Origin of the sequence: Rhodococcus shunpengi (assembly GCF_048381395.1) — a bacterium.
In the GTDB taxonomy this organism is placed as follows: Bacteria; Actinomycetota; Actinomycetes; order Mycobacteriales; family Mycobacteriaceae; genus Rhodococcus.
In genome coordinates this window covers 1-56,143 of the sequence record NZ_JBLWIU010000029.1, presented here as the reverse complement: position 1 = coordinate 56,143, position 56,143 = coordinate 1, and the positions used below count along the sequence as shown (strand labels likewise).

Annotated in this window: 55 protein-coding genes and 1 tRNA gene (1 of these 56 cut by a window edge); 15 read left to right on the top strand and 41 right to left on the bottom strand. The window is 68.5% G+C overall.

Going from position 1 to position 56,143, the window contains the following annotated elements:
• The 13 genes from ACNJ7K_RS17150 to prmC form a co-directional block, all read right to left on the bottom strand.
• On the bottom strand, positions 1–173 hold the beginning of the coding sequence (locus tag ACNJ7K_RS17150) for a DUF2550 domain-containing protein (protein ID WP_372474094.1). Its footprint begins 226 nt before the window's first position; only the first 173 of its 399 coding nucleotides appear in the window; the start codon lies at positions 171–173; its stop codon lies beyond the left edge, outside the window.
• Between the two features lie 76 nt (positions 174–249).
• The gene (locus ACNJ7K_RS17145; RefSeq protein ID WP_006552597.1) at positions 250–618 is read right to left on the bottom strand and encodes a F0F1 ATP synthase subunit epsilon; all 369 of its coding nucleotides are present in this window, start codon (positions 616–618) and stop codon (positions 250–252) included.
• A 6-nt stretch (positions 619–624) separates the two neighbouring features.
• Complete coding sequence (gene atpD / locus ACNJ7K_RS17140) at positions 625–2,073, bottom strand: F0F1 ATP synthase subunit beta (protein ID WP_016692470.1); 1,449 nt, start codon at positions 2,071–2,073, stop codon at positions 625–627.
• A 6-nt stretch (positions 2,074–2,079) separates the two neighbouring features.
• Positions 2,080–3,063 (bottom strand): F0F1 ATP synthase subunit gamma, encoded by a 984-nt coding sequence (locus tag ACNJ7K_RS17135; protein ID WP_059383709.1) that lies wholly within the window; start codon positions 3,061–3,063, stop codon positions 2,080–2,082.
• Positions 3,064–3,111: 48 nt separating this feature from the next.
• A complete protein-coding gene (atpA, locus tag ACNJ7K_RS17130; RefSeq protein ID WP_487041976.1) occupies positions 3,112–4,755 on the bottom strand; it encodes a F0F1 ATP synthase subunit alpha in 1,644 nt (547 codons plus the stop codon).
• 60 nt (positions 4,756–4,815) lie between these two features.
• Positions 4,816–5,631, bottom strand: a complete 816-nt coding sequence (locus tag ACNJ7K_RS17125) for a F0F1 ATP synthase subunit delta (protein WP_059383730.1) — start codon at positions 5,629–5,631, stop codon at positions 4,816–4,818.
• A gap of 5 nt (positions 5,632–5,636) precedes the next feature.
• Positions 5,637–6,200 (bottom strand): F0F1 ATP synthase subunit B, encoded by a 564-nt coding sequence (locus ACNJ7K_RS17120; protein ID WP_006552592.1) that lies wholly within the window; start codon positions 6,198–6,200, stop codon positions 5,637–5,639.
• A gap of 13 nt (positions 6,201–6,213) precedes the next feature.
• Positions 6,214–6,462: an ATP synthase F0 subunit C gene (locus ACNJ7K_RS17115; RefSeq protein ID WP_006552591.1), complete on the bottom strand. Its 249-nt coding sequence runs from the start codon at positions 6,460–6,462 to the stop codon at positions 6,214–6,216.
• 90 nt (positions 6,463–6,552) lie between these two features.
• Positions 6,553–7,332, bottom strand: coding sequence for a F0F1 ATP synthase subunit A (gene atpB, locus ACNJ7K_RS17110; protein ID WP_170318521.1), 780 nt, complete (start codon positions 7,330–7,332; stop codon positions 6,553–6,555).
• 328 nt (positions 7,333–7,660) lie between these two features.
• Positions 7,661–8,140 (bottom strand): Cg1360 family ATP-synthase-associated protein, encoded by a 480-nt coding sequence (locus ACNJ7K_RS17105; RefSeq protein ID WP_159418701.1) that lies wholly within the window; start codon positions 8,138–8,140, stop codon positions 7,661–7,663.
• Positions 8,141–8,151: 11 nt separating this feature from the next.
• A complete protein-coding gene (locus tag ACNJ7K_RS17100; protein WP_120282112.1) occupies positions 8,152–9,357 on the bottom strand; it encodes an MraY family glycosyltransferase in 1,206 nt (401 codons plus the stop codon).
• 19 nt (positions 9,358–9,376) lie between these two features.
• Positions 9,377–10,039, bottom strand: coding sequence for an L-threonylcarbamoyladenylate synthase (locus ACNJ7K_RS17095; RefSeq protein ID WP_024103704.1), 663 nt, complete (start codon positions 10,037–10,039; stop codon positions 9,377–9,379).
• 51 nt (positions 10,040–10,090) lie between these two features.
• Positions 10,091–11,014 carry a peptide chain release factor N(5)-glutamine methyltransferase gene (gene prmC / locus ACNJ7K_RS17090; protein WP_487041975.1) on the bottom strand — a complete coding sequence of 308 codons (924 nt, stop codon included), beginning with the start codon at positions 11,012–11,014 and terminating at the stop codon, positions 10,091–10,093.
• Positions 11,015–11,198: 184 nt separating this feature from the next.
• Here prmC and ACNJ7K_RS17085 point away from each other — a divergent pair, with 184 nt between their 5' ends.
• Positions 11,199–11,681 (top strand): hypothetical protein, encoded by a 483-nt coding sequence (locus ACNJ7K_RS17085; protein WP_230792049.1) that lies wholly within the window; start codon positions 11,199–11,201, stop codon positions 11,679–11,681.
• Between the two features lie 27 nt (positions 11,682–11,708).
• Here ACNJ7K_RS17085 and prfA read toward each other — a convergent pair whose 3' ends face one another.
• The 8 genes from prfA to argS form a co-directional block, all read right to left on the bottom strand.
• Entirely contained in the window at positions 11,709–12,788 is a 1,080-nt protein-coding gene (gene prfA / locus ACNJ7K_RS17080) for a peptide chain release factor 1 (protein ID WP_120282109.1), read from the bottom strand.
• 88 nt (positions 12,789–12,876) lie between these two features.
• Positions 12,877–13,110 carry a 50S ribosomal protein L31 gene (gene rpmE / locus ACNJ7K_RS17075; RefSeq protein ID WP_006552583.1) on the bottom strand — a complete coding sequence of 78 codons (234 nt, stop codon included), beginning with the start codon at positions 13,108–13,110 and terminating at the stop codon, positions 12,877–12,879.
• A gap of 122 nt (positions 13,111–13,232) precedes the next feature.
• Positions 13,233–15,278 carry a transcription termination factor Rho gene (gene rho / locus ACNJ7K_RS17070; RefSeq protein ID WP_159418703.1) on the bottom strand — a complete coding sequence of 682 codons (2,046 nt, stop codon included), beginning with the start codon at positions 15,276–15,278 and terminating at the stop codon, positions 13,233–13,235.
• Between the two features lie 373 nt (positions 15,279–15,651).
• A complete protein-coding gene (gene thrB / locus ACNJ7K_RS17065; protein ID WP_064851647.1) occupies positions 15,652–16,581 on the bottom strand; it encodes a homoserine kinase in 930 nt (309 codons plus the stop codon).
• Between the two features lie 37 nt (positions 16,582–16,618).
• Complete coding sequence (thrC, locus tag ACNJ7K_RS17060; RefSeq protein WP_016693795.1) at positions 16,619–17,710, bottom strand: threonine synthase; 1,092 nt, start codon at positions 17,708–17,710, stop codon at positions 16,619–16,621.
• Complete coding sequence (locus tag ACNJ7K_RS17055) at positions 17,707–18,993, bottom strand: homoserine dehydrogenase (protein WP_059383699.1); 1,287 nt, start codon at positions 18,991–18,993, stop codon at positions 17,707–17,709. Before ACNJ7K_RS17055 ends, thrC begins: the two co-directional genes overlap by 4 nt.
• 38 nt (positions 18,994–19,031) lie before the next feature.
• The gene (gene lysA, locus ACNJ7K_RS17050; protein WP_059383698.1) at positions 19,032–20,453 is read right to left on the bottom strand and encodes a diaminopimelate decarboxylase; all 1,422 of its coding nucleotides are present in this window, start codon (positions 20,451–20,453) and stop codon (positions 19,032–19,034) included.
• Positions 20,450–22,102: an arginine--tRNA ligase gene (argS, locus tag ACNJ7K_RS17045; RefSeq protein WP_487041974.1), complete on the bottom strand. Its 1,653-nt coding sequence runs from the start codon at positions 22,100–22,102 to the stop codon at positions 20,450–20,452. The genes lysA and argS overlap by 4 nt, the downstream gene beginning before the upstream one ends.
• A 155-nt stretch (positions 22,103–22,257) precedes the next feature.
• On the opposite strand from argS, the gene ACNJ7K_RS17040 reads away from it, so the two are divergent.
• The 3 genes from ACNJ7K_RS17040 to ACNJ7K_RS17030 all read left to right on the top strand — a co-directional run bounded on the left by ACNJ7K_RS17040 (position 22,258) and on the right by ACNJ7K_RS17030 (position 23,992).
• Complete coding sequence (locus ACNJ7K_RS17040) at positions 22,258–23,079, top strand: thioredoxin-like domain-containing protein (RefSeq protein WP_268655496.1); 822 nt, start codon at positions 22,258–22,260, stop codon at positions 23,077–23,079.
• A 2-nt stretch (positions 23,080–23,081) separates the two neighbouring features.
• On the top strand, positions 23,082–23,795 hold the full coding sequence (locus ACNJ7K_RS17035) for a DUF305 domain-containing protein (protein ID WP_268655495.1): 714 nt from the start codon (positions 23,082–23,084) through the stop codon (positions 23,793–23,795).
• Positions 23,796–23,916: 121 nt separating this feature from the next.
• A tRNA-Arg gene (locus ACNJ7K_RS17030) sits at positions 23,917–23,992 on the top strand.
• Between the two features lie 87 nt (positions 23,993–24,079).
• Here the strand turns inward: ACNJ7K_RS17030 and ACNJ7K_RS17025 are convergent.
• From ACNJ7K_RS17025 to ACNJ7K_RS17000, 6 genes are all read right to left on the bottom strand, one after another.
• The gene (locus ACNJ7K_RS17025) at positions 24,080–24,442 is read right to left on the bottom strand and encodes a nuclear transport factor 2 family protein (RefSeq protein WP_159418708.1); all 363 of its coding nucleotides are present in this window, start codon (positions 24,440–24,442) and stop codon (positions 24,080–24,082) included.
• Entirely contained in the window at positions 24,439–25,437 is a 999-nt protein-coding gene (locus ACNJ7K_RS17020) for an MBL fold metallo-hydrolase (protein ID WP_059383693.1), read from the bottom strand. Before ACNJ7K_RS17020 ends, ACNJ7K_RS17025 begins: the two co-directional genes overlap by 4 nt.
• Before the next feature lie 52 nt (positions 25,438–25,489).
• The gene (locus ACNJ7K_RS17015; RefSeq protein WP_085469592.1) at positions 25,490–26,671 is read right to left on the bottom strand and encodes a 3'(2'),5'-bisphosphate nucleotidase CysQ; all 1,182 of its coding nucleotides are present in this window, start codon (positions 26,669–26,671) and stop codon (positions 25,490–25,492) included.
• Positions 26,668–28,503 (bottom strand): adenylyl-sulfate kinase, encoded by a 1,836-nt coding sequence (cysC, locus tag ACNJ7K_RS17010; RefSeq protein WP_487041973.1) that lies wholly within the window; start codon positions 28,501–28,503, stop codon positions 26,668–26,670. The genes ACNJ7K_RS17015 and cysC overlap by 4 nt, the downstream gene beginning before the upstream one ends.
• Positions 28,503–29,435, bottom strand: coding sequence for a sulfate adenylyltransferase subunit CysD (gene cysD / locus ACNJ7K_RS17005; protein ID WP_487041972.1), 933 nt, complete (start codon positions 29,433–29,435; stop codon positions 28,503–28,505). The genes cysC and cysD overlap by 1 nt, the downstream gene beginning before the upstream one ends.
• A gap of 115 nt (positions 29,436–29,550) precedes the next feature.
• A complete protein-coding gene (locus ACNJ7K_RS17000) occupies positions 29,551–30,492 on the bottom strand; it encodes a helix-turn-helix domain-containing protein (RefSeq protein WP_159418713.1) in 942 nt (313 codons plus the stop codon).
• Positions 30,493–30,574: 82 nt separating this feature from the next.
• Here ACNJ7K_RS17000 and ACNJ7K_RS16995 point away from each other — a divergent pair, with 82 nt between their 5' ends.
• From ACNJ7K_RS16995 to ACNJ7K_RS16980, 4 genes are all read left to right on the top strand, one after another.
• The gene (locus ACNJ7K_RS16995) at positions 30,575–31,741 is read left to right on the top strand and encodes a hypothetical protein (RefSeq protein ID WP_159418714.1); all 1,167 of its coding nucleotides are present in this window, start codon (positions 30,575–30,577) and stop codon (positions 31,739–31,741) included.
• The gene (locus ACNJ7K_RS16990; RefSeq protein WP_159418715.1) at positions 31,738–32,529 is read left to right on the top strand and encodes an SDR family oxidoreductase; all 792 of its coding nucleotides are present in this window, start codon (positions 31,738–31,740) and stop codon (positions 32,527–32,529) included. The genes ACNJ7K_RS16995 and ACNJ7K_RS16990 overlap by 4 nt, the downstream gene beginning before the upstream one ends.
• A 12-nt stretch (positions 32,530–32,541) precedes the next feature.
• Positions 32,542–33,690, top strand: a complete 1,149-nt coding sequence (locus ACNJ7K_RS16985) for a sulfotransferase family protein (protein ID WP_159418716.1) — start codon at positions 32,542–32,544, stop codon at positions 33,688–33,690.
• Between the two features lie 72 nt (positions 33,691–33,762).
• Entirely contained in the window at positions 33,763–34,290 is a 528-nt protein-coding gene (locus ACNJ7K_RS16980; protein ID WP_159418717.1) for a MarR family winged helix-turn-helix transcriptional regulator, read from the top strand.
• A gap of 76 nt (positions 34,291–34,366) precedes the next feature.
• Here ACNJ7K_RS16980 and ACNJ7K_RS16975 read toward each other — a convergent pair whose 3' ends face one another.
• From ACNJ7K_RS16975 to ACNJ7K_RS16940, 8 genes are all read right to left on the bottom strand, one after another.
• Positions 34,367–35,143 carry an enoyl-CoA hydratase gene (locus ACNJ7K_RS16975; protein ID WP_060654796.1) on the bottom strand — a complete coding sequence of 259 codons (777 nt, stop codon included), beginning with the start codon at positions 35,141–35,143 and terminating at the stop codon, positions 34,367–34,369.
• Positions 35,140–36,048 (bottom strand): 3-hydroxyisobutyrate dehydrogenase, encoded by a 909-nt coding sequence (mmsB, locus tag ACNJ7K_RS16970; RefSeq protein ID WP_159418718.1) that lies wholly within the window; start codon positions 36,046–36,048, stop codon positions 35,140–35,142. Before mmsB ends, ACNJ7K_RS16975 begins: the two co-directional genes overlap by 4 nt.
• Positions 36,045–37,109, bottom strand: coding sequence for an enoyl-CoA hydratase/isomerase family protein (locus ACNJ7K_RS16965; RefSeq protein WP_230792041.1), 1,065 nt, complete (start codon positions 37,107–37,109; stop codon positions 36,045–36,047). The genes mmsB and ACNJ7K_RS16965 overlap by 4 nt, the downstream gene beginning before the upstream one ends.
• Positions 37,106–38,260: an isobutyryl-CoA dehydrogenase gene (locus ACNJ7K_RS16960; protein ID WP_159418720.1), complete on the bottom strand. Its 1,155-nt coding sequence runs from the start codon at positions 38,258–38,260 to the stop codon at positions 37,106–37,108. The genes ACNJ7K_RS16965 and ACNJ7K_RS16960 overlap by 4 nt, the downstream gene beginning before the upstream one ends.
• An 11-nt stretch (positions 38,261–38,271) precedes the next feature.
• A complete protein-coding gene (locus tag ACNJ7K_RS16955) occupies positions 38,272–39,804 on the bottom strand; it encodes a CoA-acylating methylmalonate-semialdehyde dehydrogenase (protein WP_120282091.1) in 1,533 nt (510 codons plus the stop codon).
• A gap of 161 nt (positions 39,805–39,965) precedes the next feature.
• Positions 39,966–40,517, bottom strand: a complete 552-nt coding sequence (locus ACNJ7K_RS16950) for a DUF1360 domain-containing protein (RefSeq protein ID WP_120282090.1) — start codon at positions 40,515–40,517, stop codon at positions 39,966–39,968.
• 108 nt (positions 40,518–40,625) lie between these two features.
• A complete protein-coding gene (locus tag ACNJ7K_RS16945; protein ID WP_487041971.1) occupies positions 40,626–41,396 on the bottom strand; it encodes an SWIM zinc finger family protein in 771 nt (256 codons plus the stop codon).
• Positions 41,397–44,204: a DEAD/DEAH box helicase gene (locus tag ACNJ7K_RS16940; protein WP_487041970.1), complete on the bottom strand. Its 2,808-nt coding sequence runs from the start codon at positions 44,202–44,204 to the stop codon at positions 41,397–41,399.
• Between ACNJ7K_RS16940 and ACNJ7K_RS16935 the strand changes: the two genes are divergently transcribed.
• Complete coding sequence (locus ACNJ7K_RS16935; RefSeq protein WP_487041969.1) at positions 44,203–45,177, top strand: NADP-dependent oxidoreductase; 975 nt, start codon at positions 44,203–44,205, stop codon at positions 45,175–45,177. The two genes, ACNJ7K_RS16940 and ACNJ7K_RS16935, sit on opposite strands and share 2 nt — an antisense overlap.
• Before the next feature lie 100 nt (positions 45,178–45,277).
• Entirely contained in the window at positions 45,278–45,949 is a 672-nt protein-coding gene (locus ACNJ7K_RS16930) for an HNH endonuclease family protein (RefSeq protein ID WP_120284131.1), read from the top strand.
• Positions 45,950–46,011: 62 nt separating this feature from the next.
• On the opposite strand, the gene ACNJ7K_RS16925 is transcribed toward ACNJ7K_RS16930, so the two are convergent.
• A complete protein-coding gene (locus ACNJ7K_RS16925; protein WP_120282087.1) occupies positions 46,012–46,794 on the bottom strand; it encodes an enoyl-CoA hydratase/isomerase family protein in 783 nt (260 codons plus the stop codon).
• 92 nt (positions 46,795–46,886) lie between these two features.
• Here ACNJ7K_RS16925 and ACNJ7K_RS16920 point away from each other — a divergent pair, with 92 nt between their 5' ends.
• Positions 46,887–47,705 (top strand): shikimate 5-dehydrogenase, encoded by an 819-nt coding sequence (locus tag ACNJ7K_RS16920; protein ID WP_487041968.1) that lies wholly within the window; start codon positions 46,887–46,889, stop codon positions 47,703–47,705.
• Positions 47,706–47,733: 28 nt separating this feature from the next.
• Here the strand turns inward: ACNJ7K_RS16920 and ACNJ7K_RS16915 are convergent, their stop codons facing one another.
• Positions 47,734–48,585 carry a DUF5995 family protein gene (locus ACNJ7K_RS16915; protein WP_230792038.1) on the bottom strand — a complete coding sequence of 284 codons (852 nt, stop codon included), beginning with the start codon at positions 48,583–48,585 and terminating at the stop codon, positions 47,734–47,736.
• Between the two features lie 130 nt (positions 48,586–48,715).
• Entirely contained in the window at positions 48,716–49,555 is an 840-nt protein-coding gene (locus ACNJ7K_RS16910) for a sulfurtransferase (protein WP_059383677.1), read from the bottom strand.
• A 182-nt stretch (positions 49,556–49,737) separates the two neighbouring features.
• Here ACNJ7K_RS16910 and ACNJ7K_RS16905 point away from each other — a divergent pair, with 182 nt between their 5' ends.
• On the top strand, positions 49,738–50,211 hold the full coding sequence (locus tag ACNJ7K_RS16905; protein WP_024103679.1) for an acyl-CoA thioesterase: 474 nt from the start codon (positions 49,738–49,740) through the stop codon (positions 50,209–50,211).
• A gap of 4 nt (positions 50,212–50,215) precedes the next feature.
• Here ACNJ7K_RS16905 and ACNJ7K_RS16900 read toward each other — a convergent pair whose 3' ends face one another.
• Positions 50,216–50,704, bottom strand: coding sequence for an Lrp/AsnC family transcriptional regulator (locus ACNJ7K_RS16900; protein WP_059383676.1), 489 nt, complete (start codon positions 50,702–50,704; stop codon positions 50,216–50,218).
• Between the two features lie 166 nt (positions 50,705–50,870).
• Here ACNJ7K_RS16900 and pdhA point away from each other — a divergent pair, with 166 nt between their 5' ends.
• From pdhA to ACNJ7K_RS16885, 3 genes are read left to right on the top strand one after another with little or no spacing between them, the layout of a single operon-like run.
• The gene (gene pdhA / locus ACNJ7K_RS16895) at positions 50,871–51,971 is read left to right on the top strand and encodes a pyruvate dehydrogenase (acetyl-transferring) E1 component subunit alpha (RefSeq protein WP_059383726.1); all 1,101 of its coding nucleotides are present in this window, start codon (positions 50,871–50,873) and stop codon (positions 51,969–51,971) included.
• Positions 51,968–52,951 (top strand): alpha-ketoacid dehydrogenase subunit beta, encoded by a 984-nt coding sequence (locus ACNJ7K_RS16890; RefSeq protein WP_085469581.1) that lies wholly within the window; start codon positions 51,968–51,970, stop codon positions 52,949–52,951. Before pdhA ends, ACNJ7K_RS16890 begins: the two co-directional genes overlap by 4 nt.
• A 9-nt stretch (positions 52,952–52,960) precedes the next feature.
• A complete protein-coding gene (locus ACNJ7K_RS16885; RefSeq protein ID WP_159418726.1) occupies positions 52,961–54,304 on the top strand; it encodes a dihydrolipoamide acetyltransferase family protein in 1,344 nt (447 codons plus the stop codon).
• Between the two features lie 85 nt (positions 54,305–54,389).
• On the opposite strand, the gene ACNJ7K_RS16880 is transcribed toward ACNJ7K_RS16885, so the two are convergent.
• Together ACNJ7K_RS16880 and ACNJ7K_RS16875 are read right to left on the bottom strand one after the other, a co-directional pair.
• Positions 54,390–55,814, bottom strand: a complete 1,425-nt coding sequence (locus ACNJ7K_RS16880; RefSeq protein ID WP_268655484.1) for an NAD(P)(+) transhydrogenase (Re/Si-specific) subunit beta — start codon at positions 55,812–55,814, stop codon at positions 54,390–54,392.
• The gene (locus tag ACNJ7K_RS16875) at positions 55,814–56,143 is read right to left on the bottom strand and encodes an NAD(P) transhydrogenase subunit alpha part 2 (RefSeq protein WP_006552916.1); all 330 of its coding nucleotides are present in this window, start codon (positions 56,141–56,143) and stop codon (positions 55,814–55,816) included. Before ACNJ7K_RS16875 ends, ACNJ7K_RS16880 begins: the two co-directional genes overlap by 1 nt.

Genomic DNA, 56,143 nt, shown 5'->3' with positions numbered 1-56,143 from the left:
CGAAGGCTCGAAAGCTTGAAGAAAGCGAGTGTGTCGTCGCCGTACCGAACGATTCCGTGCCTCCAGCCGGAACCCTCGTTCTGAGGCATCACTCGCAGGATGGCGGCGGTACCCCCGCCGCGCAAGGTGAAGAGACGGTACAACAAAGCCGCGACGGAGACCGCGAGCAGCACCACAAGGATATTGAGAATCAGAAATCCAAGTGACACTGCTCGTCGGCTCCGTCGCGGCTTCTCGTTGTTTCGACGATCAGGCTCGTTCGACAGCCCGCAGGCGGCCGCGGGCCGCTGCGATCTCCGACTCGTCACGATCTGCATCGTTCAGAGTCGACTTGGCTGCCTCGACGTCGATGTCCTCCACGCGGTCGGCGGCTTCGGCGAGCACCGTCACCGTCGTCGCGGTCACCGAGAGGAATCCGCCATGGACGGCCATGACGATCCGCTCACCGTCCGCGGTCCTGACGGACACGACGCCACCCTCGACGAGCTGGCCGAGCACGGGCTCGTGACCGGGCATGATGCCGATCTCGCCCTCGGTGGTCTGGGCGGTGACGAGAGTCGCCGATCCGGACCACACACGCTCCTCGACGGCAACGATGTCCACGCTCATCTCAGCCACGGTGGCCTACTTTCCGGCGATCTTCTTGGCTGCAGCCTCGACGTCGTCGAGTCCACCGCAGCTGTTGAACGCCTGCTCGGGCAGGTGGTCGAACTCGCCCTTGCACACGCGGTCGAAGGCCTCGATGGTGTCGGCGAGCGGCACGACCGAACCCGGCTGACCCGTGAACTTCTCGGCGACGATGAAGTTCTGGCCGAGGAACTTCTGGAGACGACGGGCACGGGCGACCGTGACCTTGTCCTCTTCGGAGAGCTCGTCCATACCGAGGATGGCGATGATGTCCTGCAGTTCCTTGTACTTCTGCAGGATGCGCTTGACCTCGTTGGCCACCCGGAAGTGGTCGGCACCGACGATGCCCGGCTCGAGGATTCGCGAGGTCGACGTCAGCGGGTCCACAGCGGGGTAGATACCCATCTGCGAGATCGGACGCGAGAGCTCGGTGGTCGCATCGAGGTGAGCGAACGTCGTGGCCGGCGCGGGGTCGGTGTAGTCGTCGGCGGGCACGTAGATCGCCTGCAGCGAGGTGATCGAACGGCCACGCGTCGAGGTGATGCGCTCCTGGAGCTCACCCATCTCGTCTGCCAGCGTGGGCTGGTAACCCACGGCCGACGGCATACGGCCGAGGAGGGTCGAAACCTCCGAGCCGGCCTGCGTGAAGCGGAAGATGTTGTCGATGAACAGGAGCACGTCCTGTCCCTGGACGTCGCGGAAGTACTCCGCCATCGTCAGGGCCGACAGAGCGACGCGCATACGCGTGCCCGGCGGCTCGTCCATCTGGCCGAAGACGAGGGCGGTGTCCTGGAGGACGCCCATCTCTTCCATCTCGAGGTGGAGGTCGGTGCCCTCACGGGTGCGCTCACCGACGCCGGCGAACACCGACGTACCGGAGAACTCACGCGCGATACGGGTGATCATCTCCTGGATCAGAACGGTCTTGCCGACACCGGCACCACCGAACAGACCGATCTTGCCGCCCTTCACGTACGGGGTCAGCAGGTCGATGACCTTGATGCCGGTCTCGAGGATCTCGGTCTTGCCCTCGAGCTGGTCGAAGGCCGGGGGCTTGCGGTGGATGCCCCACTGCTCGCCGTCGCGGCCGGTGCCCGGCGCGTCGAGGCAGTCGCCCAGCGCGTTGAACACGTGGCCCTTGACGACGTCGCCGACGGGAACCGAGATCGGCTTGCCGGTGTCGCTGACGGGGGCGCCACGCACCAGGCCGTCGGTGGGCTGCATCGAGATCGTGCGGACCAGGTTGTCACCCAGGTGCTGCGCGACCTCGAGGGTCAGGGTCTTCGCCACGGACGGCAGAGTGACCTCTGCGTGCAGGGCGTTGAACAGCTCGGGCACGGCGCCACGCGGGAATTCCACGTCGACGACGGCGCCGATGACGCGGACGACGCGCCCGGCAAGGGCCGACGCCGCACCGGCGTTGTTGTCGGTTACTGCTGCGGTCATTGTGGTTCAGTCACTTCCTGCACTCGAGGCGAGCGCACCGGCACCGCCGACGATCTCGCTGATTTCCTGGGTGATCTGGGCCTGGCGGGCCTGGTTCGCCTGACGGCTGAGGGTGTTCACCAGTTCCGTCGCGTTGTCCGTCGCGGCCTTCATGGCGGTACGACGGGCTGCCGACTCGGAGGCCGCCGCGTCCAGCAGCGACGCGTAGATGCGCGTGCTGATGTACTTCGGCAGGAGAGCCTCGAGCAGAACTCCGGCCTCCGGCTCGAAGTTGTACACGGCCTGCGGTCCCTCGGTGTCCGTAGCGCGGCGTCCGTCGGTGAGCATGTCCTCGCCGAGGTCGATCTCGTCCTCGGTGATGCTCACCTCGAGCGGAGCCATCCTGCGAACCTGGGGGGTCTGGGTCAGCATCGACACGAAGCGGGTGTAGACGATGTGCAGTTCGTCGACGCCCTCGATGGTGCCCTCGCCGTTCGGGGCGGGCACCTCGGTGCCCGAGCCCGCCATGAACAGCTCGACCAGGTGACGGCTCGCCTTCGCGGCGTCCGTGTAACGGGGGTCCTGCGAGAAGCCCGTCCAGGCAGCGGCCACTTCACGCTCGCGGAACGTGTAGTAGCCGAGGCCCTTGCCGCCCATCACGTACAGCACAGGCTCCTTGCCCTCGCTGAGGAGCAGCTGACGCAGCTCCTCGGCTTCCTTGAGGACGTTGGAGTTGTAACCGCCGGCCATACCGCGGTCGCTGGTCACGACCAGCACTGCGGCACGCTTGGGGTTCTCGCGCTCGTTGAGCAGGGGGTGATCCAACGAGGCCGACGCACTCGCCAGCTCGGAGAGCACCTTGGTGATCTCCTCGGCGTACGGCTTCGACGCTGCCACTCGGGCCTGGGCCTTCGTGATACGCGACGTCGCGATCAGTTCCTGCGCCTTGGTGATCTTCTTGGTCGAGTTGACCGACTTGATCCGCGAGCGCAGTTCGCGCAAGTTCGCCATTCGTCGATCACACTCCCTTCACTGGACGCTGGGTCATGGACTCCCCGCTCACTTGCGAACGGTGGTGCGCTTGACGGAGACCTGCTCCTGCTGGACCTCGTCGGCACCGAGGGCCTCGGCCTCTGCCTCGTTCACGACACGGCTGCCGTCGGAGGCGATGAAGCCCTCCTTGAACTTGGCGGTCGCGGCGGCGAGAGCCTCGATCGACTCGTCGGACAGGGCCTTGCCACCGGCGATCTGCTCGTAGACGCCTGCGGCGTTGCGGTGCAGATCCTCGAGGAGCTCGGCCTCGAAGCGACGCACGTCCTCGACCGGAACCGAGTCGAAGACACCTTCGCCGGCGAGGTAGATCGACACGATCTGGTCCTCGACCGCGATGGGCGCGTACTGGTCCTGCTTGAGGAGCTCGACGAGACGCTGACCGCGCTCGAGCTGAGCCTTCGATGCGGCGTCGAGGTCGGAGGCGAAGGCGGCGAAGCCTTCGAGCTCACGGAACTGCGCAAGCTCGAGACGCAGCGAACCGGAGACCTTCTTCATGCCCTTGGTCTGGGCGGCGCCACCGACTCGGGAAACCGAGATACCGACGTTGATGGCGGGGCGGACACCCTTGTTGAACAGGTCGGACTCGAGGAAGACCTGGCCGTCGGTGATGGAGATGACGTTGGTCGGGATGTAGGCCGACACGTCGTTCGCCTTGGTCTCGATGATCGGCAGGGCCGTCAGCGAGCCGCCACCGAGCTCGTCGGAGAGCTTGGCGGAGCGCTCCAGCAGACGCGAGTGCAGGTAGAAGACGTCGCCGGGGTATGCCTCGCGGCCCGGCGGACGACGCAGCAGCAGCGAGATGGCGCGGTAGGCCTCGGCCTGCTTGGTCAGGTCGTCGAACACGATCAGGACGTGCTTGCCCTGGTACATCCAGTGCTGGCCGAGGGCCGAACCGGTGTAGGGGGCGAGCCACTTGAAGCCGGCGGAGTCGGAGGCCGGAGCCGCGACGATGGTGGTGTACTCCATCGCGCCGTTCTCCTCGAGTGCCTGCTTGACACCCGCGATGGTCGAGCCCTTCTGGCCGATCGCGACGTAGATGCAGCGGACCTGCTGCTTCGGGTCGCCGGTCTCCCAATTCGCCTTCTGGTTCAGGATCGCGTCGATGCAGACCGCGGTCTTACCCGTCTTGCGGTCGCCGATCACGAGCTGACGCTGGCCGCGGCCGATCGGGGTCATCGCGTCGATGGCCTTGATGCCCGTCTGCAGCGGCTCCTCGACCGGCTGGCGCTCCAGCACGGTCGCGGCCTGCAACTCGAGGGCGCGGGTCTCATCGGCTTCGATGTCGCCGAGGCCGTCGATCGGCTGACCGAGCGGGTTCACGACGCGGCCGAGGAAGTTGTCGCTCACCGGCACCGACAGAACGTCGCCGGTCCGCTTGACTTCCTGGCCTTCCTCGATGGTCTGGAAGTCGCCCAGGATAACGGCACCGATCTCGGTGGCCTCGAGGTTGAGGGCCACACCGAGGACGCCACCGGGGAACTCCAGCAGCTCGTTCGCCATCGCCGACGGCAGACCGCTGATGTGCGCGATGCCGTCACTGGTGTCGACGACCACGCCGACCTCCTCGCGGGAGGCCTCCGGGGAGTAGCTCGCGGTGTAATTGTCAATCGCGCTACGGATCTCGTCGGAGGAGATCGTCAGCTCCGCCATGTTCTTCCTGCTCTCGGTATCTGGTCTTCGAAAAGATCTATGTGTGTGTTCGGTAGTGGACTACGTGAGGCTCTTGCGCACTGCAGCGAGTCGACCCGCGGCACTACCGTCGATGACCTCGTCGCCCACCCGGACGACCAATCCACTGAGAAGCTCGGGATCGACCTCGACGTGCACCGTCACAGGCTTCCCGTAGATGCGGGTCAGGGTCGCGGTGAGCCGCTCCTCCTGCTTCGCATCGAGCGGTGCCGCGCTGCGGACGTGCGCGACGGCACGGTCCCGCTGGGCCGCGGCGAGCGCCGACAACTCGTCGAACGTCTCGGCCGGCGACGTGCTCAGCCGACCGACCGCGTGGACCGCCAGCGCCTCGGTGACCGCGGTGACCTTGCCGTACAGCAGGCGCGTCAGCAGATCACGCTTGGCCGAAGCCGGGGTGCTGCGATCCGAGAGCGTCTGCTCGAGTTCGGGGTCGCCGGCCACGATGCGACCGAGGCGGAACAGTTCGTCCTCGACAGTGTCGAGCTGGTCCTGGTCCGCCGCCGCCTTCAGCAGTGCCTCACGGCCGAGCTGGACGAGCGAGCCGGTCAGGTCGGACTGTGCCGACCAGTCCTGCCCCGCTGCGGCCTTGACGGTCGCGAGGGTCTGGGCCGAAACCTTGCCGCCGAAGACCTGCTCGGCCAGCCGCTCGCGAACGGCAGCCGGGGCCGAGGCGTCGGCCAGCGCGGTCCGGAGGGCCCGCTGGCTGTCGAGCGCCTCGACCACCGAGAAGAGTTCGGAACCGGCCTGAGCCGCAGCGGCAGTCGCGGCACCCGAGCCCAGGGCGGACTGCAACGCGGAACGCGTATGAGCGAGTGCCTCACGGCTTGCTGCGTACATGGTGCTCACTTTCCGGATGCAGAGTCAGCGCTGAGGGAGTCGAGTTCGTCGAGGAACCGATCGATCGAGCCGGCACGCTTCACGTCGTCCGCGAGCGCTTCGCCGAGGATCTTCTCGGCGAGATCCACGGAGCTGCGTCCGAGATCGCTACGCAGCTCGGCCACGATCTGCTGGCGCTGGGCCTGCAGCTGGTTGTGACCGGCGGCGACGATACGGTCGCTCTCCTCCTGGGCCTGCGCCTTCATGTCGGCGATGATCTGCTGGCCCTGTGCACGGGCCTCTTCACGGATCTGCGCCGCCTCGGTGCGGGCCTCGGCGAGCTGGCTACGGTACTGCTCGAGCGCGGCCGCAGCCTCCGCCTGAGCTTCCTCTGCCTTCTTGATGCCGCCTTCGATCAGCTCCGAACGCTCGTCGAGCACCTTCTGGAACATCGGAAGCACGAACTTCCAGAAGACGAATCCGACGAGGATCAGGGCGACCAGCGACCAGACGATGTCGTATGTCGCGGGGAGAAGAGGATTGGGAGTCTCCCCTTCCTCTGCCGCGAGGATCAGGATGCTGTCAGCCATTGTGATCGTCGGATCAGAAGATGAAGCCGGCGACGATGCCGATCAGCGCGAGGGCCTCGGTGAATGCGATACCGAGGAACATCGTGGTGCGCAGCTGGCCGGCCATCTCGGGCTGACGAGCCATGCCCTCGATCGCCTTGCCGACGACGATGCCGATGCCGATGCCGGGGCCGATGGCGGCGAGGCCGTAGCCGATGGCGCCTGCACCCGAGATCGTGGTCTCCTGGGCGAGGACGTCTGCTGCCTGAAGCGCAACGCTCATTGGTGTTCCATTCCCTTTCTTGTGGCTCGGCCCCGGGAGTCGGCAACCGAGTCAGTCTTTGTGTAGATGTGGGTCGTGCCGTTCGTCGAGCTAGTGCTCTTCGGCGTGCAGGGCCAGGTCGATGTACACCGCGGTGAGCAGCGCGAAGATGTAGGCCTGCAGGACGATCACCAGGAGCTCGAAGAAGGTGAACGCGATTCCGCCGATGAGAGAACCGATGCCGAACACCTTCATGAAGCCGTCGGAATCGAAGAAGAAGAACTGCGTGGCACTGAAGAACAGCACGAGCATGATGTGACCGGCCAGCATGTTGGCCATGAGACGAATGGTCAGCGTGAACGGCCGCAGAATGAACGTCGAGACGAACTCGATCGGGATCACCAGCACGTGGAGAGCGGGCGGCAGGTTCGGGATGACGATGCTGCTCTTGACGTAGCGGAAGAATCCGTACTTCTTGATGCCCACATAGTTGAAGACGATGTAGGCGAGTGCCGCGAGCACGATCGGCATACCGATTCGTGCGTTGGACGAGATGTTGAGGAACGGGATGACCGATGTCAGGTTCAGACCGACCACCAGGAAGAAGATGGTGACGATCACCGGGAGGAACCGGCGTCCCTGTTCCTTACCGAGGATGTCCTCGGCGATATGGATCCGGACGAAGTCGAGCATGATCTCGGCGACGTTCTGCACGCCCCGCGGCACGATCTTCGGACTCCGCAGCGCGAAGAAGAAGAACAGCGCGACGATCAGGGCGACGGCGACGCGGATGAGCATCAGCCGGTCCATCTCGAAGGGGGTGCCTTCGAACAGGACTGCCGGTGGGAAAAAATCAGCTAGTGACGGCGCGTGGAATTCTCCGGCTGCCAAGGTGGTGACGCTCAGCGCTCTCTCCCGTAGTCGGCCGCAGGCATGCCGTCTGCGGTTCGATCGGACATTGACGATCCAGAAGTCGACCAGGTCGGCTCGCGTATTCGCCAGTGGTCCGAACCGCGTGAACGGTCCCGCTTCCTGCCGGTGTCGGCGACTCTCGTCGACTCGGCGGCCATTTGAACACGACCGCCTACGAAGTCACAACTGCGCACCCTCTTCGAACCCGATGCGGGCAGCGTCACTTTCGTAGAACTCACCCTACCAACTGCTCTACGACAGTGCGTAGGTGGGTTCCTACGTGGGGGGTTATGGACAAGCGGTACTACTACCGATCGTCGTTGTCGGATCCGGAGGACGTCTGGGGATCGACGTACAGGGCGCGCTGCGAGAGCACCCCGTAGGTCTCGGCTCCCAGAACGATGACCAGGGCGAACACGATGGTGAGGACGAGCGCGTTGCGGTTGTAGAAGTCGAGCGAGTCGAGCGAACCCATCACGACGATGGCGAGGATCAGCTTCAGCAGCCAGGTGCCGAGAAGTACGGCTCCGGCGGTCATCGCCGGCATCTTCGACGTCAGGAGAACGCCGAGTGCAGTGAAGAGGATGAACCCTCCGCCGACGGCCGCTCCGATGAGTGCACCCCACAGGCCGGGCATCCCGGCGACGAGCACCGAGATCACCGAGGCCACGACGGCGAGCGCGAGAAGACCGAGGGCGCCGTACCGCACGGCCGCACGCATCGGCGCGATCGGGTCGGGCAGCGAGGGCAGACCGTGGTCGGGTTCGAGATGATCCGGGTTCGTCACGATATCCGAGCCTAACCGACCTCTCGGGAGTGCTCCGGCGGCGTCTCCCCCGACTCGTCGTGCCGCCGCAGCGACGGCACGGCGGTCACCACGAGGGCGAACACGAGACCACCCGCGAGGATCAATACCACCGCCCGCCGGTCGAGCAGCGAGGAACCGACGGCTCCGAAGGCCAGGATGCCGACCCACAGGTAGAGCAGCAGCACCACGCGACGGTGCGAGTGCCCGATCTGCAGCAGGCGGTGGTGGAGGTGCATCTTGTCGGGGCTGAACGGGCTGACGCCGGCCCGGGTGCGCCGCACGATCGCGAGGAGCAGGTCGAGGATCGGGATGAACATCACGGCACCGACCAGGATCAGCGGTGAGAGCAGACCGAGCAGGTCGCGCGAACCGTAGGCGCTGAGCGGGATGAGGCCCGAGGCGCTCGTGGAGATCGCGGCGAGCATGAGACCGATGAGCATCGACCCGGAGTCGCCCATGAAGATCCTGGCGGGCTGGAAGTTGTGCGGCAGGAAGCCGAGGCAGGCGCCGGCGAGGGCCGCGGCCATGAGGGCCGGGGGGTAGGCGGAGACGTCGCCGCCCTGATCGAGCAGCAGACCCACGGAGAACGCGCAGATCGCGAGTGCGGCGATGAGCCCCAGTCCGGCCGCCAGTCCGTCGAGCCCGTCGACGAAGTTCATCGCGTTGATCGTCACCGCGGCGACGGCGACGGTGATGAGGCCGCCCTGGAGCTGGTCGAGCACGAGTGTCGAGGCACTGAACGGGTCGTAGATGACGATCCAGCTCACGCCCATGACCACGAGCACGCCGGCCGCGGTGACCTGGCCGACGAACTTGGTGAGCGCATCGAGTCCCCACCGGTCGTCGACGATGCCGACGACGACGATGATCGAGGCCGCGACGAGCGCCGCCCCCATATCCGGGGTGTATTCGAAACCCCTTGTCAGAGCAGGCAATTGCTGAGCGAAGACAATTCCCGCGACGAGGCCGATGTACATGCCGACCCCACCCATCCGGGGGGTCGGGGTCACGTGCACGTCGCGGTCGCGAGGAACGGCGACCGCTCCGAACTTCAGCGCGAGGATCCGCACCACACCGGTCGCGAGGAAGGTCACCACCGCGGCGGTGAGCAGGACGAGGAGAAGCTCCCGGATGGGAACGCCGGCGCCGCGCCCGGCCTGGGCGAGCAGTACGGCGGTGGTGTCGGCTGCAGTCACGTGCTCCGTTCCTCCGCCGCTACTCCCCGCCGGACCGAAGGCGCTCGGGATCGTCGCCGAGCACCTCCGCGAGTGCTTCGGCCGTCACCGCGCCTTCGCGCAGGATGCGCGGGCGGTCGCCCGTGAGGTCGACGATCGTCGATGCGACTCCGTGCTCCGCCGGGCCACCGTCGAGATAGACACTCGCCGATGCTCCGAGTTGCTCGCGCGCCTCGGTGACGTTCGTGGCAGGGGGCCGGCCGGAGACGTTGGCGCTGGAGACCGCGAGCGGACCGACCTCGCGCAGCAGTTCCAGGATGACGGGGTGCAGCGGCATGCGGAGCATGACGGTGCCGCGGGTGTCGCCGAGGTCCCAGGCCAGGGACGGCGCCTGGTGCACCACGAGGCTGAGCCCGCCCGGCCAGAACGCGCGGATCAACTCCCGCGCCTCGGGACGCACAGAGGCGACGAGACCGTCGATGGTCGTCCAGGAGCCGACGAGGACCGGCACCGGCATGTCGCGGCCGCGGCCCTTCGCGCGCAGGAGCGCCGTCACCGCGTCGGAGTCGAAGGCGTCGGCAGCGATGCCGTACACCGTGTCGGTGGGTACGACGACGAGTCGTCCGGCCTTGAGTGCGCCACGCGCCGCGTTGAGTCCGGCGGCGCGCGAAGCTTCGTTGTTGCAGTCGTACACGGTGCTCACGCGCTCATCCTTCCACTTCGGCCGCACTCGGCACCGGACGGGTCCTGCCCGTCAGCCGTCCGCCGCAGACCGTACCGACTTCATGCGGTCGGCTTCCACCGCCGTGGGAACACGGTGCGCGGTCACGAAGCGGGCCTTCCCGGCGAGGTCGGGGTGCCGCACGACGTCGCCGAACACCCGACGCTGCTCGAACAGTTCAGCGACCAGCAGGCTGTGCGTGTCGTCGTGCTCGACCGCTGCCGCTCCCCCGATCCGCAACCACCGCGCAATGTTGGAGACCATCGGCCGGATGACGGACAGTCCGTCCGCTCCCCCGAAGAGCGCCGAGTGCGGATCGTGTTCGATCACCTCGGGTTCGAGGTCGGCCCCTTCCGGGATGTAGGGCGGGTTGGCGACCACCAGATCGACGCTGCCTTCGAGGTTGGTGAGCAGCATGCAGTCGGTGACATCGCCCTGGTACAGCCGGATCGGGGTGTCCCCTTCCTCCGCGCGCGTCTCGGCGTTCCGACGCGCCCAGGCGAGGGCCTTCGCCTCGAGTTCGACGGCGTGGACCTCGGCGTCGGGACGCGCATGCGCAATCGCCAGGGCCAGCGCGCCGGATCCGGTGCACAGGTCGAGGACGACCGGGTTGCGGCTGCCGTGGCGTTCGAGGAAGGCCAGCGCCCACCCGAGCAGCAGTTCCGTCTCGGGCCGCGGGACGAACACCCCCGGCCCCACTGCCAGGTCGATCTCCCCCATCGGCGAGGTGCCGGTGATGTACTGCAGAGGAATCCGCTTCGCCCGCTGTTCGACCATCGAGCGGTAGGCGTCGATGGTCGTCGCATCGACGAGCGGGACCAATCCGAGTCGCCCGCGCTCGATGCCGAGCAGGTGCGCTGCGAGAAGTTCGGCGTCGACCCGAGGACTCGGGACTCCGGCTTCCTCGAGGACCGATGCCGCTTCGATGATGGCCAGGCGCAGAGGTTGACGGCTCACGCCTTACAGCGTGCCACGACCTCGTACCTGCACTACGCCGAGGTAGCCCTCGCATTGCACGCAGAACACCCGGACCGGACATCGAGGGTGTTTCCGACAACGTGATTGACGGCGCGGCGGGGCGGGCACCCGAACGAGGACCGATACCTTCCGGTCGGTTTCATCGACAGAAAGGGATTGCTCCATGAAGACGCGGACTGTGCGTGGAATCACCGTTCTTGCCGCTGCGGGTGCAACCGCATTCGCGGCCCCTGCGCTCGCGAGCGCCGAGCCCATCGACTTCCAGCCGATCCCGATCGGATGCCCGGCTGGCGTCGGCGTGGTCGACACGGAGACCGCCCTCGCCGAGGAGGACGCGGCGCCTGCGGGGATCGAGTACGAGATCGAGCAGGAAGGTAGCGGCGGAGGCCAGATCAACTGGGTGAACCTGAGGACGCTGCAGCTCGGTGGCGGCGTTCTTCCGGAAGCGGCCGAGGGCGACGAGCCCGCGATCGCCCTCCAGACCGGTGACGGACTCGTAGTCAGCGCAGTCTGGGGCGCCCATCAGAACTCCGACGGCCAGGGTTGCTTCCTGCTTCCGGGCGTCGATCTCACGAACGTGCCGCCGGCACCGGCACCGGCACCCGACGGCAACGGGGACGGCGAGGGCGACGACGTTCCTGCCTGATCCCCTGCCGACGAGCCCGGTTCGCGGTTACTCCGCCGCGAGCCGGGCTTCTCTGTCTGCAGCGCCCAGGGCGTCGAGCAGGGCGTCGAGTTCGCCGTCGAGCACTGCGTCGAGGTTGTGGGACTTGAAGCCGATGCGGTGATCGGTGATCCGGTTCTCGGGGAAGTTGTAGGTGCGGATGCGCTCCGACCGGTCGACGGTACGGACCTGGCTGGCTCGACCCGCCGATGCCTCGGCCTCGGCCGCCTCTTCGGCCGCCGCCTGCAGGCGCGCCGCGAGGACCTGCATCGCGCGGGCCTTGTTCTGCAGCTGGGAGCGTTCGTTCTGGCAGGTCACCACGATGCCGGTGGGAAGGTGCGTGATGCGCACGGCCGAGTCGGTGGTGTTGACGCCCTGACCGCCCTTGCCGGATGACCGGTAGACGTCGATGCGCAGGTCGCTCTCGTCGATCTGCACCTGCTCGACCTCGTCGGGCTCGGGATAGACGAAGACGCCGGCCGCGGAGGTGTGCACGCGTCCCTGCGACTCGGTGACGGGCACACGCTGGACGCGGTGCACGCCGCCCTCGAACTTCAGACGGGACCACACGCCGTCGCGCACGTCGGTCCGCGACTTGATCGACAGCGTGACGTCCTTGTAGCCGCCGAGATCGGAGTAGGTGGCACCGAGGACCTCGACGCGCCAACCGGCACGTTCGGCGTAGCGCGTGTACATCCGAGTGAGATCGCCGGCGAACAGCGCGGATTCCTCGCCGCCCTCACCGGACTTGACCTCGAGGACCACGTCGTCGCCGTCGTGCGGGTCGCGCGGGGCGAGCAGGTCGGTGAGCGAGCGGTCGAGCTCGGCGACCTGCCCTTCGAGGTCGTCGACCTCGGACGCGAACGACGAGTCGTCGGCGGCGAGTTCGCGCGCCGCCTCGAGATCCTCGCGCGCCTGCTTCAGAGCGTTGTAGGTCGACATCACGGGGGCGAGTTCGGCGAACCGCTTGCCCACCCGACGCGCTGCCGCAGGATCGTCGTGCAGCGACGGGTCGGACAGCTGCTGTTCCAGACCCGCGTGTTCGGCCAGGATGTCGTCGATGGCCGACGGCTTGGTCTGCCCCGCCATGAGTGTGCTCCGCTCTGATTTCGATCCTTGCAATGAAAAAGCCGACGCCCGGCCTGCACGAGGGCAGTACCGGGCGTCGGCGTAACAGCTAGCTGTCGGAAGCGGCCTTCTTCGGCGCACGCTTGCCGTAGCGAGCCTCGAAGCGCGCGACGCGTCCACCGGTGTCGAGGATCTTCTGCTTGCCGGTGTAGAACGGGTGGCAGTTGGAGCAGACTTCGACGTTGATACGTCCCGACTCCTTGGTGCTGCGCGTCTCGAACGTGTTACCGCAACCGCAGACGACGGTCGTCGTCACGTAGTTGGGGTGGATTCCTGCCTTCATGGTGTCCCTTTCATGGCCGCCGGGTCGCCTTCGCGGGTCGAAGACGTGAACCGGAGCCGGACTGAGCCTGTCGATTATGCCAAACGTAGGGCCCCGGGAAGAAATTCCCCGGGGCGCCGACGTCAGTCGTCGAGTGCCCCCGGTGCGGTCTTCGCCACATTCATGAGGAACTCGATGTTCGTCTTGGACTTCTTGAGTCGGTCGATGAGCAGATCGATCGCCTGGTGCGAATCGAGGCCCGAGAGCACGCGGCGGAGCTTGTGCACCACGGCGAACTCGTCGGGGCTCATGAGCAGTTCGTCCTTGCGTGTACCGGACGGGTTGACGTCGACCGCCGGGAACACGCGCCGCTCGGCGATCTTCCGGTCGAGCTTGAGCTCGGCGTTACCCGTGCCCTTGAACTCCTCGAAGATCACGGTGTCGCCGGTGGAACCGGTCTCGACCATCGCGGTGGCGATGATCGTGAGCGATCCGCCGTTCTCGATGTTGCGGGCAGCACCGAGGAAACGCTTCGGCGGGTACAGCGCGGTCGAGTCGACACCACCGGAGAGGATGCGTCCGGATGCCGGCGACGAGTTGTTGTACGCGCGGCCGAGACGGGTGATGGAGTCGAGGAGCACCACGACGTCCTGGCCCATCTCCACGAGACGCTTCGCACGCTCGATGGCGAGCTCGGCGACCGAGGTGTGATCCGACGGCGGCCGGTCGAAGGTCGAGGCGATGACCTCGCCCTTCACCGAACGCTGCATGTCGGTGACCTCTTCGGGACGCTCGTCGACGAGCACGACCATCAGGTAGCACTCGGGGTTGTTGACGGCGATCGCGTTGGCGATGTCCTGGAGGACGGTGGTCTTACCGGCCTTCGGCGGCGACACGATGAGTGCACGCTGACCCTTGCCGATCGGCATGACCAGGTCGATCACGCGTGTGGTGAGGATGTTCGGCTGGGTCTCGAGGCGCAGTCGCTGGTTGGGGTACAGCGGCGTGAGCTTGTTGAACTCGGGGCGGCGCTTGGCCGAGTCGACCTCGCGGCCGTTGACGGTGTCGAGGCGGACCAGCGGGTTGAACTTCTGACGCTGGTTGCCCTGCTCACCCTCGCGGGGGACCCGCACGGCGCCGGTGATGGCGTCGCCGCGGCGCAGGCCGTTCTTGCGCACCATGTTCATCGAGACGTACACGTCGTTCGGGCCGGCGAGGTAGCCGGAGGTGCGGACGAACGCGTAGTTGTCGAGGACGTCGAGGATGCCGGCGACCGGCTGCAGGACGTCGTCCTCGCGGATCTCGGGCTCGCGCGAGTCCGAACCGCTCTCGCCGCGGTCGCGTCCACGACGACGCTCACGGAAGCGCCGACCCCGGCGGCCGCGGCCGCCTTCCTCGTCGTCTCCCCCACGGTTGTCCTGGCCCTGGCGCGGACCCTGATTACCGCCGTCGCGATCGCCGGCGTCCTGGTTGCGATCACCCTGGTTACGGTCGCTCTGGTTGCGGTCGCGGCGCGAGGAGCCGTCGCCGGAGTTGCGGTCCTGGCCACGCTCGCGCTGCGAGTCGCGATCCTGGCTCTTCTCGCGCTGCGAGTCGCGATCCTGGCGACCGTCCTCGGACGCGTCGGCGCCCTCGGCCTGCTGGTGCTGGTCGGCGTTGTCGCCACCGCGGCGTCCGCGACGGCCACGGCCGCGGCGGTTACCGTCGGATTCGTTGTCGCCGCTGGGGGTCTGGCCGCCCTGCGGCTTCTCCTGCGAGCCCTCGTCGCCGGACTTCACGTCGGCCTTCTGCTGGGCCGGCTCGGCGTCGGCCTTCTGCTCGGGCGCGGCGGTCTCGTCGGCGGCGGCACGGCCACGGCGACCGCGGGTGCCACGCGAGGGCGCTCCCTCGGGCTTGTCGGCCGTCTCGGTCTTCGCTGCTGCTTCCGTCTTCTCGGAGGCAGCCGTCTTGGCTGCAGGCTGCTCGGCAGGTGCGGCGGCGCCGCCTCCCTGCTTCTCCTTGATCGCAGCGATGAGATCACCCTTGCGCATCCCGGAGGTGCCCTTGATCCCGAGCTCGGCGGCAAGAGTCCGCAACTCGGCAAGCACCATGCCCGAAAGGCCTGCTCCGCGGCGACCGCGCGTGGTCGTCCGGCTACCGGCCTCGGGAATGTCGAGAGCAGGTGTAGTGATCAGGTCCGTATCTGTCACGGAGATCCTTCCTTCCCTCGCTCGCTCCATGCGCAGCAGAGGGTTCGTCCCGCAGATCAGTTCGTCCACTGAGCTGGGATTTGCCGTACGAGTTCAGGGAAAACGAACGGTCGGCACGTCCGCCACCACACCGAAATCCGGTAGGTGCGGTCTGTCCCCCTCCCGGATCCGGGAGCAGGTGAGGATCGATCCAGGCTCGACGCCCCGATGGAGCTGGAGTGATTGCCCTGGAGAATCCGGCGACTGATACGCACGACGTGCGGACACCCCACAGAATAGCGACGATCTGTACGTAGAGCAAGAATCGCCGTGCCGGATGGGACGTGTGTGTTGCACCACCCGTCGACCCCCCACCCGGCACCGCGTGTCGGTCTCAGTCGACCTGGACGCCCTCGGCGATCTCGAGGTCGAGCACCGTCAGTTCGTCGGCCTCGGCGGCGGCCCGCAGTTCGTCGGGCAGCGCGGAGGTCGTGAGCGCGAGCACCGTCGGCCCGGCACCCGAGACAATGGCGGGGATGCCCGCCTCGCGCAGTGCGGCCACCCATTTGGTGGTGAGCGGCAGTGCGGGAGCCCGCTGGGCCTGGTGGAGCAGATCCTGCGTCGCCGGCATCAGCAGCTCGGGTCGCTCGGTGAGCGCGACCACCGCGAGAGCCGCCCGGCTGACGTTGAACGCCGCGTCCCGGTGCGGGACGAGTTCGGGCAGCAGGCCCCGGGTGTGGGCCGTGGACGAACGGACCGACGGGACGAAGGCGTACGCCTTGATGTCCGGGTGCACACGCAGGTTCACCGCGCGGTAGGTCCGTTGCTCGGAGTCGACTTCGGCCTCGGTCCACGACACCACTGCCCCACCGAGAACGCTCGCGGAGGCGTTGTCGGGATGGCCCTCGAACTCGGAGGCGAGCTGCACGAGCTGCTCGTCGTCGAGGACGCGCTCGGGAGCGATCTTGCGGACGAGCCCGTTGGCCGCCGCCAGCCCTCCCACCGCCGCCGAGGCGGAGGATCCCAGGCCACGCGAGTGCGGGATGACGTTGTGGCACACGACGTCCAGTCCGTCCGCCCACACACCGGCGGCCTCGAGCCCGCGCTCGACGGCACGGACCACGAGGTGCGAGGGTCCCCACGGAACCTCCTGGGCGCCTTCCCCCTCCACCTTCACGTCGAGCCCGGAAGCCGTTGTCGTGACGGTGATCTCGTCGTACAGACCGAGGGCGAGACCCAGGCAGTCGAAGCCGGGGCCGAGATTCGCGCTCGAGGCGGGAACCCGTGCCGTCACCGAAAGCCCCACGGGCAACGTCTGCGTCATGTCCTGATTCCCAACGGAGGAAGGCGTGGCGGTCAACTCAGGCCAACTCGAGCGCGGAGGCGACCGCGACCGGGTCGACCGGGATGGGCTCGACCACGGGCACGTCGCGCAGGGCAGTATCGGGGTCCTTGAGACCGTTGCCGGTCACGGTGCACACGACCTTGAGGCCGCGCTCGAGCCAGCCTTCCTTGCTCGCGGCGAGCAGACCGGCGATGGATGCGGCCGAAGCCGGCTCGACGAAGATCGACTCGGACTTCGCGAGCAGCCGGTACGCCTCGAGGATCTCCTCGTCGGTCGCCGCGCGGAACGCGCCGTTCGACTCCTCCTTGGCGGCCACTGCGCCGTTCCACGATGCGGGGGCACCGATGCGGATGGCGGTCGCGATGGTCTCGGGATCCTTCACGGGATGGCCGAGGACGAGCGGTGCCGCACCGGCCGCCTGGACGCCGAGCATGCGCGGGCGGCGAGTGCTGAGGCCGTCGGCCGCGTACTCGCTGTAGCCCTTCCAGTAGGCCGTGATGTTGCCGGCGTTGCCGACGGGCAGGATGTGCACGTCCGGAGCATCGCCGAGCGCGTCGACGATCTCGAAGGCCGCGGTCTTCTGGCCCTCGATGCGCACCGGGTTCACCGAGTTGACCAGACCGATGGTGGAGAACTCCGCGGTGGTCTTGCGGGCGAGCTCGAGGCAGTCGTCGAAGTTGCCCTCGACCTGGACGATCTTCGCGCCGTGCATGACGGCCTGGGCGAGCTTGCCCATCGCGATCTTGCCCTGCGGCACGAGCACCGCGCAGCCGATACCGGCGCGGGCGGCGTAGGCGGCGGCCGACGCGGAGGTGTTGCCGGTGGAGGCGCACAGCACGGCCTGCTTGCCGGTCGCGAGGGCTTCGGTGACCGCCATGGTCATACCGCGGTCCTTGAAGGAGCCGGTGGGGTTGAGCCCCTCGACCTTCACGTGGACCTCGCAACCGGTGATCTCCGACAGGCGCGGAGCCGGGAGCAGCGGCGTGCCACCCTCGCGCAGCGTGACCGTCTTCCAGTCGTCACCGATCGGCAGGCGCGAACGGTACGCCTCGATCAGGCCCGGCCACGGCGTGTGCACGGGGGTGGTGTTCTTCTCGGCCGCGCTCATTCGGCGGATCCCTCCAGTCTCAGGACGCTGGTCACAGCGATCACGGATTCGAGTTTGTCGAGCGCTGCGACGGTATCCGCCAGCGCACGGTCGGTGGCCTGATGGGTGAGTACCACCAGACGGGCAGCGTCGCCGGCGCCTTCCTGGCGGACCGCTGCGATGCTCACGCCCCGCGTGGCGAACTCGGCGGCGACCGCGGAGAGCACACCGGCGCGGTCGGCGACCTTCAGATTGACGTAGTAGCGGGTGAGGATGTCGCTCATGGGCGCGATCTCCAGCTGCGCGTACTTCGACTCACGCGGACCACGACCACCCTGAACCCGGTTGCGGGCGGCCATCACGAGGTCGCCCATCACGGCGGAGGCGGTGGGGGCGCCACCGGCACCCTGGCCGTAGAACATGAGCCGGCCCGAGGACTCCGCTTCGACGACGACGGCGTTGAACGCGCCGTTGACCGAGGCCAGCGGATGCTCACGGGGCACGAGCGCCGGGTAGACCCTGGCGGACACGCGGTCCTTGCCGTCGGCGGACGGGACGCGCTCGCACAGCGCGAGCAGCTTGATCGTGCAGTTGAGCGCACGGGCCGAGGTGAGGTCGGCGGCGGTGATCGACGAGATGCCCTCGCGGTAGACGTCGGCTGCCGTCACGCGGGTGTGGAAGGCGATCGACGCGAGGATCGCCGCCTTCGAGGCCGCGTCGAAGCCTTCGACGTCGGCGGTGGGATCGGCCTCGGCGTATCCGAGGCGGCTCGCCTCGGCGAGCGTCTCGTCGTAGTCGGCGCCCGTCTCGTCCATGGCCGAGAGGATGTAGTTGGTGGTGCCGTTGACGATGCCGACGACCCGGTTGACCTTGTCGCCTGCGAGCGACTGGGTCAGCGGACGGATCACCGGGATCGCGCCGGCCACCGACGCCTCGAAGTACAGGTCGACGTTGCGGGCCTCGGCCACCTCGGCCAGTTCGCCGGTGTAGGCGGCGAGCAGCGCCTTGTTGGCGGTGACGACGGACTTGCCGGAGTCGAGTGCCGTGCGCACGAGTTTGCGGGGCAGTTCGATGCCGCCGATGAGTTCGACGACGATGTCGACGTCGTCGCGGCGGATCAAGGCCTCGGCGTTCGTGGTGACCAGTTCCGCGGGAAGACCCCGGTCGCGGGAGGCGTCGCGCACGGCGACCCCTCTCAACTCGAGGGGTGCACCGATGCGCGCCTCGAGATCCGCGGCGTCCTCGCGGATGATCCGCGCGACCTCGGCACCGACGGTGCCGTGCCCGAGAACCGCCACACCCACAGGACGCCGGCCCGAAGCATCGGTCGCCGTTGCACTGGTCACTCCGAAACCTCCAAGTTGAGCAGATCTTCGACGGTCTCACGGCGCAGCAGAACCCGCGAGACACCGTCCTTGACCGCCACGACGGCGGGGCGAGGCAGCAGGTTGTACCTGCTCGACATCGAGTAGCAGTATGCACCCGTCGCCGCGACCGCCAGTAAATCACCGGGTGCGACGTCGGCGGGCATCCAGGCGTCGCGGATGACGATGTCGCCGCTCTCGCAGTGCTTGCCGACGACGCGCGAGACCACCGGTGCGGCCTCGCTCACGCGGGAGACGAGGCGCGAGTCGTACTCCGCCTGGTACAGCGATGTGCGGATGTTGTCGCTCATGCCACCGTCGACGCTGATGTAGCGGCGGACGTGCCCGGAGCCGACCTCGACGTCCTTGAGGGTTCCCACCTCGTAGAGCGTCACCGTGCCCGGCCCGGCGATGGCGCGGCCGGGTTCGACCGCGAGGGTCGGGGCCGGCAGGCCCGCGAGCGCGGACTCGTTGCGGACGATGTCGTTGAGCTTCGCCGCGAGATCGGCGACCGGCGGCGGGTCGTCGCTCGGCACGTACGAGATGCCGAGGCCGCCGCCGAGGTCGACGATGTTCATCTGCGAGGTCTTGTCGACGCCGAACTCGGCGACGATGTCGCGCAGCAGACCGATGACGCGGTGGGCGGCCAGTTCGAAGCCGTCGACGTCGAAGATCTGCGAGCCGATGTGGCTGTGCAGGCCGACGAGGCGGAGATTGTCGGCCGCGAAGACGCGCCGCACGGCCTGCATGGCGTTGCCGCCGGCGAGCGAGAGCCCGAACTTCTGGTCCTCGTGCGCGGTGGAGATGAACTCGTGGGTGTGGGCCTCGACGCCCACGGTCACGCGGATGAGCACGTCCTGGACGACACCGGCCTCACCGGCGACCGCGTCGAGCCGCTCGATCTCGGCGAGCGAGTCGAGCACGATGTGCCCGACCCCGGCGGTCACGGCGGCCTGCAGTTCGCGGACGGACTTGTTGTTGCCGTGCATCGCGATCTTCTCGGCGGGGAAGCCGGCGTGCAGGGCCACGGCGAGCTCACCGCCGGACGCGACGTCGAGCGAGAGCCCTTCCTGGTGGACCCATCGCGCGATCTCGCTGCACAGGAACGCCTTCGACGCGTAGTGCACCTTCGCCGACGGACCGAAGGCCTCCGAGATCTCCCGGCAGCGGGAGCGGAAGTCGTCCTCGTCGACGACGAACAGCGGGGTGCCGTACTTCTCGGCGAGCTCGGTCACCGGGATGCCGGCGATGCGCATGACGCCGTCCTCGCCGCGCTCGGCGTTGCGCGGCCACACGTGCGGGGCGAGCGCGTTGAGCGCCGCGGCGTCGGCGGGGCGCTCGGGCAGGTTCGGGGCGTGCGGGATCTGGGCGTGGCGCGGTCCCGCCGGATGCGCGTTCACATCCGCTCCGGGGCGTTGACGCCGAGCAGGCCGAGGCCGTTGGCAAGAACCTGACGTGCGGCCGCGCACAACGCGAGGCGCGCGGTGTGCAGCGGGCCGGCCTCCTCGTCGCCCTGCGGCAGGATCCGGCAGGCGTCGTAGAAGCGGTGGTAGGTGCCCGCGAGTTCCTCGAGGTACCGGGCGACGCGGTGCGGCTCGCGCAGTTCGGCTGCCTTCGCGAGGACCCGGGGGTACTCGCCGAGGGTGCGGATCAGGTCGCCCTCGCGCTCGTGCGTGAGCAGTGCGAAGTCGGCGCCCTCGGCGGTCAGGCCGAGATCGGCGGCGTTGCGCGCGATCGACGAGAGCCGCGCGTGGGCGTACTGCACGTAGTAGACCGGGTTCTCGTTCGTGGTGCTCGCCCACAGTTCGAGGTCGATGTCGATGCTCTGGTCCACCGAGGACCGCACGAGCGAGTAGCGCGCGGCGTCGACGCCGATCGCCTCGACGAGGTCGTCGAGAGTGATGACGGTGCCGGCCCGCTTGCTCATCTTCACGGCCTCGCCACCGCGGACGAGGTTGACCATCTGGCCGATCATCACCTCGACGGTGTCGGGGTCGTCGCCGAAGGCCGCCGCGGCGGCCTTGAGGCGCGCGATGTAACCGTGGTGGTCGGCCCCGAGCATGTAGATGCACAGGTCGAAGCCGCGCGAGCGCTTGTCCTGGAAGTAGGCGATGTCGCCGGCGATGTAGGCGGCGTTGCCGTCGGACTTGATGACGACGCGGTCCTTGTCGTCGCCGTAGTCGGTGCTCTTGAGCCACCAGGCGCCGTCTTCGAAGTACAGGTTGCCCGACGCCTTGAGGGTCTCGACGGCCTTGTCGACCGCTCCGCTCTCGAAGAGGGAGTTCTCGTGGAAGTACACGTCGAAGTCGACACCGAACTCGTGGAGGGTGCGCTTGATGTGCGCGAACATCAGGTCCACACCGATCGAGCGGAACGTCTCGTGCCGCTCGTCCTCGGGGAGTTCGAGGGCGTCGGGACGCTGCTCGAGCACGGAGGAGGCGATGTCGACGATGTAGGCGCCGGCGTAACCGTCCTCGGGGGCGGGCTGTCCGAGCGCGGAGGCGATGAGCGACCGGGTGAAGCGGTCGATCTGTGCGCCGTGGTCGTTGAAGTAGTACTCGCGGGTGACCTCGCCGCCCTGGGCGGTGAGGATGCGTCCGAGCGCGTCGCCGACCGCAGCCCAGCGGGTGCCACCGAGGTGGATCGGGCCGGTGGGGTTGGCGGAGACGAACTCGAGGTTGATCCTCGTGTTCGCGAGGTCGTTGCCGTTGCCGTAGGCGGCGCCCTCGGCGAGCACCTTCGCCACGATCGCTCCCTGGGCGTCGGCGGCGAGCCGGATGTTGAGGAAGCCGGGTCCCGCGACCTCGGCGGAGTCGATGCCGTCGGCGGCGGTCAGGGCCTCGGCGAGCCAGGTGGCGAGTTCGCGGGGATTGACGCCGACCTTCTTCGCGACCTGCATCGCGACGTTGGTCGCGTAGTCGCCGTGCTCCGGATTGCGCGGGCGCTCGACGGTGAGGGTCTCGGGAAGAACGGACGCGTCGAGACCACGGTCGGTGAGGACACCGGCGGCGGTTCCGCGGAGCAGCTGAGCAAGGTCGGAGGGAGTCACAGGTGTCCATCCTATTGGCTGGTCGATCGCGGCGCCGACGCTCCCCCTACCGGCAGCTCGAGGCACCGCGCGAGAGCACGCCCGTAGAGTTGTGGGTGTCTGTGCGCCCGATGGGCGCGCGTCCGCCTGTCCACCCGTCGAAAGAGCACACAGCAATGCCCAGCGGTTCGGTTAGTGGCGGCTCCGGTAACAAGAAGACCGGAGCCAAGTCGTCGAAGGCCATTCAGGCCGCCAAGAAGAAGAGCGGCGGCGCCCGCGGGGTCCCCGCGCAGCGTCAGATCCCGTGGTTGACGATCGGCGGCGTGGCCCTGGTCGTCGTGCTGGTCGCCGTGATCGCTGTGAGCCTGATCCCGAAGTACCAGAACCAGCAGGAGATGGCGGCGTGGACGCCGTCGGAGTCCAACCAGGACCCGTCGGACGACATCGAGGGCGTGCTGAAGATCGAGTATCCGGCCGGTGTGCACGTCGCGCCGGGCCAGCGCGTCGCGTACGACCAGTCGCCGCCCTTCGGTGGCCCCCACGACTCCGTCTGGGCGACCTGCACCGGCACGGTCTACGAGCAGCCGGTCCGGACCGAGAACATGGTCCACTCCCTCGAGCACGGCGCCGTGTGGGTGGCCTACAACCCCGATCTGCTCGACGACGCCGCGGTCGACACGCTGCGCCAGAAGGTCGACGGCCGCACCTACACCCTGATGTCGCCCTACCCGGGCCTCGACGCCCCGATCGCGCTGCAGTCGTGGGGTCACCAGCTCAAGGTCGACAGCGTCGACGACGAACGCATCGACCAGTTCATCAGCGCGCTGCGCCTGAACCAGTACACCTACCCCGAGGTGGGGGCGAGCTGCTCGACGATCCCCGGTTCGTTCGATCCGGCGAACCCGCCGGCCTTCGACGCCTCCGAGCCCGGCCCCGACGCGGTGCCGATGAACGCGGAGACCGCCGGCGACATGCAGCAGGCACCGGCCGGGAGCTGACGATGAGCGAGACCACCTCGGACATCTCCACCCCCGAGCACGGTGGGCACAACCGGCTGCTGTTGGTGCTGCTCACCGTCGCCGCGGTCGCCGTCGGTTTCCTCGCGGGGTTCCTGTCCCGGATCCCCTTCGAGGACTCCGCGCAGGCGGCGCCGGAGGCCGGCTCGGTGGACGTCGGATTCGCGCAGGACATGATCGTGCACCACGACCAGGGCGTCGAGATGGCCGCCGTGGCGGTCTCCAATTCGGAGGACGATCGGATCCGCAACATCGCGTACGACATCCTCACCACCCAGCAGAACCAGCTCGGTCAGATGCAGGGCTGGTTGTCGCTGTGGGGACAGCCGGCGCTGCCGACGGGCGAGTACATGGAGTGGATGACCGAGACGGAGACGGGTCACAGCCACGGTGCTCACGGCGCGACCGCCGAGTCCGAGAATTCGGACGGCTCGCACCTGATGCCGGGGATGGCGACCTCCGAGGATCTCGCGAATCTCCGGGCCGCGCGCGGTCCCGAACTGGACGTGCTCTTCCTCCAGCTGATGCTGCGCCACCACGAGGGGGGTCTGCCGATGATGGAATACGGCGAGCAGTACGCGAGCATCTCGGCGGTGCGCAATCTGGCGGGCACGATGGTCGCGACGCAGCAGGGCGAATCGGATCTGATGAGGTCGCTGCTCGCCGAGCGCGGCGCCGAACCGCTGCCCCTCAATTGAGCCTCCGCGCGGGTGAAACCGCGACTCCGGGCCGAAAACCGGCTCTGACCTGGCGATGTGGAGTTGAGCGCTCGATGCGCTAGGCTAACTCCCGCACCTCCGGTCATCCGGTGGTCCGGATGCCCTCGTAGCTCAGGGGATAGAGCGCTTGCCTCCGGAGCAAGAAGTCGCAGGTTCGAATCCTGCCGAGGGCACCACGAAGGCCCCGCTTCTCACGAAGCGGGGCCTTCGGCGTTCCAGGGGCCTTCAGGTGTCCCAGGGGCCTTCGGTGTCCCAGGGGCCGGTCAGGCTCCGGTGGTGAAGGGTGTGGGATCGAAGTAGTCACGGCAGGCCGCGATCTTCCCGTCGACGATCTCGAAGACGCCCGTGACGGGCAGCTCGATCGTCCGGCCGTTCATCGTGAACACATCGGTCCGTTCGTTGAGCACGACGTTGCCGGACACCGCCTGGTGGTGGATGCGGTAGTCGATGGCACCGAAGGACGTCACGAAACCCGCGATGTATTCCTCGATCGCCGCGCGGCCGCGGATCGGTTCCATCGGGATGTTGTGGAAGACGGCGTCGTCGGCGAAGAAGGCCGCGAGCTCGGCAGGATCGGGATCGGCCCAGCGCCGGCAGAACTCGGTGACCAGTTCGTCGGGGCTCATCGGTTCTGCACTCGCGCGAAGCGGGCGGGTTCGGTACCGGGCACGCGACGGACCCGTCCGCGTTCGATGAGCTGCCGGACGTGCGCCGATCCCTCCGCGAGCGCCATCCTCTTGCCGTGCAAGGGGGTCTCGTCCCACGGCCGGTACCAGCGCATGCGGGCGGTGGCCTCCCACAGCGTGAGCTCCTCGTCGCCGAAGGCGTCGTAGAGATCGTCGAGGCGCTGGTCGTGGTGGGCGATCAGTTCGCCGACGCGGTGCGGCAGGTCGTCGATCTGCTGCCGGTGCGCGGGCAGTGCGCGTCGCACGGGCAGGCCGGCGACCGCGCGCAGCGAGTCGAGGTACTCCCCCAGCGCGTCGCGTTGCGGCAGAGGGAAATCGAACTCGCCGACGTGCGGGGTCGTGGTCGCGAGGACGTGGTCGCCGCTGAACAGCACACCGTGTTCCTCGAGCAGGAAACACGCGTGGCCCGCCGTGTGGCCGGGGGTCAGCACGGTGCGCAGGGTCCGGCCCGTCAGCGGGATCTCCTCGTCGGCACCGAGTTTGCGGTCGGGCAGCGCGTCGGGACGGCCGATCGCCGGTACGAGGGTGGCGAGCGATTCCTCGATCGCGTCCTCGGGTGCTCCGGCGCGGCGCAGCAGTTCGGCTTCCTGAGGACGGCGGTCGTCGTCGGAGAGCATGACCTCGAGGTGAGCGAAGTCGGCCTCGTTCATCGCGACCCAGCAGCCGGAGGCCTCCCGGATGCGTCCGGTGAGCCCGACGTGGTCGGGGTGGAAGTGGGTGACCACCACGCCCTCGACGTCGGTGACCGACAGGCCGGCAGTGGCCAGGCCGTCCTGCAGTGCCGCCCACGACCGGTCGTCGTTCCAGCCGCCGTCGACGAGGACGGCGCCGCGCGGGGATTCCATCACGTAGACCTGGGTGTCGCCGACGGGCAGGTCCGCCACCGGGACGGGAACGACGTGGATGCCGTCCCCGATATCACGCGCTTCGGCCATGGTGATGCCTCTCGGTCATGGTGACTTTCGTTCGAAAGCTACAACAATGAATTCAACTATTACCCTGCACGGGCTCGATGATCGCGACGATCGACCTGATCTCCCCGGCCGGGATGTCGAAGTGCTCCGTCACCGCGACCGACGTCTCGGCGTTCGGGCCTGCCGCGATGTCCAGGACGAACCGCGCGACGACGCTGTGGTGCCATTCGCGGAACTGCAGGTCGCGGATACGGCGGATGGGCCGGTATTCCGGTCCGTTCTCGAGGCGGTCGCGGATCTCGATGCCACTGTCGCCGGTGCGCTCCCCGTTCTCGACCCGCCAGGCGTCCTCGGCGAGCCGGACGTGGGACGCATCGTGGCTGACCAGGGATCGGATGTACGCGCGGGCCATCGCGACGCGGGGACTGTCGGTCGGTCCGGTGGCGTACACGGCCAGCGCGGACATCACCTCCGGCGCCCAGTCGGCGCGGCAGATCACCAGGTCGGGCAGATAGGGGTGCGGCCGGTTGTATTCGAGTTCGCTGCCGTCGATCCGGGCGCAGTGCAGACCTGCGGCGCGCGCGACCGCGACCGGCGCCGCCGAATCCCACTCCCACTGACCACCGGCGTGGATGTAGGCGTCGGCCTCCCCGCGGACCACCGCCATCGCTTTGGCGCCGGCCGAGCCCATCCGGATCAGGTCGGCGCCGAGATCGCGGGCCAGATCGAAGACGAAAGCGGGCGGCCTGCTCCCGCTGATGACGATGCGGGGGCGGCGACGGGCAGGCCGCTGCGCCGGAAGCGGGTCGGCGGTGCTGTGGACGACGCCGATCGCCGGTTGCGCGACCGCGGCTGCGGTGAGCCCTCGGCCTGCCTCCCACAGCGCGATGTGGACCGCCCAGTCGACGTGGTCGGGCATCCCGTACTCCTTCGACCCGTCGAGGGGGTCGATGATCCAGACGCGGTCTGCGCCGACCCGCGCCGGATCGTCCGCGGATTCCTCCGAGAGCACCGCGTCGCCGGGTCGCGCGGACGCCAGCTGTTCGAGGATGTACGTGTTGGCGGCGTGGTCGCCCCGGCGGCCCAACTCGCGCCCGGTGAGGGCATCCGATTCAATGGCGCGGACCGTGAGCAGCAGTTCACCTGCGCCGGAGGCCGTCTCGGCTGCGAGTCGAGCGTCGTCGCCCTCGGCTGCTGGTCGAGCGTCGTCGCCCTCGGCTGCTGGTCGAGCGTCGTCGCTGTAGTCGTGCGTCATGGCCTCAACAATTCCACGACGAGGCCCGCCTGCACGGCAGGCGTGCCGTCGTGGGGGCGCACGACCAGCTCGGGATCGGACGGTGGTTCGTAGGGATCGTCGACGCCGGTGAAACCGGTGATCTCACCGGCACGTGCCCGCGCGTACATGCCCTTCGGGTCGCGGGCCTCGCAGTCGGCGAGCGGGGTGTCGACGAAGACCTCGACGAAGCGGATTCCGGCCTCCTCGTGCTGCCGGCGGATGCGGTCGCGGTCCTGACGGTAGGGACTGATGAGCGCGCAGATCGCGACGAGTCCGGCGTCGGCCATCATCTGGGCGACCGCACCGACGCGGCGGACGTTCTCCGCGCGGTCCTCCGGACCGAACCCGAGGTCGGCGTTGAGGCCGTGCCGGAGGTTGTCGCCGTCGAGGCGGTAGGCGGGGATGCCCTCGGCGAGCAGTCGTCGTTCGAGTTCGACGGCGAGGGTGGACTTGCCGGAGGCGGACAGCCCGGTGAGCCACACCGTCGCCCCGGCCCTCCCCCGTTCGGTCCGTGAGACCGCCGCCGAGTGCCAGACCACCGCCGTGTCGGCGAGTGTCGGGCCGGTGATCATCCCGGCCGCGACGGTGTTGCCGGTGCGTTCGTCGACGAGCACGAAGCTTCCGGTGGTGCGGTTGCGCCGGTAGGGGTCGAACAGCAGCGGCTGTTGCGTCCGCAGTTGCACGCGGCCGATCTCGTTGAGACCGAGCGTCGTCGCGGCCTCGTCGCGGTGCAGGCTGTTGACGTCGAGACGGTAGTCCAGCCGCGCGACCCGCGCGGTGGTCGAGCGCGTGGTGTGCAGCAGGGCGTAGCGGGCGTCCGGGTCGAGGGCGGAGCGTTCGTCGAACCAGCACACCATGGCGTCGATCTCGTGGCCGACGAGCGGACGGTTGTTGGGGCGGCACAGCATGTCGCCGCGTCCGACGTCGAGGTCGTCCTCGAGTTCGACGCACACCGCCGCACCGGCGAAGGCGTGCTCGAGTTCCGTTCCGCCCGGCCCCCACAGCGTCTGCACCCGCGTTCCGAAACCGGAAGGGAGAACGACGACCTCGTCGCCCGGCGCGAATCCGCCGGCGGCGACCGTTCCGGCGTAGCCGCGGAAGTCGCGGTGCTCGCCCTCGCCCGGGCGGATGACGTACTGCACGGGCAGTCGCGCGTCGATGAGGTTGGTGTCCGACGCGATGTGGACCTGTTCGAGATGGTGCAGCAGCGAAGTGCCCTCGTACCACGGCATGTTCGCGGTGCGGGAGACGACGTTGTCGCCGTGCAGCGCGGAGACGGGAACGAAGGCGAGGTCGGGCATGTCGAGCTTGGCCGCGAAATTCCGGAATTCGTCGCAGATCTCGTCGAACCGGCTCTGCGACCAGTCCACCAGATCCATCTTGTTGATGCACAGCACCACGTGCCGCACCCCGAGCAGCGACGCGAGGAAGGCGTGCCGGCGGGTCTGCTCGACGATGCCGTTGCGGGCGTCGACGAGGACGAGCGCCAGGTCGGCGGTGGACGCCCCGGTGACCATGTTGCGCGTGTACTGCTCGTGACCGGGAGTGTCGGCGATGACGAATGTCCTGTGTGCCGTGGCGAAATAGCGATAGGCGACGTCGATCGTGATGCCCTGTTCGCGTTCGGCGCGCAGGCCGTCGGTGAGCAGGGCGAGATCGGCGCGGTCGGCACCGCGGTCGAGGCTCGTGCGGGTCACCGCCTCGAGTTGGTCCTCGAAGACGGCCTTCGAGTCGAACAGCAATCGACCGATGAGCGTGGACTTGCCGTCGTCGACGCTGCCGGCGGTGGCGATGCGCAGCAGGTGGGACATCAGAAATACCCTTCCCTCTTGCGGTCTTCCATTCCGGCATCGGAGATCCGGTCGTCCGCCCGCGTGGCGCCGCGTTCGGTGACCCGGCTGGCGGCGACCTCGGTGATCACCTCGTCCGCGGTGGCGGCAGCGGATTCGACGCAGCCGGTGCACGTCGCGTCCCCGACGGTGCGGAACCGAACGAGGCTCTCGCGCGGGGTTTCCCCGGGGAGGAGGGTGAGAAAGCGGGTGTGCGCGAGCAGCATTCCGTCGCGCTCGATCACCGGTCGCCGGTGGGCGTAGTACAGGGACGGCAGGTCGACGCCCTCGTCGCGGATGTAGCGCCAGATGTCGAGTTCGGTCCAGTTGGACAGCGGGAAGACCCGCACGTGTTCGCCGCGGCGGTGCCGGCCGTTGTACAGCTGCCACAGTTCGGGTCGTTGCGCCTTCGGGTCCCATTGCCCGAACTCGTCGCGCAGACTGAAGATGCGTTCCTTCGCGCGGGCCTTCTCCTCGTCGCGGCGGGCGCCCCCGAAGACGGCGTCGAATCCTCCTTCCCGCAACGCGCGCAGGAGGGTTCCGGTCTGCAGCCGGTTGCGGGTCGCGTGCGGTCCGTCGTCCTCGACGGCGCGCCCGGCGTCGATGTCGTCCTGCACCGAAGCGACGATCGACCGCAGCCCCAGCCGTTCGACGGTGCGGTCGCGGAAGTCGATCACCTCGTCGAAGTTGTGTCCGGTGTCGATGTGCAGCACGGGGAACGGCAGCGGCGCGGGCCAGAACGCCTCGGCCGCGAGATGGAGCATCACCGCGGAGTCCTTGCCGCCCGAGAACAGCAGGACGGGACGGGAGAAGGTCGCGGCGACCTCGCGGAAGATGTGCACGGACTCGGCCTCGAGCGCACCGAGCAGCGGCAGTTCGTAGATCGGTGGTCGTTGCGGTGGCACCGTGGTCACTCGTGCCCCTCTCACCCGGCGCGGTACATATGTGTACCGACGCGGTCGAAGATTACTCCGCAACAGTAGAACGAGTTTCAATTCCAGGTCAACGGGCGGTCCCCGCAACCGTCCGTCAGCGCGCCGGTCGACGTCCGCCGAGATCGGCGGTGATCGCATCCGCGACCGCCACGAGCGCGGCACCGCACCGCTCGATCCCGGCGGCGTCCACCTCCCGCTCGAGGTGCAGCGTGAGCACGAGTGACTGGTGGCCCTCGGGATCGTAGGCCGGGGCGGCCACGAGGTTGACCGCCCGCTTCTCCCCCGCGGCGAAGGCACCGGGCACCAGCACGCGCTCGCCGGGGCCGGCCACGAGTTCCGCCAGCATCTCCCGCATCTCGGGCGCGAGGTCGTGCGAGACCACCCCCGCCATGAGCGCGTACAGGCGACGGCCGCCGGGCGTGAGGGGCTCGGCCAGATAACCCGTCCGGCGACATTCGGTGACGATCCGCCACAGGTCGTCGAGGTCGACGGTCACGGGCAGGGTCGGTTCGCGCCGCAGCCACTGTTCGATGCGTTCGTCGGTGTCCCACAGCACGTACATCAGCCCTACCGGGGGCGCGAAGGGGTACACCTCCCCCACGCGCGCCGCCGCGGCCGCGCCGTGTCCACCGACGACGTCGAGCACCGCGATCCGGTCGCCGACGACCGCCGACGCGGAGCACATCACGCCGAACTCCTCGGCGAGCGCGGCGAGATGCCGGTGCGCGACCGGCCCGGACGCGAAGCCGCGCTGGGCGGCGCGTCCCGCGACGATCAGCGCCGGGCCGAGCCCGTAGGTCTTGTCGACGGGATCACGGACCAGATAGCCGGCGTCGGCGAGCACGGTGAGGATGCCCAGGCAGGTGGGCTTGCTCAGGTCGAGTTCGCGCGCCAGTTCCGACAGTCCGAACCGGACACCGGGTCGCGCGACGAGGTGGTCGAGGACCTGCACGACGCGTTCCGTGGGTGGCGACCGGCGGGCGGCTCCCGCCCCGGCAGTCGACTCCCCGAGCGTCTCGGTCTCGCGACGAGCCATTGACCCTCCCTGGAACACGTTCTACTCTCGGCGCAACGGAAGACTACCGCAGCGGTACATATTTGGACCACAGGAGATCGCAGTGCTCACCGATCCGCTCACCGCGTCGATAGCCGAGGCCGAGAAACTCGTCGCCACCGCCCCGCACATCCGCACCGAACAGGACCTCGTCGAGGGATACGGATATCTGGCGGGCGGGATCTCGGCGTGCGTCCACGCCACCTTCGCGTACAGCCGATCCCACCCGGTCTTCGTCACCGGCACCGGCCCCTACGCGAAGATGGGCCTCGACAATCCCGACACCCTGTACTGGGGCGCGTCGATCCGCGACGACGCCGAATATGTCGTCACCGGGCGCCGAGGCACGACCTGCGATCTCAGCTTCCAGGTGCTGGCCGGCAACTACACCGACGCCGAGGTACCCGGCAACGTCACGGCCTTCGACGACCGCGCGTTGACCATCGCCGACGACGGCACCTTCGAGGTGCGGTTCGGACCCGGCCCACGCGACCCGGAACGGAACTACTTCCCGCTCGCGCCCGGCTCTTCGCAGCTCGTGGTCCGCGAGGTCTACAGCGACTGGACGCAGCGCCGCGGCACGCTGAGCATCCACCGGCTCGACAGCCTCGGCGCCCCCGCACCCGAGCCCACCCACCAGGACGTGGTCACCCGTTACGAACGTGCCGGTCGCGCGCTGGTCTCGCGGGTGAAGACCTGGCTGCAGTTCCCCGAGTGGTTCTATCTGAAGCTGCCGGTGAACACGGTCACCGAACCGCGCCGCACCCCCGGCGGTCTGGACACCCAGTACTCGTCCGTCGGGCACTACGAACTCGGCGACGACGAGGCGATGGTCCTGACCCTCCCGGCGAGCGACGCGCCCTATCTGGGCTTCCAGATCGGCAGTCTCTGGTACATCTCCCTGGATTACATCCACCACCAGACCTCCTTGAACAACAGTCAGGCGCAGGTCGATCCTGACGGGATGGTCAGGATCGTCGTCTCGGCCCGCAATCCGGGGCTGACCAACTGGGTCGAGACCCTCGGCCGCAGCCGCGGGATCCTGCAGTTCCGCTGGCAGCGCCTCGATCGCGGACTCACCGCAGCCGACGGTCCGACCGCCGAGGTGGTGCCGTTCGACCGGCTCCCCGAGGTCCTGCCCTTCCACCGTTCGAACCGCATCACCCCCGAGGCCTGGGCGCAGCGCATCGCGGAACGCCAGCGTGGCGTCGCCGATCGGATGCTCGGATGAGCGCGGCAACGGGACTGCTCCGCGACCGCGTCGTCGTGATCTCCGGTGTCGGCCCGGGACTGGGTCGCACGCTCGCGCTGCGGTGCGCCGAACACGGCGCCGACGTGGTGCTCGCCGCCCGGACCCGGGAGCGACTCGAGAAGGTTGCGGTGGAAATCGAGGGCACAGGCCGTCGAGCACTGGTCGTGCCCACCGACATCACCGACGACGGGTCCGCCGCCGCACTCGCCGAGACGGCGGTCTCGGAGTTCGGGTGTGTCGACGTGCTCGTCAACAACGCCTTCTCCGTTCCGTCGATGAAACCGCTGGCGCGCACCGACTTCCAGCAGATCCGGGACAGCATGGAACTCACCGTCCTCGGCGCGCTGCGGCTCACGCAGTTGTTCACCCCCGCCCTCGCCGAGTCGGCCGGCGCGGTGGTCAACATCAACTCGATGGTGCTGCGGCACTCCCAGGAACGTTATGGCAGTTACAAGCTCGCGAAGTCGGCGTTGCTGGCGATGTCGCAGTCCCTGGCGACCGAACTCGGACCGCAGGGAGTCCGCGTGAACTCCGTTGCGCCGGGCTACATCTGGGGTCCGATCCTGCAGGGCTACTTCGAACACCAGGCCGGAAAGTACGGCACCACCGTCGAACAGATCTACGAGCACACCGCCGCCGCCTCCGATCTGAAGCGTCTCCCCACCACCGAGGAGATCGCGGATGCGGTGATCTTCCTGGCCTCGCCGATGGCGTCGGCGATCACCGGCCAATGCCTCGACGTCAACTGCGGCGAATACCACCACTGAACGGGACAGCACATGAGCGAACGCACCACCGTCGGCACCGTCGAGGATCTGCACGCCTCCGCGACCCGCTTGACGGGCCTGACCGATTTCGGCGACGACGACTACCGGGACGGGCTCGAGGTCCTGCTCGAATCGTATGCGCGGGACGAGAAGCTCACCCCGCTCGGCAGCAAGATGTCGCGGGTCTTCCTGCGCGGTGCCCTCGTGGCGCGGTTGCTGTCGGAATCGGCCTGGGCCGCCCGTCCCGAGCACGCCGACGTCCCGATCACCCGGCCGATCTTCGTCACCGGTCTGCCCCGCACCGGCACGACGGCACTGCATCGCCTGCTCGCCGCGGATCCCGCCCATCAGGGGCTCGAGATGTGGCTGACCGAGATGCCGCAACCGCGACCTCCTCGCGAGACCTGGGCGGAGAACCCGGTCTTCGCCGGTATCGAGGCCGGATTCGCGCAGCACCACGTCGAGCATCCCGAATTCATGGGTGTGCACTACATGTCGGCCGCCGAGGTCGAGGAATGCTGGCAGTTGCTGCGCCAGTCGTTCCGCTCGATCTCCTACGAGTGCCTCGCCCACCTGCCCACCTATTCGCAGTGGCTCGCGGAGCAGGACTGGACCGCGGCGTATGCCCGGCATCGGAGGAACCTGCAGCTCATCGGACTGCCGGACGCCGACAAGCGGTGGGTGCTCAAGAATCCCAGTCATCTGTTCGCACTGGACGAACTGCTCACGGTGTATCCGGACGCGCTCGTCGTCGTCACCCATCGCGATCCGCGCACCGTGATCCCGTCGGTGTGCAGCCTCGCGGCGCAGGCCACCGAGGGATGGTCCGACGCGTTCGTCGGCGAGACGATCGGGCGCAGCCAGCTCGACCTCTGGGCACGAGGTTTCGATCATTTCACCGAGGTGCGCCGCCGGCACGATCCCGCCCGTTTCGTCGATGTGGACTACCGAGATTTCGTCGCCGATCCGCTCGGCACCGTCGGCGGCCTGTACGACCGGTTCGGTCTGCCGTTCACCGCGGAGGCCGAACGTGCGATGGCCGACCTGCACGAAGAAAGCCGCAGCGGGGCAAGGAAACCCGCGCACCGGTACACGCTCGAGGAGTTCGGGCTGAGTGTGGGCGAGGTCGACGAACGTTTCCGCGACTACGCGTACCGCTGAACCCGGCAGGAAAGGCACCGGAAACCGGTGTGCCCTGACTACCTGCGCGTTCGTCCGTGGGATGATGGAGGCATGCCCGCACCACTCCCCCTCGACCCCATCGCCGAAGCCCACCGCCAGTGGACCGCCCACGGCTGGGGCGAAGTCGCCGACGGCATGGCCGCGGTCACCTCGGTGATGCGAGCGCAGCAGATCATGATGGCGCGGGTCGAGGAGGTGCTCAAGCCCTTCGGCCTGACCTTCGCGCGCTACGAACTCCTCACGCTGCTGCATTTCACCAGGTCGGGAGCGTTGCCGATGGCGAAGGCCAGCGCGCGCCTGCAGGTGCACCCCACCAGCGTCACCAACGCAGTCGACCGCCTCGAGAAGGCCGGACTGGTCCGGCGTACCCCGCATCCGAGCGATCGACGGGCCACCCTCATCGAACTCACCGAGGAGGGACGGGCATTGGCGATCCAGGCGACCGAGAAACTCAACACGGAGGTCTTCGCCCGACCCGGCATTCCCGAGGAGCACATCGACACACTGCTGCGCATCATCGCGACGATGCGGCACGACGCCGGCGACTTCGACACCGGCGGTGCGCCTTCCAAGTGGTGAGGCGCGAGAGACGGCCGAGAAACGAGGAGGGCCGCCCCGTTCGGGGCGGCCCTCCGTCGTATACGGGTGGTGCGGGTCAGGCGTGCTTGAACTCCGGCGCGCGCTTCTCGACGAAGGCCGCCATGCCTTCCTTCTGGTCGGCGGTGGCGAACGTCGAATGGAACACGCGGCGCTCGAACTTCACGCCCTCGGCCAGCGTCGTCTCGAAGGACCGGTTGACGGCCTCCTTCGCCATGATCGCGACCGGCAGCGACATCGACGCGATGGTCGTCGCCGTCTCGAGCGCCACGTCGAACAGGTCCGCGGCGGGAACGATGCGCGAGACGAGTCCGGCGCGCTCGGCCTCCTCGGCGTCCATGTTGCGGCCGGTCAGGCACATGTCCATGGCCTTGGCCTTGCCCACGGCGCGGGTGAGACGCTGCGATCCGCCGATGCCCGGGATGACGCCGAGCTTGATCTCGGGCTGACCGAACTTGGCGGTGTCGGACGCGATGATGAAGTCGCACAGCATCGCCAGTTCGCAACCGCCGCCGAGCGCGTAGCCCGACACCGCAGCGACGATCGGTTTTCGGACGGACGAGAGCCGATCCCACTGCGAGAACAGGTCTTCCGCGTAGACCTCGGCGAAGGTCTTCGGAGCCATCTCCTTGATGTCGGCGCCGGCGGCGAATGCCTTCTCCGAGCCGGTGAGCAGGATCGCACCGATCTCGTCGTCCGCGTCGAGTTCCTCGACGGCGGCGACGACCTCACGCATCAACTGGCTGTTGAGGGCGTTGAGCGCCTTCGGCCGGTTGAGGGTGACGATGCCGACGCGACCCTTGCGGTCGAGCAGGATGGTCTCGAAATCGGTCACTGGCTGTCCTTCGCGGTCGAGCGGTCTCGGATGTCGGTGATGATGGCGGAGAAGTCGAGTCCTCCACCACCCTCAGTGTTGAAACGATGGTAGAGCTCGGCTGCACGCAGCCCGAGTTCGGCCTCGACACCGTTGGCCCGCACCGCGTTCGCGGCCAGTCCGAGATCCTTGTCCATGAGCGCGGCCGCGAAGCCCGGCGTGTAGTCGTTGTTCGCGGGGGTGGTCGGGACGGGACCCGGCACCGGGCAGTTGCTCGTCAGCGCCCAGCACTGACCGGACGCGTTGGACGCGACGTCGAACAGTGCCTGGTTGTCGAGGCCCAGCTTCTCACCGAGGACGAACGCCTCGCTGATGGCGATCATCGAGATGCCCAGGATCATGTTGTTGCAGATCTTCGCGGCCTGGCCGTTGCCCGACCCGCCGCAGTGGACGATCTTGCGTCCCATGGCCTCGAGCAGAGGCTTCACGGTCACGAAGTCGTCCTCGCTGCCGCCGACCATGAACGCGAGGGTGCCTGCGGCGGCACCGGCGACACCTCCGGAGACCGGGGCGTCGACGGCACGGTGACCGGCCTTCTGCGCCTTCTCCGCCGCCGCGCGGGCATCGGCGACGTCGATGGTCGAGCTGTCGACGAACAACGTGTTCGCCTCGGCTACGGGCAGGATCTCGTCGTACAGGTCGAGGACGAGCTTGCCGTTGGGCAGCATGGTGATCACGACCTGGGCGCCGCGCACCGCGTCGGTCGCGGCCTCGGCGACGGTGATGCCGTTCTTCGTGGCCTCTTCCTGCGCAGCGGGAACAGGGTCGTAACCGTTGACGGTGTACCCGGCGCGGACGAGGTTCGCGGCCATCGGCCCGCCCATGTGTCCGAGGCCGAGGAAGGCGACGGTGGGAAGTTCACTCATCGGTCGTTCTCCTTGGGAGCGGCGAGCCCGAGTTCGAGATCGCCGAGCGGCTGGAAGTAGGCGTCGACGTCGGCCTCGGTGACATCGGCGAGGGTCGCCGGCGACCACTGCGGGTTGCGGTCCTTGTCGACGACCTGTGCGCGGATGCCCTCGACGAGATCGTGCGACTTCAGCGAGGCGGTCGAGACCCGGAACTCCTCGTTCAGCACCTCTTCGAGGCTGCCGAGCTGCCGGGCGTGACGCAGCGAGCGGAGGGTCACCTTCAGCGCGACAGGCGATTTCGCGATTACCTGGTCGGCGGTCTCGCGCGCCTCCGGAACATCGGAAGCCCGAAGGCGTTCGACGATCTCCTCGACGGTGTCGGCGGAGTAGGCCGCGTCGATCCACTCGCGCTGCGCGAGCAGCGCCGATTCCGGTGCGGGCTGCGAGTACTCGGCGAGCGCGTCCTCGAGCGAGCCGGATTCGAGTGCGGCGACGAACTTGTCGAGCGACTCGGACGGCAGGTAATGGTCGGCGAAGCCCAGAGCGACGGCGTCGCCGGCCTTCATCCGTCCGGTGGTCAGCGCGATGTGCGTGCCGATCTCGCCGGGGGTGCGCGAGAGCAGGTAGGTGCCGCCGACGTCGGGAACGAATCCGATTCCGGTCTCGGGCATCGCGATGCTCGAGCGTTCGGTGACGATCCGGACGTTGCCGTGCGCCGAGATCCCGACGCCGCCGCCCATGACGATGCCGTCCATGATCGCGATGTACGGCTTCGGGTAGCGACCGATGGCGGCGTTGAGGATGTACTCGTCGCGCCAGAAGTCCTGCGACCCCGTGCCGCCGTCCTTGGCGTCGTGGTAGATCGAGACGATGTCGCCGCCGGCGCACAGGCCGCGCTCACCGGCACCGCGCACCAGCACCGCACGCACCGAATCGTCGTTCTCCCACGCGCTCAGGGCCTTCGACATCTCGAGGACCATGGCGTGGTTGAGCGCGTTGATGGCCTTGGGCCGGTTGAGCGTGATACGGCCGATGCCGTCCTTCACGTCGATGAGGATCTCGGGTTCCTGCCCGGTCATGCCGCTCCGTTCTGCGCTGCAGCCACCACGCTCCGCGCGACGACCACCCGCATGATCTCGTTGGTTCCTTCCAGGATCTGATGCACGCGCAGGTCGCGCACGATCTTCTCGATCCCGTACTCGGCAAGGTAACCGTATCCGCCGTGCAACTGCAGCGCCTCGTTCGCGACCTCGAAACCGGTGTCGGTCGCGAAGCGCTTGGCCATCGCGCACAGCTCCACGACGTCGTCGGCGCCGCGGTCGAGCGCGTCGGCGGCACGCCACAGCATCGTGCGTGCGGCCTCGAGTTCGATCCGCATGTCGGCGAGGCGGAACTGCAGCGCCTGCGAGTCGAGCAACCGTTCGCCGAATGCCTTGCGCTCGGCGAGGTAGGCGACCGCCCGGTCGAGGGCGGTCTGGCCGCCGCCCACCGAGCACGCGGCGATGTTGATGCGGCCGCCGTTGAGGCCGTGCATGGCGATCCGGAAGCCGCCGCCCTCGGCGCCGAGGAGGTTCTCGGCGGGCACGCGGGCGCCGTCGAGGATGACCTGGCGCGTGGGCTGCGCGTTCCAGCCCATCTTCTTCTCGTTGGCGCCGAAGGACAGCCCGGGGGTGTCCTTCGGGACGATGAACGCCGAGATGCCGCGGGCGCCGGTGTCGCCGGTGCGGGCCATGACCACGTAGACGTCGGACGTGCCGGCGCCGGAGATGAACTGCTTGACTCCGGTGAGCACGTACTCGTCGCCGTCACGAACGGCCTTGGTGCTCAGGGCCGCTGCGTCGGATCCGGCGCCCGGCTCGGTGAGGCAGTAGCTCGCGAGGTGCTCCATCGTGCAGAGCTTCGGGATCCACTGCTTGCGCTGGTCGTCGTTGCCGAACTTGTCGATCATCCACGTGACCATGTTGTGGATGGAGATGTAGGCGGCGATGGACGGGCAGCCCTTCGCGAGCTCCTCGAAGATGCGGACGGAGTCGAGGCGTCGCAGCCCCGATCCGCCCACGTCCTCGCGGACGTAGATCCCGCCCATGCCCAGTTCGGCGGCCTTGCGCAGCACGTCCACGGGGAAGTGCTTGCTCTGGTCCCATTCGACCGCGTTCGGGACCAGATACTCGGTGGCGAAGTCGCGGGCGGTGTCGCGGATCGCCCGGTCGTCGTCGGTGAGAACGAACATCGATGGACCGCCTAGTTCATCGTCGGGATGACGAAGTGGTCGGTGTCGGCCACGTGCGCACCCTCGATGTCGCCTTCCTTGACACCGGACGGCCAGCGCTGCGTGACCGTCTTGGTCTTGGTGTAGAAGCGGAAGGCGTCGGGGCCGTGCTGGTTGAGGTCGCCGAAGCCGGAGGCCTTCCAGCCACCGAAGGTGTAGTACGCGATCGGAACGGGGATCGGGACGTTGATGCCGACCATGCCGACCTCGACGCGGGCCGCGAAGTCGCGGGCGGTGTCGCCGTCGCGGGTGAAGATCGCGACGCCGTTGCCGTACTCGTGCTCTGTGGGCAGGCGCAGGGCGTCCTCGTAGTCACGCGCACGCACCACGGTGAGCACGGGGCCGAAGATCTCCTCCTTGTAGATGGACATCTCGGGGGTGACCTTGTCGAACAGGGTTGCGCCGGAGAAGAAGCCGTTCTCGTGACCTTCGAGGACGAAGTCGCGGCCGTCGACGACCAGCTCGGCGCCTTCCTCGACGCCCTGGGCGATGTAGCCGTGCACGCGGTCGCGGGCGGCGGCGGTCACGAGCGGACCGAAGTCGGCCTTCTCGTCGAAGCTGGTGCCGATACGCAGTTCGGCGATGCGCTCGGTGAGCTTGGCGACGAGGCGATCCGCGGTCTCCTCGCCCACGGGGACAGCCACGGACAGCGCCATGCAGCGCTCACCGGCCGAGCCGTAGGCGGCGCCGACGAGTGCGTCCGCGACCTGGTCGAGGTCGGCGTCGGGCATGACGATCGCGTGGTTCTTCGCACCACCGAAGCACTGTGCGCGCTTGCCGTTCTTCGCGGCCGTCTCGTAGATGTACTGCGCGATGGGGGTCGAACCGACGAAGCCGATCGCCTTGATGCGCGGGTCGTTGAGCAGGTAGTCGACGGCGCTCTTGTCGCCGTTGACGACGTTGAACACACCGGCGGGCAGGCCGGCCTCGAGGAACAGCTCGGCCAGACGGAGCGGCACGGAGGGGTCGCGCTCGGAAGGCTTGAGCACGAACGCGTTTCCGGCAGCGAGCGCCGGGCCGGCCTTCCACAGCGGGATCATGGCCGGGAAGTTGAACGGGGTGATCCCGGCGACGACACCGAGGGGCTGACGCATCGAGTACACGTCGATTCCGCCGCCTGCGGACTCGGTGTACTCACCCTTGAGGAGATGCGGGGCGCCGATGGCGACCTCGATCACCTCGAGGCCGCGCTGGATGTCGCCCTTCGCGTCGGGGACGGTCTTGCCGTGCTCGCTCGACAGCAGGTGGGCGAGCTCGTCCATGTTCTCCTGCACCAGGTACACGAACTTCATGAGCACGCGCACGCGCTTCTGAGGATTCCAGGACGCCCACACCTTCTGCGCCTCGGCGGCGTTGGCGATGACGGCGTCGACCTCGGAGTCGGCCGCGAGCGGCACGCGGGCCTGGACCTCTCCGGTGTTGGGGGCGAAGACGTCGGCGAAGCGGCCGGAGGTGCCGGCGACGTGCTGTCCGCCGACGAAGTGGGTCAATTCTCGAACGCTCATGTCCGATCCCGTCCTTTACTGGTGTGCGATGACGTGGGATGTGCGATTTTCGGCGCGAACGGGCGAAGGCCCGAAGTCTTCGCCCATCCTATAGTTGGAAGTCCACGTATGTCTACCGTCACACCGAACCGGATCGGCCGGCACCCCTGACGAGAGGTCGATCAGCCCTCGGCGATCTGCTGCGCCTTCGCGTACGCCAGGTGCAGGAAGTCGGCTCCGGTCAACGCCGCGAACGACCCCGCCACCAGACGCGTGAGATTCGGAGCGTAGACACGGCCGAAGACCAGCGCCGTCACGGTCCACAGGTCGAGGCAGAAGGGGCACGCCAGCAGTTCCCCGACGGCGTGACGGACCCGCGACGACTTGCGGGGCTGCTCCATCACCTCGGCCGGACCACCGGGGCCGTCGAACTTCGTGAACGGTGCGCGGACGGGGCTGGTCACCGCCGCCTTGCTCACGATCCGGGAGATCTTGTGGCTTGCGAGCGCGGTCACCACGAGATCGCCGGCATCGGGCCTCGGCATCGGCCGCCCGCGCTCGGCCGCGACGGCGCCGAGCGTGCCGACGGTGGTGAGGTACACGGACATGAGCACCGCATATCCGCCGAGGGGCCGATCCTCCCCGTTCCGATAGGTGTCGGCCTCGTCCTGGACCGCCTCGACCGCACGTTCGGCGTTCTCCCGCGCTGTCGACGATGCTTCCGGTGTCCGCATGAATCCTCCACTCGTGGCATGTGCTGTCGGTGGCGCGACCGGAGCCGTCACCTTCACGGGCGGCATACCCCGGGGACGGACGGCACAACCACCGACGACCGACCGAGGTCAGCGCATGCGGCGGTAGAGATCCTCGAGGTCGGTGATCCCCCGGATGACCACGGCTTCGTCGGTTCCGCCGGCCCGCAACGCGCGGCGCAACAGCATCGGATCGAGGTCCTCGAGCGCGGGACGGAACCGTTCCGTGGGCAGCTCGGGCAACTCGGTGTCGTCGCCGTAGAAGTCCTGCGCCGCGGCCGCGTCGTCGTCGGCGTCCGCATCGTCGACACCGCCGATCAGCGTCGCGAGGTCCACCCCGCGCAGGGTCAGAACCGCGAGCGGTTGGTCGTCGACGTGTTCTGCGAGCAGGTAGGCGACGGCCGCGGCGTGCTTGCAGGGCCACCCGTCGTCGGGGCAGGTGCAGTCGAAATCGAGTTCACCTGCGCGTCGCGGGAGGAGGGCCGATCCGAGTTCCTCGGGAAGGATGCCTGCCGCGAGTCGCGCCAGCATGCCCGGCGACGAGCGGACGAGCGAGACGAGTTCGCCCACCGCCTCCTGGTCGAGCGTGCGCACCCGCACCGCCGAGGTGAAGGGAGTGAGCTGACTGCCCTGCACGTCGCCGACGGCCGCGCCGGGTCCGAGCCGCATGGAGATCACCTGGCCGGCGCGCGCATACGCACGGCCCCGCGTCAGTCGCCCCTTCTCGGCGACCTCCTCCATCGCCGAGATCAGTTCCTTCGACCACCAGCTGCGGCCGATCGAGCCCCGCTTGGTGCGCGCCTCGATGCCGCCGTCGATCCGGCGGGCCGTGCCGTAGCGGCGTACGTTGCCCCGTGCCATCTAGTCCCCCACCGCGTCGTCGCCGAGGGTGAGCAGGGAGTGCAGCTGATCGGTGGACAGCTCGGTGATCCAGTTCTCCCCCGCCCCGACCACGATCTCGGCCAGTTCCTGCTTGCCGGTGAGCATCTCGTCGATACGCTCCTCCACCGTTCCCACACAGACGAGCTTGCGGACCTGGACGTCGCGGCGCTGCCCGATCCGGAACGCGCGGTCGGTGGCCTGGTTCTCCACCGCCGGATTCCACCACCGGTCGAGATGCACGACGTGGTTGGCTGCGGTGAGGTTCAGTCCGGTGCCGCCCGCCTTGAGCGAGAGCACCATGATGGGCGGTCCGCCCTCACCCTGGAAGCCGTCGACCATCGCGTCGCGCCGACCCTTGGACACTCCCCCGTGCAGGAAGGGCACCGTCGTCGCGAACCGCTCCTCGAGATAGGGGACGACGAGCTCACCGAACTCGCGGAACTGTGTGAACAGCAACACCTTCTCGCCGTCCGCCAGCACCGACTCGACGATGTCCTCGACCAGACCGAGTTTGCCCGAGCGGTGCCGTCCGCGACGCAGGACGGGCGAGCCGTCGCCCAGATAGTGCGCGGGGTGGTTGCACACCTGCTTGAGTCGGGTCAGCGCCGCGAGCACCGCACCCTTGCGGGCCATGCCCTCCTTGTCGCGGATCCGGCGCATCATGTCGTCCACGACGGCCCGGTACAGGGCGGCCTGCTCGGCCGTGAGGTTGGCGCGCACGGTCTGCTCGAACTTCTCGGGCAGATCGGAGATCACGTCGGGGTCGGTCTTGACGCGGCGCATCACGAACGGAGCGGACAGCGCCCGCAACCGCGCCGCGGCGACGGCGTCGTGGTCGCGCTCGATCGGCACCGCGAACCGGGCACGGAAGGACGCCGCGCTGCCGAGCAGGGACGGATTCGCGAAGTCCAGGATCGCGCGCAGTTCCTCGAGCCGGTTCTCCACCGGTGTGCCGGTGAGCGCGATCCGGTGCGCCGCGGGCACGGCGCGCGTGGCGCGGGACTGCGCGGTCGCGGTGTTCTTCACGTGCTGGGCCTCGTCGAGGACCACGCGTTGCCAGGTCGACGTCGCGAGCTGCGCGACGTCGCGGGCAGCGATGGCGTAGGTCGTCACCACGAGATCGTGGTCGGCGGCAGCGGCGGCGAGTGCCGGTCCGCTCAGCCGCTGGGCACCGTGGTGGACGTGCACCCGCAGGTCGGGCACGAACCGTTCGGCCTCACGCTGCCAGTTGCCCACCACCGACATCGGGCAGACGAGCAGGGTCGGAGCGTTCCGCAGGCCCGACTCGCGTTCGTGGGCGAGCAGCGCGAGGACCTGGATGGTCTTGCCCAGGCCCATGTCGTCGGCGAGCACGGCGCCGAGACCGAGCCTGCTCATGAACGCAAGCCAATCGAGGCCGCGCTGCTGGTAGGGACGTAGTTCGGCGTTCAGTCCCACCGGTACGGGGACGGACTCTGGGTGGGCCTGCCCGTCGAGCAGCATCTCGACCCAGCCGGACGCGGAGATCTCGGTGACCTCCGCCGGCGGCGCATCGTCGCCGGTGAACTGGGCGAACAACGACCCGAGGGTCGCGTCCTCGGCGGAATGCGCCGTGACGTACCGGGCGGCGCGGGCCAGCGCCTCGGCGTCGGCCCGGACCCACTTGCCGCGCAGCTTGACCAGGTCGCTGTTGGCCGCGACGAGCTCTTCCATCTCCGACTGGGTGAGCAACATGTCGCCGACGGCGAGCTGCCATTCGTACGAGACGATCGCGCTCATCCCGACGACGCTGTCGTCGGCGCTCACGGGGGCGACGGGCGAGTCGACCTGCAGACGCAGGGACGGATCGACCCGGGTCCAGGCGCGCGGCAGCAGCACCGCGATGCCCGCGGCGTCGAGCTCTCGGGCGCCGTGCTCGACGAGATCGACGACGACCGGGGTGGGCAGCAGAAGGTCGAGACTGTCGGGATCGCGGGGCACGTCCTGCAGGCGGGGATAGGCCTGGAGCGCAATCCCGAGCTTGCGCACGCCGATCTGGAGCAGGTGCGGGTCGGTGTCCTCGACGGGCAACGGCGTCGGGGACTGTCCCTCCGGACGCAGGCACACCTCGAGCCGCCAGATGGAGTCGGCTCCGACCCCGTCGTCGGCGTCGTCCGGCTCGACGAGGCGCAGCACGAGGTCGGGTTCGTATCCGGCGAGGCTGGAGCGCCATTCCTCGAGCGCATCGGCCATGCGCTGGGTGCCACGGGGATGGGGACTGCCCTCGGCCAACGCCGCGACGAGAGGGTGCAACGAGGTGGACGAGCCGTGGAGGGTGCGCACGATGGGATCGGTCAGTTCGCGGCACAGATCGTCGAGGAGATCGACGGGCCGTCCGAGTTGTCGCTGCGCGGGAGACATCGCGGCCGCCAGTTCGGCGGACCAGGCCCGCGTCTTCTCGCCGCCGAGCAGTCGCCACCGCGCCCACCACTGCTTCTCGACACGCACGAGCTCCGGTGCGACCCGGCCGGCCTGCGCCCACCTCTCGATGCCGCGGGCGACGTGCGCGAGATAGCGCAGGTCGCCGCCGACGCCCCCGGGACGCCGCGGCATGTCCAACAGGAGCTCGGCTGCGTCCGCCGGTGCGACCGCGACGGCGGGCAGCGTGCTCGGCTCGGTGTCCGTGGGGAAGGTGAGGGTGACGCGATGGCGGAACGGACGGTCGATCCACCGGCGCAGCGCAGACGGCAGCGCGTCGGGATCGGGCTCTGCGGTGGGGTCCCACCACAGCATCAGGCCGGATCCCGGTGACCACAGCCCGTGCAACATGCCCACTATCGTGCCAGCCGCACCCGACCCCGATGGCAGGCTGGGTCCCAGGGCACGCGCATACGGCTTCGTGGAGTACGGCGGTCCGGAGACACAGCAGCTGTTCGACACCCCCGTCCCATCGCCCGGTCCGGGGCAGCTCCTCGTGGCGGTCCGGGCAGCGGGCGTGAATCCCGCCGACTGGAAGGTGCGGTCCGGACGGCGCACAGGCAGCGTCACGGTGCACTTCCCGGCGGTCCTCGGCCGGGAGGTCGCGGGTGTGGTGGAAGCCTCCGGTCCGGACACCGGCTTCCGGCCGGGCGACGCCGTCTTCGGGGCCACCGCGGAGGGCTACGGCGGCTACGCCGAGTACACCCTGGTCGACGCGCGGGCTGCCGCGCTCGTGCCCGAGTCGGTGCCGTTCGAGGTGGCGGCGACCCTCCCGGTCGCGGCCGGCACGGCCTTCGACATCGTCGAGCACCTCGAGATCGTCGACGCGGACACCGTCCTCGTCCTGGGTGCCGGTGGTGGCGTCGGGTCGGCGACGACGCAGCTCGCGCACGCCGCAGGTGCCGCCGTGCTCGGCGTGGCGAGCGCGGGGAAACGGGATCTCGTCGAATCGTGCGGCGGACTGTGGATCGAGTCCGGCGACGGGTTCGACGCGCGAGTCGCGGCCACCGCGGAACGGTGCGGGGCGGTGACCGCGGTCGTCGACCTCGTCGGTGGCGACGTACTCGAGCGGGCGGTCGCGCTGACGCGGGCGCCGGAACGGGTCGTGAGTGTCGCCGACCCTGTACGCGCGGAGAATCTGGGCGGTTCGGGAATCACGCGGTGCCGGACCCGGGAGGTGTTCGAGCAGGTCGTGGCGCTCGTCGAGCGTGGTGTCCTCATGCCGCGCATCGCGCGGACCTTCCCGCTCGCCGAGGCCGGGGCTGCGCTGGAACTCGTCGAGTCCGGGCACGCCGGCGGGAAGATCGTCGTCACATTCCCCTGAATCACTCCGCTCCGTATCGCTCTGTCCCGAGGATCCTGTCGGCAGGGCATGCCAGGATCGCCGCGTGCGTGGGGGGAACGCGACGTGGTGGGTGGCGGCAGTGGTGGTCGCGGTGGCGGTGTCCTGGTTGTGGGACCGCACCGCGCCGGGGTCCGGGACGGTACCGGGCAGCCCCACCCGAGCCGAGGTGCACGTCCTGCTCGAGCAGGTGACGGTGGTCGAGGAGCGCCGGAAGGTGCCCGGCTATCAGCGGGGCTGCGACCCGGGCGAGCGATGCGTGTTCGGTCCGGCCTGGTCCGACGACCACCCCGGTGCCGGCGGGCACGACGGTTGCGACACCCGCAACAACGTCCTCGCGCGCGACCTCGCCTCTCCCACCTTCCGCGCCGGTAGCGACGACTGTGTCGTGACGAGTGGGGTCCTGAACGATCCGTATACCGGGGCGCGCGTGGAGTTCCGGCGTGCCGAGGCGAACGCCGTGCACATCGATCACATCTATCCGCTCGCCGCGGCCTGGGATCTCGGTGCCGCCGCATGGCCCGCCGAACGTCGGCGCCGGTTCGCGAACGACATCACCTACAACCTCGTCGCCGTCGACGGGCAGGCCAACCTCGACAAGCGCGACGGCACACCGGCGCAGTGGCTGCCACCGGCTCCCGGTTACCGCTGCTGGTTCGCCGGCCGGTACCTGACCGTCGCGGTGCGCTATGCGTTGCCGATCACGGTCGACGACCACCGCGCCTTGGTGGGCGCGGCGGAGTCGTGCCCGTGACATCGGCGCGACGGAGTCGTGCCAGTGACACCGGCGCGGCGGAGTCGTGCCCGTGACACCGCTCAGGCGGGGAGGTTGCGCGGGATCCAGTCGGGTTCGCGCTTCTCCATGAACGCCCGCATCCCTTCGCGGGGTTCGGGTGAGGTCTCGAGTGCCCCGAACATCGTCTGGTAGTCGAACTGTCCGTAGCGCTCGTTGAGCATGCGCTTGACCTGGGCGCGCGCGATGGGTGCGGTGCGCAGAACTTGCCGGGCGGCCTCGAGTGCGGCCTCGCGCAGGTGTTCGTGCGGGACGACGCGGGAGATGACACCCAGGCGCTGCGCCTCGTGGGCGTCGAAGACCCGCGCCGACAACAGCAGGTCGCGGGCGGCGGCGAGACCGACGTGCGCGGGCAGCGCGGCGGCGAAGGTCGCGTCGGGGATGCCCCGGAGGAGTTCGGGGACACGGAAGGTCGCGCGTTCGCTGGCGACCGCGATGTCGGACATCATCGCGACCAGCAGTCCCCCGGCCTGGCAGATGCCGTTGACGGCGGAGATGACGGGGGCGCGACTGTCGCGGATGGTCAGGAACGGGACGACGTCCACTCCCGAGAGGCCCTCGGGCAGGTCGTCGCCGGGTTCGGCGCGACCGCCGAGATCACCACCGGGCGCGAAGACGTCGTCGACACCGGTGATGACGAGGGCTGCGAGGTCGGGATCGGAATTGACCAGTCGCACCGCACGTTTGAGCCCGTAGTACATCGCCGGGGTGAACGCGTTGCGTGCTGCGGGCCGGTCGATGATGCACCATCCGATCGCGCCTTCCCGTTCGAATCTCAGTCCACCTGCACCCAGATCGTCTCCCATGCATCGGACAGTATCTCATTCTTCGTTGCGAGAACAGCATGTTCGTCCGGGAACATCGATGTTTCCGTGTGTGTCGGGACTACGGTGAGGAAATGCTCGAGCGCATCTCCAAGGACACCCGGCTGTGCATCTCGATGTCCGGCCGCCCCAGCAACATCGGCACCCGGTTCCACAACCATCTCTACGAGGAACTCGGCCTCGACTTCGTCTACAAGGCGTTCGCGCCCGCGAACATCGAGGACGCCGTGGCGGGGATACGCGGCCTGGGCATCCGCGGCGCGGGAGTGTCTATGCCGTTCAAGGAAGCCGTGCTGCCCCTCGTCGACGTGCTACACGATTCGGCGCGGGCCATCGAGTCCGTGAACACGATCGTCAACGACGACGGCGTCCTGCACGCCTACAACACCGACTATCAGGCGGTGAGCGACCTGCTTGTCGAGCACGGCGTCGACTCCGCCCTGCCGGTCACGGTGGTGGGCAGCGGCGGCATGGCGAAGGCGGTGACAGCGGCGCTGCGCCACAACGGATTCACCGACGGGACGATCGTCGCGCGCAACGGGGACACCGGACGACCGCTCGCACGCAAGTACGGCTACGAATGGCGCGCCGACACGAGCGACGTCGCACCCGGGCTGATCGTCAACGCCACTCCGATCGGGATGGCGGGCGGCGCCGAATCGGGCGACCTGCCGCTCCCCCACGACTTCGTCGCCGCAGCGGCGACGGTCTTCGACGTCGTGGCCGTCCCGCCGGACACCCCGCTCGTCCGGTTCGCCCGCGAGCACGACATCCCGGCGATCACGGGCGACGAGGTCATCGCGCTGCAGGCGGCGCTGCAGTTCGAGCTCTACACGGGGGTGGCTCCGACGCGCGAGCAGGTGCGCCGCGCGTCGGAGTACTCCCGTTCCTGAACGGCGGGAACCGAGGACGACCCCGTCGTCAGACGATTCCGGCCTGCTCGAGACCGTCGAGCACCACGGCGGCAGCGTCGACCGCGACGTTCATCTCGAGGCGGGTGATGTCGTGCGTGGCGGGGTTCTGCAGACCGAAGTTGTTGACCCACGCGGCTGTTCGTGCCGACTGGAACATGAACGTGGTGGTCTCGGTGTCGCCCACCAGGTCGCCGACGAACCAGCCGGTGAAGAACGGGCCGAGGTCGACGCCGTAGACCGCCTCGAACTCCTCGGCGATCACGGGTGCAGCATCGACGAGCGCTTCACCGAAGGTGTAGAAATCGCGGGTGTGCTCGGGCGTCGATCCGATGGTCACGAGCGCTTCCGGGAAGTCGACCACCAGGTGGGCGACGATCGCGCCGAGCAACACGCGACCGGGGCTGCGGTCGCACTGTTCGGTGAGCGCGAGCGCGTCCGCCCAGTGCGGCGCCGGCGACCCGCCGGTCACGTACTCGTGCAGATTCGCCAGGTAGAGACGCACCACTTCGACGGCGAGCGCGGACGCCCATTCGGGATCGTCGTAGATCCCGGAGTCGAGGGTCGGGCCGGTGAGTTCGAGGATCTCGTCGAAGGCGAGGACGAACGTGCCACGGTAGTCGTCGCTGCGGGTGAGGAGGTCGCGCAGCTCGGCGATCCGGGTGCGGGCGTCGTCGAAGGTGTCGATTCCCGCGGGATCGGTCAGTGCGGCGATCTCGGCCTGGGGAGTGGCGGATACGCAGTGGGACGGTGCCGTATCGGCCGGCACCGGCGCGGCCGATACGGTCGGTGCGGCGAGCAGGGTCGCCAGGACTGCAGCACCTACGGTGATCGTCGTACGGCCTCGGGCGAAATGCTTCATTTGCGTTAATTTACCGGGCGTTTCTCCGGGATACTCCGGGGTGTCCCATTCGCGGCCGGCTCCGGCGTGCAGTTCTCGTCGGCGATCTCGCGAATCGTCGACGAGAACTGCGCATCGGCCGGCGGATCGCTCAACTGCCGGTGGCGACCTCCCGCTTCGGATCCGCCGACCATTGCGACCACGAGCCCGGATACAGGGCGGCGTCGATGCCCGCGATCTCCAGCGCGGCGATCTCGTGTGCGGCGTTGATTCCCGATCCGCAGTACACGGCGACGTCGGTGCGCTTCACACCCAGCTTCGAGAAGCGGTGCGCGATCTGATCCGCGGGCAGGAACGAACCGTCCTGGCGGAGGTTCTCGGTGGTCGGCGCGCTGACCGCCCCGGGAATGTGCCCCGCCCGGCGGTCCACCGGCTCCTCGTCGCCGCAGTACCGCGCGTGGGCCCGCGCATCGAGCAGGACTCCGTGGGTCGCGAAGGCCGCGGCCTCGTCGGGACCGATCGTGGGCATGTGGCCGGGACTCAACGTCACGTTGCCCGGTTTCTTCTCGCCGCCCGGACCTGCGGCGAGAGGGTGCCCGCCGGCGATCCACGCCTGCAGTCCGCCGTCGAGCAGCCGCACCTCGGAGTGCCCGGCCCAGCGCAACAGCCACCAGGCGCGGGCCGCGGCGAGATCACCACTGTCGTCGTATGCGACGACCAGAGCACCGTCGTCGATCCCCCACCGGCGTGCGGTGGCCTGGAATCGGTCGATGTCGGGCAGCGGATGACGGCCGAGCCCCGGGGCGGGCGGATCGGCGAGATCCTCGTCCAGGTCGACGTAGACCGCGCCGCTGATGTGCCCTTCGTGGAACCGGTCCCGTCCGTGTCTGTCGCCGAGCGCCCAGCGGACGTCGAGTATCACCGGCGACCGGCCCTGCTCGATCATCTCGGCGAGTTCGACGGTGGAGAGGAGAACGGGGGTATCGGACATGACCCGATCCTGACACGAACGGCACATGCCGTTCCGGCTTTGCGGCGACACGCCGCGCGCGCTGGGACGACCCAGCGGCGAACACGCCCTGTACACGTCCGATTCGAGGGTTTTGCGTCTCGGTTCGGGATTGGCGTGGGGGTTGGTCTGATTTGCCGTGCCGAGAGCACTATCGTCGAGACGTGAGCAACCGCCAACCGACGAGCCCAGCCGCCCCGCCTGAGCCGGAGCAGTTCCCGGTGTTGTGGCCCATGCAGACGCGCTGGGCCGACAACGACCATTACGGCCACGTCAACAACGTCACGTACTACTCGTACTTCGACTCGGCGGTCAACGGGTGGCTCATCTCCACCACCGGTGTCGACATCCGCGAACTCGACGCGATCGGGGTCGTGGCCGAGACCTCCTGCCGTTATCTCGCCGAACTGTCCTTCCCCGACCGCCTGCAGGTCGGACTGGCGGTCGAACGCCTGGGCACACAGTCGATCACCTATTCGCTCGCAATCTTCCGGGAGGCCGACGACACCCTGATCCCCGCCGCGACCGGCCGGTTCGTCCACGTCTACGTCGACCCGCAGACGCGCCGCCCCGTCCCGATCCCCGATCAGATCCGCAAGGCCGCCGCACAGCTGGCCACCCCGAACGCGGGCCGCTGACGCTCTACGCCGTCTCGTCTCCGCTGCGCCCGGCCGCCCGGGCCAGCAGCGGAGACGTGCGCTGCGGGACGAGGTCCTGCATGACCAACGACATGTCGGTGCGTTCGACGCCGCGGATCTTCAGGATGCGGCCCGCGAGCCGGTAGAGGTCGTCGGCGTCGCGGGCGACCACCTTCACCGACAGGTCGATCTGCCCGGTCAGCCCGTAGACCTCGGTGACCTCGGGGATCTGCGCGAGTTCGTCGACGACCTCGTCGAGACGGTGCTGATCGACCCGGGTGGCCACGTAGGCGGCGAGCGGATAGCCCAGGCTGACGGGATCCACGCGCCGGTCGAACGAGGCGAGCACACCCTCGGCCTCCCATCGGGCCAGGCGCGCCTGGACGGTGTTGCGGGACAACCCGAGACGCTGCGCCAGCTCGACTCCCGTGGCGCGCGGTGTGCGTGTGAGCTCGAGGAGCAGACGCGCATCGGTGGCATCCAGACTGGTCATTCTTCGCAGTCTGCCAGCTCGGGGCACCCCGAAACCGTGCTTTCTGCACAGTCGGAGGCGGACCGATTGCGCACGCGCGATTCGCCCGGATGATGTGATGTACGGCACACATCATCCGGTCGGGCCTCACGAGGGCACGCCGGATCCGCACCGACGAGGTGATCCGATGGTTGTACCGACCGCCTATCCGGTCCAGTTGATCCAACCCGACGGGCGACGCGTCCTCGACACCGAGTACGGCCCACTCGTCGCCGACGTCGGCCCCGACGAACTGCGCGGGCTCTACCGCGACATGGTCGTCGCGCGACGCATCGACGCAGAGGCGACGGCCCTCCAACGGCAGGGTGAACTCGGCCTCTGGGCGCCGCTCCAGGGCCAGGAGGCCGCGCAGGTCGGCTCCGCCCGGGCACTCGCGCCCGACGACTACGTCTTCACCAGCTACCGTGAGCACGCCGTCGCGTTGTGCCGCGGTGTCGATCCCGCCGACATGACACGCCTGTGGCGTGGGTGCGGACTGTCCGGATGGGATCCGAAGACGGTCGCCACCACCAACCCCGCGATCGTCGTCGGAGCCCAGGGCCTGCACGCCACCGGTTACGCGATGGGCGCGAAGCTCGACGGAGCCGAGATCGCCACCGTCGTGTACTTCGGAGACGGCGCCACGAGCCAGGGCGACATCTCGGAGGCGATGGTCTTCTCCGTCAGCTGGGGCGTCGGCGTGGTGTTCATCTGCCAGAACAACCACTGGGCGATCAGCGCGCCCACCCACGTGCAGAGCCCTGTCCCCCTCGCAGGGCGCGCTGCCGGATTCGGGATGCCGGCCGTGCAGGTCGACGGCAACGACGTCCTCGCGGTCCTGGCGGTGACTCGGCGTGCCGTCCGGCATGCCCGCGAGGGTGCCGGCCCGTTCTTCATCGAGGCCCTCACCTACCGTATGGGTCCGCACACGACCTCCGACGACCCCACCCGCTACCGCACACCCGCCGATCTCGAGGAGTGGAAGGCACGCGATCCCATCGATCGGCTGCGCCGACTGCTCGAACGCGAGGGGCACGCCGACGAGGACTTCTTCGACGAGGTCCGGTCGGCCGCCGACGAGGCCGCGATGCGGCTCCGGCGCGGCACGCTCGAGATGCCCGACCCCGAACCCGATGCCCTGTTCGACCACGTCTACGCCACCGAGCATCCGCTCGTCGAACAGGAACGTGCGGACTACGCCGAGTATCTGGCGAGTTTCGGCCCCGCAGAGGAGGAGGCGCGACGATGACCACCACGACGATGACCCTCGGCGGCGCCCTCAACGCCGGACTCCGCCGCGCACTCGAACACGACCCCAAGGTCGTCATCATGGGCGAGGACGTCGGCACACTCGGCGGCGTCTTCCGCATCACCGACACCCTGCAGAAGGACTTCGGTGAGGGCCGCGTGATCGACACTCCCCTCGCCGAATCCGGGATCGTGGGAACGGCCTTCGGAATGGCGCTGCGCGGCTATCGGCCCGTGTGCGAGATCCAGTTCGACGGCTTCGTCTACCCGGCCTTCGACCAGATCGTCTCGCAGGTCGCGAAGATCCACTACCGCACCGCCGGTGCCGTGGTGGCCCCGTTGACCGTCCGGATCCCCTACGGCGGCGGCATCGGTGCGGTCGAACACCATTCGGAATCACCGGAGGTGTACTTCACCCACACCGCGGGTCTGCGGGTCGTGAGCCCGAGCACTCCGTCCGACGCGTACTGGATGATCCAGCAGGCCGTCGCACTCGACGATCCGGTGATCTTCCTCGAGCCGAAGCACCGCTACTGGGAACGCGGTGAGGTCGACACGGACACCGCCCCCGACCTCCCGCTCACATCCGCGCGGGTCGTCCGGTCCGGTTCCGACGCGACGGTCGTGACCTTCGGTGCGCTGGTCGGCACGGCGTTGCGCGCAGCCGAGATCGCCGAGACGGAAGGGCATTCGCTCGAGGTCGTCGATCTGAGGTCGCTGTCCCCCATCGACTTCGACACGATCGAGGCCTCGGTGCGACGGACCGGCCGACTCGTCGTCGTGCAGGAGGCGCCGGTCTTCTGCGGCATCGGCGCCGAGATCGCCGCCCGCACGACCGAGCGGTGCTTCTACCAGCTCGAGGCACCGGTCCTGCGGGTCGGCGGATTCGACATCCCCTATCCTCCGGCCAAACTCGAATCCCATCACCGTCCCGACCCGGATCGCATCCTCGATGCGGTCGACCGCGCACTCGCAGCGTGAGGCGCAGCGATGACGAATCCCACACGTGCAGTACAGGAATTCCGTCTCCCGGATCTCGGTGAGGGACTCACCGAAGCGGACTGGGTGCAGTGGGCCGTCGCGGTCGGCGATCGCGTCGAACTCAACCAGGTCATCGGGGAGGTCGAAACCGCCAAGGCCACGGTGGAACTGCCGTCGCCCTATGCCGGCACGGTCGAGGAACTGCTGGTCGAACCAGGGCAGACGGTGCCGGTCGGGGCACCTCTGCTGCGGATCGTCACCGAGGACGGACCCGCCGAACCGACCGGTGACAGCGGCGTCCCGTCCCGACCGTCGGTGCTCGTCGGTTACGGCCCCGGCGACGCCCCGCAGAGCAGGCGCGCGACCCGCCGTACCTCGGCGGACACCGGGCGGGACAGCGACGGCGACACCCCACCTGCACGACCCGACGCGAAGCCCGGCGCACGCAAACTCGCAGCCCTCCTCGAGGTGGATCTTGACACGGTGACGGGCACCGGCCGAGGTGGGGTGATCACACGCGACGACGTGCGGCGCACCGCCGGGCACGGCGAAGAACCCACCGCCGGGCACGGCGAGGAAACCACCGCCGGGCACGGCGAGGAACCCACCGCCGGACAATCACGCCCACCCGCCCGTGCGCCCTCCCCCGAGAGGACCACGCGGATACCCGTAGGAGGGGTGCGCAAGAGGACCGCCGAGGCCGTCTCCCGCAGCGCCTTCACCGCCCCGCACGCGAGTGTCTTCCTCACGTGCGACGCGACTGCCACCGTCGATCTGGTGTCGACCCTGCGCGCGTCGCCGGCCTTCGAAGGCGTCCGTCCGACGGCGCTGAGCATCGTCTCCCGCGCGCTGTTGCACGCGATCGCGGCCGAACCGTCGCTCAACGCGCACTGGGACGACGACGCAGGTGAGATCGTGCTCCATCACGACGTGCATCTCGGGATCGCCACCGCGACCTCCGACGGCCTGAAGGTCCCGGTGGTCCGGGAGGCCCAGCGCCTGTCGTTGCCGCACCTGGCCCGGTCGATCGCCGAGGTCGCCGACCGCGCGCGGACGGGTCGCTCCACGCCGTCCGAGCTGACGGGTTCGACGGTCTCGGTGACGAACGTCGGGGTGTTCGGGGTGGACGGGGGAACACCGATCCTCAATCCCGGCGAGTCGGCGATCCTCGCCGTCGGTGCGATCTCCGATCGCCCGTGGGTGGTGGACGGTGCTCTTGCGATCCGCAAAGTGGTCACGTTGTCGCTGTCGTTCGATCATCGGCTCGTCGACGGGGAGCAGGCGGGACGGGCACTCGCGACGATCGGCGCTTTCCTCGGCGATCCCGTGCCCATGCTCGTTGCCGACAACTAGGTGAGCGTGGCCGCCCTGACGCCGACGGCGCCCACGCGGTGATCCGCGTGGGCGCCGTAAGGGAGCAGCGACAGGTCCGGAAGGCCTACAGGGCCTTCAGTTCCTCGGTGACCTCCGAGACCATCTTCTTCGCGTCACCGAACAGCATCGACGTGTTGTCGGCGGTGAACAGCGGGTTGTCGATACCGGCGTAACCGGAGCTCATCGAGCGCTTGAGCACGATGACCGACTTCGACTGGTCGACGTTGAGGATCGGCATGCCGTAGATCGGGCTCGACGAGTCCAGTCGGGCAGCCGGGTTGGTGACGTCGTTCGCGCCGATGACGATGGTGACATCGGTGCGGCTGAACTCGCCGTTGATGTCGTCCATCTCCTTCATCGCGTCGTATTCGACGTCGGCCTCGGCGAGCAGGACGTTCATGTGGCCGGGCATACGACCGGCGACCGGGTGGATCGCGTACTTGACCTCGACACCGCGGTCCTCGAGCAGTGCCGCCATCTCCTTGACGGCGTGCTGCGCCTGCGCGACGGCCAGACCGTAGCCGGGCACGACGATGACCTGGTTGGCGTACGCCATCTGGATGGCGGCGTCCGAGGCCGAGGTGGCCTTGACCGTGCCACCCGACGCCGAGGCCACACCCGCGGCCGCCTCGCCACCGCCGAAGGCGCCGAAGACGATCGCGGGGATCGACCGGTTCATGGCCTTGGCCATGAGGTTGGTCAGGATGGTGCCCGAGGCGCCGACGATCATGCCGGCGACGATCATGGCCTGGTTGTTCAGTGCGAGACCGGCAGCGGCTGCCGACAGACCGGTCAGGGCGTTGAGCAGCGAGATGACCACCGGCATGTCGGCGCCGCCGATCGGCAGCACGACGAACAGACCCATCAGGCCGGCGGCGACGAGCAGCGCCAGGATCCACCACGAGGCCAGCGGCTCACCGTCGGCGCTGATGCCGATGTAGACGGCGATGGCGATCGACGCGAGGACGAGGACGATGTTGGCGAGCTGGAACAGCTTCGCCGACGCGACCAGCTTCTTCTCGAGATTCTTGTTCAGCAGTTCCTGCAGCTTCGCGAAGGCGACGAGCGAACCCCAGAACGAGATCGAACCGATGATCGCGGCGAACAGCGAACCGACGATCATGACCACGGTCGGGTCGTCGTCGAGCGTGGTGAAGCTGGTGGACTCGAGATATTCGGCCCACGCGATGAGCGCGACGGTGCCACCACCGACGCCGTTGAACAGCGCGACCAGCTGCGGCATCGCCGTCATCTTGGTTTTCAGTGCCGGCGGGACGCCGAGGATGATGCCGACGGCCAGACCGCCGATGATCAGACCCCAGTTCTCCGTCTCCCGGATGTCGATGAGCACCGCGACGACCGCGATGACCATACCGACGGCGGCGATGTAGTTGCCGCGCACGGCGGTCTTCGGGCCGGTCAGACCCGACAGACCGTAGATGAACATCGCGAAGGCGATGATGTACAGGACCGAGACGAGGTAGCCCATCAGGCGTCAGCCCCCTTCTTCTGTGCAGCCGGGGAGTCCTTGCGCTGCTTGAACATCCCGAGCATGCGGTCGGTGACGACGAAGCCACCGACGACGTTCAGGGTGCCGAAGACCAGAGCGACGAACAGGATGATCTTGATGCCCCAGTGGGCATCACCGGGGAGGTGACCGAGCACGACGAGCGCGCCGAGCACGACGATGCCGTGGATGGCGTTGGTGCCCGACATCAGCGGCGTGTGCAGCGTGTTCGGCACCTTGGAGATGACGGCGAAACCGACGAATCCGGCCAGGACCAGAATCGCGATGTTCGCGAGTAGTTCGTTGTACAT

Excerpts from the sequence above, each read along its gene's own strand:
- ACNJ7K_RS16910 (WP_059383677.1), bottom strand. The coding sequence starts at position 49,555 with ATGTCCGATACCCCCGTTCTCCTCTCCACCGTCGAACTCGCCGAGATG.
- thrB (WP_064851647.1), bottom strand. The coding sequence starts at position 16,581 with ATGACGCAGACGTTGCCCGTGGGGCTTTCGGTGACGGCACGGGTTCCC.
- ACNJ7K_RS17040 (WP_268655496.1), top strand. The coding sequence starts at position 22,258 with ATGCCCAGCGGTTCGGTTAGTGGCGGCTCCGGTAACAAGAAGACCGGA.
- ACNJ7K_RS17020 (WP_059383693.1), bottom strand. The coding sequence starts at position 25,437 with ATGGCCGAAGCGCGTGATATCGGGGACGGCATCCACGTCGTTCCCGTC.
- ACNJ7K_RS16990 (WP_159418715.1), top strand. The coding sequence starts at position 31,738 with ATGAGCGCGGCAACGGGACTGCTCCGCGACCGCGTCGTCGTGATCTCC.
- atpD (WP_016692470.1), bottom strand. The coding sequence starts at position 2,073 with ATGACCGCAGCAGTAACCGACAACAACGCCGGTGCGGCGTCGGCCCTT.
- ACNJ7K_RS16950 (WP_120282090.1), bottom strand. The coding sequence starts at position 40,517 with ATGCGGACACCGGAAGCATCGTCGACAGCGCGGGAGAACGCCGAACGT.
- ACNJ7K_RS17135 (WP_059383709.1), bottom strand. The coding sequence starts at position 3,063 with ATGGCGAACTTGCGCGAACTGCGCTCGCGGATCAAGTCGGTCAACTCG.
- ACNJ7K_RS17115 (WP_006552591.1), bottom strand. The coding sequence starts at position 6,462 with ATGAGCGTTGCGCTTCAGGCAGCAGACGTCCTCGCCCAGGAGACCACG.
- ACNJ7K_RS17025 (WP_159418708.1), bottom strand. The coding sequence starts at position 24,442 with ATGAGCCCCGACGAACTGGTCACCGAGTTCTGCCGGCGCTGGGCCGAT.
- ACNJ7K_RS16925 (WP_120282087.1), bottom strand. The coding sequence starts at position 46,794 with ATGGGAGACGATCTGGGTGCAGGTGGACTGAGATTCGAACGGGAAGGC.
- ACNJ7K_RS16890 (WP_085469581.1), top strand. The coding sequence starts at position 51,968 with ATGACCACCACGACGATGACCCTCGGCGGCGCCCTCAACGCCGGACTC.
- ACNJ7K_RS16920 (WP_487041968.1), top strand. The coding sequence starts at position 46,887 with ATGCTCGAGCGCATCTCCAAGGACACCCGGCTGTGCATCTCGATGTCC.
- ACNJ7K_RS16945 (WP_487041971.1), bottom strand. The coding sequence starts at position 41,396 with ATGGCACGGGGCAACGTACGCCGCTACGGCACGGCCCGCCGGATCGAC.
- ACNJ7K_RS17085 (WP_230792049.1), top strand. The coding sequence starts at position 11,199 with ATGAAGACGCGGACTGTGCGTGGAATCACCGTTCTTGCCGCTGCGGGT.
- prfA (WP_120282109.1), bottom strand. The coding sequence starts at position 12,788 with ATGGCGGGGCAGACCAAGCCGTCGGCCATCGACGACATCCTGGCCGAA.
- ACNJ7K_RS16955 (WP_120282091.1), bottom strand. The coding sequence starts at position 39,804 with ATGAGCGTTCGAGAATTGACCCACTTCGTCGGCGGACAGCACGTCGCC.
- ACNJ7K_RS16985 (WP_159418716.1), top strand. The coding sequence starts at position 32,542 with ATGAGCGAACGCACCACCGTCGGCACCGTCGAGGATCTGCACGCCTCC.
- ACNJ7K_RS16965 (WP_230792041.1), bottom strand. The coding sequence starts at position 37,109 with ATGACCGGGCAGGAACCCGAGATCCTCATCGACGTGAAGGACGGCATC.
- ACNJ7K_RS17015 (WP_085469592.1), bottom strand. The coding sequence starts at position 26,671 with ATGACGCACGACTACAGCGACGACGCTCGACCAGCAGCCGAGGGCGAC.
- ACNJ7K_RS16875 (WP_006552916.1), bottom strand. The coding sequence starts at position 56,143 with ATGTACAACGAACTACTCGCGAACATCGCGATTCTGGTCCTGGCCGGA.
- ACNJ7K_RS16915 (WP_230792038.1), bottom strand. The coding sequence starts at position 48,585 with ATGAAGCATTTCGCCCGAGGCCGTACGACGATCACCGTAGGTGCTGCA.
- ACNJ7K_RS17120 (WP_006552592.1), bottom strand. The coding sequence starts at position 6,200 with ATGGCTGACAGCATCCTGATCCTCGCGGCAGAGGAAGGGGAGACTCCC.
- rpmE (WP_006552583.1), bottom strand. The coding sequence starts at position 13,110 with ATGAAGGCAGGAATCCACCCCAACTACGTGACGACGACCGTCGTCTGC.
- thrC (WP_016693795.1), bottom strand. The coding sequence starts at position 17,710 with ATGAGCGCGGCCGAGAAGAACACCACCCCCGTGCACACGCCGTGGCCG.
- ACNJ7K_RS16880 (WP_268655484.1), bottom strand. The coding sequence starts at position 55,814 with ATGGGCTACCTCGTCTCGGTCCTGTACATCATCGCCTTCGCGATGTTC.
- atpA (WP_487041976.1), bottom strand. The coding sequence starts at position 4,755 with ATGGCGGAGCTGACGATCTCCTCCGACGAGATCCGTAGCGCGATTGAC.
- ACNJ7K_RS16900 (WP_059383676.1), bottom strand. The coding sequence starts at position 50,704 with ATGACCAGTCTGGATGCCACCGATGCGCGTCTGCTCCTCGAGCTCACA.
- cysC (WP_487041973.1), bottom strand. The coding sequence starts at position 28,503 with ATGTCCCACCTGCTGCGCATCGCCACCGCCGGCAGCGTCGACGACGGC.
- ACNJ7K_RS16935 (WP_487041969.1), top strand. The coding sequence starts at position 44,203 with ATGCCCACTATCGTGCCAGCCGCACCCGACCCCGATGGCAGGCTGGGT.
- mmsB (WP_159418718.1), bottom strand. The coding sequence starts at position 36,048 with ATGAGTGAACTTCCCACCGTCGCCTTCCTCGGCCTCGGACACATGGGC.
- pdhA (WP_059383726.1), top strand. The coding sequence starts at position 50,871 with ATGGTTGTACCGACCGCCTATCCGGTCCAGTTGATCCAACCCGACGGG.
- ACNJ7K_RS17125 (WP_059383730.1), bottom strand. The coding sequence starts at position 5,631 with ATGTACGCAGCAAGCCGTGAGGCACTCGCTCATACGCGTTCCGCGTTG.
- ACNJ7K_RS16960 (WP_159418720.1), bottom strand. The coding sequence starts at position 38,260 with ATGTTCGTTCTCACCGACGACGACCGGGCGATCCGCGACACCGCCCGC.
- ACNJ7K_RS17035 (WP_268655495.1), top strand. The coding sequence starts at position 23,082 with ATGAGCGAGACCACCTCGGACATCTCCACCCCCGAGCACGGTGGGCAC.
- ACNJ7K_RS17000 (WP_159418713.1), bottom strand. The coding sequence starts at position 30,492 with ATGGCTCGTCGCGAGACCGAGACGCTCGGGGAGTCGACTGCCGGGGCG.
- ACNJ7K_RS16940 (WP_487041970.1), bottom strand. The coding sequence starts at position 44,204 with ATGTTGCACGGGCTGTGGTCACCGGGATCCGGCCTGATGCTGTGGTGG.
- ACNJ7K_RS16885 (WP_159418726.1), top strand. The coding sequence starts at position 52,961 with ATGACGAATCCCACACGTGCAGTACAGGAATTCCGTCTCCCGGATCTC.
- ACNJ7K_RS16980 (WP_159418717.1), top strand. The coding sequence starts at position 33,763 with ATGCCCGCACCACTCCCCCTCGACCCCATCGCCGAAGCCCACCGCCAG.